Raw genomic sequence first — 50,301 nt, 5'->3', positions numbered from 1 at the left:
GTGCCGCAAACACCACCGCCTCAAACACGGCTCGGCGTGGACACCCACCGGGGCGGGCAAGGACAACCCGCCGGGGTGGATTTCACCGACGGGCCGGTACTACGCGAGCGAACACCAGGACTGGGAACCACCCCACTGGCCGGACCACATCCCGGCTGCGGACACCGGCCCCGACGAAGGCCAGCCCGCCGATCCGGGACACCATCCGGACCCGCCGCCCACCGGGCACCCCGGCCAGGATCCCGGCCCCGACGAAGGCCAGCCCGCAGAACCGCAACTGCCCCGGGACCCCTTCCCGGACTGGCACCACTTCACGGCCGGGCACCACTTCCGGGTCACCGACACGGACGACCCGGACTGGCCAGCACCGCTGGACGACTCCATCCCGGAATGCTTCCTGGTCTAAGGACGAACTCGAGTTGCTGGTCGAAGCCGGGGGCTATCAGGAATACGCCTCGAGGCTCTCGTGCCGGGCTCGACTACAGCCGCGACCTCGACGACGTCACCGTCACGCTCGCGCCCGAAATATAGGCCGTTTCGTCCGCGGCCGCCGTTGCATCCTTCGGCGGATGGACCGGCTTCGGCGGAGCAGCTACTGCGCCGGGTCGGTCACCAGGATGCGCACGGAACACAGGTCGGCGGCGGCCTTCTTCAGGACAGCGGCGCGAGGGTCGGGGACGTCGAGGAACGGCAGCCTGGCCAGGGCCGCGTAGGGCTTCAGCACGGGCTCGGCAAGCACAAGTTCGGCGAGCGTCCGGTCGCCGCCCGGTGCCACGTATTCGATCCGGTGGTCCGCGAAGATCCGTCCGGCGTGCTCCGCGACGGCCTCCACCAGGGCATCGGCCTGGTTGGCCCTGCGCCGGGCGAAGCGCTGCTGGGACCAGCCGCCCGCGGCCGTGCGCGACTGGACGTGGCGGGTGCCGGTCTTGGATGCGAGCACGGCGCCGCCGCTGATGACCGCCACGGAGTACCCGCCGCGGCGGATAAGTACCGCGCCGATGCGTCTGTGTTGTCCGGCCAAGGACGCGAGCCGGGTCACGGCGTCGGGGCCGCGCCCCGGCCTGCCATCCACCGGCCAGGGCGGCTGGAGCAGCGCGATGGCGCCGTCCGCCGCGCACAGCTGCAGTCCGCCGTCGCGTTCCTCGGTTGACAGGTGCCCGTGGCTGGCGGTGAAGCGTTCCACCCAGCCCGGCAGCCGGGCGCCGGAGACGAAGGCCACGCGGGAGGCGGCGCCGTCATTGACTGTCATGGGTGGATCCTTCGTCTGAACATTGGTTGTTGAAACTAGAAGTAGCCTATCTATGTGGATGATCTCTTTGGCCCGGGGCCCGACAGCGAAGACGGCGACGCCGGGTCCTCCGGGGCAGGCAAGGGTGCGGGCCGGGCGGCCTCGCAGCGCGGTCCGCTGGCGGTCCGGATGCGTCCGCGGACGCTGGACGAGGTCGTGGGCCAGCAGCACCTGCTGGGACCGGGATCCCCGCTGCGGCAACTGGCCGCTGGTACGGACGCAACGGGACCCGCCGGCCCGAGCTCGCTGATCCTCTGGGGGCCTCCCGGGACGGGCAAGACCACGCTGGCGCATGTCATTGCCAAGGGGACCGGCCGGAAATTCGTCGAGCTCTCAGCCATCACCGCCGGTGTCAAGGACGTGCGCCGGGTCATGGAGGAGGCCCTGACCGCCCGGGACCTGTTCAAGACCACCACCGTGCTCTTCCTCGACGAGATCCACCGCTTCAACAAAGCCCAGCAGGACGCGCTGCTGCCCGGCGTCGAGAACCGCTGGGTGGTGCTGGTGGCGGCAACCACCGAAAATCCGTCCTTTTCGGTCGTGTCCCCGCTCCTGTCCAGGTCCCTGCTGCTGACCCTTAAGCCGCTCACAGACGCGGACATCGAGGGTCTGCTCCAGCGGGCCGTCACGGACGTCCGCGGCCTCGGCGGCGAGGTGGAACTGAGCGCCGAAGCCCTGGCGCACCTCGTCCGGCTCTCCGGCGGGGACGCCCGGCGTGCCCTGACCGCCTTGGAGGCTGCTGCCGGGGTCGCGTTCGGGGATGCGGACGACGCCGACACCGACGCCACCGTGGTGGTCGAACTCAGGCACACCGAACGCGCGCTCGACGTTGCCGCAGTCCGCTACGACAGGGCCGGGGACCAGCACTATGACGTCGCCAGCGCCTTCATCAAGTCAATCCGTGGCTCGGACGTCGACGCGGCCCTGCACTATCTGGCGCGGATGCTGGAGGCAGGGGAAGATCCCAGGTTCGTGGCCCGGCGCATCGTGATCTCGGCGGCAGAAGACGTCGGCATGGCCGATCCGACGGCACTGCAGACCGCGGTGGCGGCAGCCCAGGCCGTGCAGCTGATCGGCATGCCCGAGGGGCGGATCGTGCTCGCGGAGGCGGTCGTCCACCTGGCCACGGCGCCTAAGTCCAATGCGGCCTACATGGGGATCAACCAGGCCATTGCGGATGTCCGGGCGGGGCTCGGCAACGGCGTCCCCGCCCACCTCAGGGACGCCCACTACCCCGGGTCGAAGCAGCTTGGCCACGGGCAGGGTTACAAGTACGCGCACGATGCCCCGCACGCGGTGGCCGCCCAGCAGTATCCGCCGGATGACCTGGTGGGCCGCGACTATTACCAGCCCACGGCGAACGGCGCGGAACGGGACATTGCCACCCGGCTGGAGCGGCTTCGGAAGATCATCCGCGGCAACTGACCTGCGGCCGGCCGGCCGTGGCGGGGGCGTCAAGGAATCCACCGTTGACTTCCGGTGCATGAGGTCTAACGTGGAAATACGTTCAGCACGGATCTGCTGAATGTCCGTGCGGCGCTGGGGACAGCTGCGCACAACGCCGGCAGTCATACCCTTGGTCTCCCGAACGGCGGCCGGCAACAGCTTAGTTTCCACCCAGCGGCCCCACCCAGTTCCGAGGTAGTGTCCCATGTCCGTAAATTGCGTCACAGCCATGGCAGTAAAGTCCTTCGATGTCCCCGACAGGAAGCGGTGCCCGGACAAAGCCGAATTCGACCTTGTCTCTGTGAACGACTACTCGGTTGCACGGCTGATCCTCGGTCCGGGATGGCGGTGGTCCGACTACATCAGACCCTTTGAGAAGACCGACCTCTGCCAGCACCACCACCTCGGATTCTGCATCTCCGGCGTGATGGAAGTCGCGACAGTTGACGGACTGCGCTCCACGATCCATGCCAATGACACGTACGCAATTCCGCCGGACCACGATGAATGGGTGGTGGGATCGGAACCGTTCGTCGCCGTGGAATTCCTGGGCGCGGCATCGTTCGGCCGGCGCAGCGGCCGGGGCCTGCATGCCAAGGTGTGAGTGCGATCTGAAAGCGGTGCCATCGGCAGCGTCATGGTAGGCTAATTCGTTGTCTGGCAAGGCACGGACGCACAATCCACCAAATCCCTGATTTGATGAGGGTTGCACTGTGCCCAGTAGCAAAAGGCAGCGGTTGGCCGATGCTCTCCATCGTGGAGGCCAGTAACACTGACACACCGCAGATATTGGAAGGACACAAGTGGCTAACAACACTCGTGCTCGCCGTACAGCACGCCTCTCGCGTGCACTCGGCATCGCTCTGACCCCCAAGGCCGCCAAGTACATGGAGCGCCGTCCGTACGGCCCCGGTGAGCATGGCCGTGCCCGCAAGAAGCAGGACTCCGACTACGCCGTACGTCTGCGCGAAAAGCAGCGTCTGCGCGCGCAGTACGGCATCCGCGAAGCCCAGATGACCCGCGCCTTCGAAGAAGCCCGCCGCACCAAGGGCCTGACCGGTGAGAACCTGATCGAACTGCTCGAAATGCGTCTCGACGCCCTCGTGCTCCGTGCAGGCTTCGCCCGCACCATCGCCCAGGCCCGCCAGCTGGTTGTGCACCGCCACATCCTGGTTGACGGCATCCGCGTTGACCGCCCGTCTTTCCGCGTCGGTGAGGGCCAGCTGGTCCACGTCCACAGCCGCAGCGAAATCATGCCTCCGTTCCAGGTTGCAGCAGCCGGCGCGCACCGCGACGTCCTGCCGATGGTTCCCGCTTACCTGGACGTCAAGCTTGACGCCCTCCAGGCCCGCCTCGTGCGCCGCCCGAAGCGCTCCGAGGTTCCCGTAACCTGCGAAGAGCAGCTCGTCGTGGAATTCTACGCACGCTAGATCCAAGGCAGCACCTACAAAGAAGCCCGTGGCAAGCGCCGCGGGCTTCTTTGTATGTAAGGTATTTGGGGGAGTTCCCCGGTTGCCGACAGTTTCAGTCGGAGGAACCCGTAGGATCACGACGCAACACGCAGGAATCCACTGCAGTTCAAGGAGATGAATATCTATGTCTGGTGGCGATATTGCCGGCCTGATCGCGGCCGGAGTGTTTGCACTGCTGGTCCTGTTGCTCGCCGTGCCGATCTTGAAGCTCGGGGGAGTCTTTGACGAGGTGCGGACCTCCATCCGCTCCATCAGCGACGGCGCCACTCCGCTCATGGACGAAGTCACCGCCACCGTCTCCACCACCAACGAGCAGCTGAAGAAAGTCGACGGAATCGCCTCCAACGTCTCGGACGCCTCCGCCAACATTTCGGCGCTGTCGTCGCTCGTGGCCGCCACCGTGGGTTCGCCTCTGATCAAAGTGGCTGCCTTCAGCTACGGCGTGCGCTCTGCGTTCAGCGCCCGTAAAAAGCCCGCCACCGGCCGCCGTAGCCGCTAAGCCCAGCTGGAGAAAATGACATGAACAGAATTATCTGGATGGGAATCGGCGTCGCGATCGGCGTCATCGCCTTCCGCAAGATCACCGAGGCGCAGTCAAACCTTGGCCCTGAAGGCCTTAACCGGGCTGTTGGACGGCTCGCCGACGGGCTGTACGACTTTGCCGACGCGGTCCGGGAAGGCATGGGAGAGCGGGAAACCGAGCTCCGCACGGCCCTCGGCATTGACGCGGCCGTTGACGCCCGCATTGGCAAAGGCATCGCCGGCCGGGATGCAGTCCGGCGCTAGCCGGGAGAGAATTAGTACATAGTGTGCCCGGCAGGGCGCGCCGGCACGGCCCTCATGGCCGGATCCACGCCGGAATCCAGTTTGTCCCGCGGACCGAACGCGAGGACCACACAACGCAGTGAATATTGAAGGGTAAGAAATCAGCTCATGAAGTCGCAGGAGATCACCAAGCGCTGGATCGACTTTTTTGTCAGTAAAGGGCACACCGCCGTGCCCTCCGCCTCCCTGGTCTCCAGCGACCCTTCCCTGCTGTTCACAGTGGCCGGCATGGTCCCGTTCATCCCGTACCTGACCGCGCGGGAGGAAGCACCCTTCAACCGGGCCACGAGCGTGCAGAAGTGCATCCGGACCGGTGACATCGAGGAAGTCGGAAAGACCGCACGCCACGGCACCTTCTTCCAGATGTGCGGCAACTTCTCCTTTGGCGACTACTTCAAGGAAGATGCCATCAAGTTCGCGTGGGAGCTCCTCACCACCAGCGTGGACGACGGCGGGTACGGGCTGCCGCCGGAGCGTCTCTGGGTCACCGTCTACGAAGAGGACGACGAAGCCGAGCAGCTGTGGCTGAAGAACACCGGCATGCCGGCCGAGCGGATCCAGCGGATGGGCAAGTCAGACAACTACTGGTCCACCGGCCAGCCAGGCCCAGCCGGTCCGTGCTCCGAGATCTACTACGACCGCGGCCCGTCCTACGGCGTCGAGGGTGGCCCCATCGCCGACGAAAACCGCTACGTCGAGATCTGGAACCTGGTGTTCATGCAGTACCAGATCGACAACGTCCGCTCCAAGGTGGATTTCGACATCACCGGTGAGCTGCCCAAGAAGAACATCGACACGGGCCTCGGTATGGAGCGCCTCGCGATGATCCTCCAGGACGTCGAGAACATGTACGAGACCGACCAGGTCCGTCCCGTGATCGACCGCGCCGCGGCGCTTTCCGGCCGGGAGTACACCTCCGCGGAATCCGCCGAGGACCCGCATCACACCGACGACGTCCGCATGCGCGTAGTGGCCGACCACATCCGCTCCTCCCTGATGCTGATCGCCGATGGCGTCACCCCCTCCAACGAAGGCCGCGGCTACGTGCTGCGCCGCCTCATCCGGCGTGCCGTGCGCTCCATGCGCCTGCTCGGCGTCGAGAAGGCCTGCCTGCCCGAGCTCCTCCCGGCGTCCCGGGACGCCATGAAGGGTGTCTACCCGATCGTGGAGACCGACTTCGAGCGCATCAGCCGGATCGCTTACGCCGAGGAGAAGGCCTTCCTGCGCACCATCGCCTCCGGCACGGCCCGGCTGGAGGACGCCGTCAAGGAGTCCCAGGCCGCAGGCCAGCCGCTCTCCGGCGCTGACGCTTTTGCCCTGCACGACACCTACGGCTTCCCGATCGACCTCACCCTCGAAATGGCCGAGGAGGCCGGGCTCAAGGTCGACGAGCCGGAGTTCCGCAAACTCATGCTCGAGCAGCGCCAGCGCGCCCAGGCTGACGCGAAGGGCAAGAAGGGTGCCCACGCGGACCTTAGCGCCTTCCAGGAGCTGCTCGCGGCCGGCGAGACCGTCTTCACCGGCTACACCGAGCTCAGCGGCGAATCCAGGGTACGCGGCATCCTCTCCGGCGGCCGCAAGCTCTCCCAGGCCTCCACGGGCGACGAAATCGAACTCGTCCTGGCCGAAACCCCGTTCTATGCGGAAGCCGGCGGCCAGGCTGCCGACACCGGCCTGATCACCGGCGACGGCTTCGTCGTCGAGGTCCTGGATGTCCAGCGCCCGCTCAAGGGCCTGAGCGTGCACAAGGCAATCGTCCGCGAAGGCGAAATTGGTGCGGACGCCCTCGTCCAGGCCGCCGTGGACCGCGAACGCCGCCACGCAGCCGAACAGGCCCACACCGGCACGCACATCGTGCACGCCGCCCTGCACCAGATCCTCGGCCCGGAGGCCCTGCAGCGCGGATCGTTCAACAAGGCAGGCTACCTGCGTTTCGACTTCGCCTGGGGTGAGGGCCTCAGCGCCGCGACCCGCTCCGAGATCGAGGAAGTCTCCAACATCGCCATCCGCAACAACTACCGGGTGGAGACCAAGGTCATGGGCCTCGCAGAGGCCAAGGCACTGGGCGCCATGGCGCTCTTCGGCGAGAACTACGGCAACGAGGTCCGCGTCGTGGAGATCGACGGCGCCTGGTCCCGCGAGCTCTGCGGCGGAACCCACGTCGAGAACACCGCCCGGATCGGCAGCCTGTCCCTGCTCGGCGAGCAGTCCGTCGGTTCGGGAAACCGCCGCGTGGAAGCATTCGTCGGTATGGATGCCTTCCGGCACCTCGCCGCCGAGCGTGCCCTCGTGACCGAGCTCACGGAAATGCTGAAGGTTCCCTCGGGACTCCTGACGGACCGGATCGCCACTACCCTGGCCAAGCTCAAGTCGGCGGAGAAGGAACTCGAGCGGCTGCGCAAGGAACAGCTCACGGCGGCCGCGGCGCAGATTGTCGGCACCGCGAAAGACGCTGCCGGTGTAAAGGTCATCGCGCACGACGCCGGCCAGGTCAGTGGCGCGGATGATCTCCGCGGACTGGCCCTGGACCTGCGGACCCGCCTCGGGTCCGACGCCGCCGCGGTCGCCGTCGCGGGCGTCAGCAACGACCGTCCGGTGATCCTGATCGCCACGAACGACGCTGCCCGGGCAGCCGGCGTAAAGGCGGGGGCCCTTGTGCGCCTCGCCGCCGGAATCCTCGGCGGCGGCGGCGGCGGCAAGGACGACGTCGCCCAGGGCGGCGGCACAGACGCCTCCAAGGTCGACGCCGCCCTCAGCGCCGTCGTGGATGCCATTACCCGGCGATAGCAGGAATCTACGTGACTGAAGCTGCTGTGCCCGGCGACTACCCCCAGGGCGTGAAACTCGGGGTGGACGTCGGGACGGTCCGCGTTGGCGTTGCCATCTGTGACCGCGACGGCATCCTCGCGACGCCGTTGCGCACCCTGGAGCGGAACGTGAAGAAGAACACCGACGTGCGGATCCTCGCCGGGCTGGCCGCTGAACTCAGCGCGGTGCAGATTTTCGTGGGGCTTCCGCGGACCCTCAAGGGCGAAGAGCATGCTTCGGCACGAATGGCCACCGACTATGCGAAGCTGCTGGCCAGTGCGTTGCGGGACGCCGGCTCCGAGGTTCCGGTGCGGCTCGTCGACGAGCGACTGAGCACCGTGACAGCCCACCGGAACCTGCATGAAGCTGGCATGAGCAGCAGGAATCACCGTAGAGTAGTTGATCAGGTTGCGGCGGCAGGTATTCTGCAACATGCGATTGATATGCAAAAGGCCAGGGGAACGGAGGTCGGAAGCCGCGTGTACGCGGAGTCTGCGCCGGGGCCGACCGGAGGCGGCGCACAGACCGACCCGGCAGTACAGACGCACTCTTCAGAACACGGAAGGCTACAGTGAGCCCGGTCAACAGTGATGACTCCTTCGATGACGCTTTCAGCGGTGCAGGCCGGCCGTTGACGCGCAAAGAAATCAGGGCCCGGGAGAAGTTCCTGGCGACCCAGGGCCATGACGTGATCCCGCCGCAGGCCTTCGAAACCGGCGAGCAGATCCCGACGTCGGAGCCGGCTCCGAGGACTTCCGGAGACGGCCACCCGCAGGCGCCGGAACAGGTCCTGCCGGCGGAAGCCCCGGAGCTCCCCGAGTCCGCGCCGACCGTGCACCAAGTGACGCCTGCCCCGGTACCCCGGGAGGCGGCGCCCGAGGAGCCCGTGCACGAAGACGTACGTGTGGAGCCCGAGGAGCCCATGCACGAAGGACTCCGTCCTGCGGACGAGGACGTTGTCCGCCAGGATTCCCTGCACTCTGAAACCGAACTGCACGATCCCGAACTGCACTTTTCCGAACTGCAAGATTCCGAACTGCACGATCCCGAACTGCACTTTTCCGAACTGCACGATTCCGAACTGCACGCGGCCGAACTCCACCCTGAAGATGAGGCCCACCATGTCTACGACGACGCCGATGTCCACCACCCGGACATCCACGACGGGTACGAAGACCACGCCGGAACCGGCCACGAGCTGATGGCCGGCGCAGCAACCATCCGCACATCCAAGGGACCGTCCAAGAAGGTCCGGCGCCGCCGCCGCTTCCTGGCGCTGGTACTGACTCTGACCGTCTTCGTCGTCGCGATCGTTGTCGGCGCGCAGTTCCTCAAGCCCCTCCTCGGCGCCGACACGATGGCCGACTACCCGGGTCCCGGAACCGGCGACGTGGCGATTACCGTGGCGCCGGGTGCCGGCCCCAAGTCCGTAGCCACCGACCTCCAGGACAAGAAGGTCATTGCGAACGCGGACACGTTCCTGAAGGAGTTCGCGGCCTCCGGCGGCGCCCTGAGCCCCGGTGACTTCACGATGCGCAAAGAGATGAAGAATTCCGACGCCGTCGCCATCCTGCTCAACAAGGACAAGGCCAAGGTGATGTACTTCGCCCTTAGCGCCGGCAAGCGGATCAGCGAATCACTGCAGGCGATCTCCGAAGGGACCGGCATCCCTGTATCGGATTTGAAGGCCCTTAGCGATGCGCCCGCCCAATTCGGCCTCCCGGCCAAGGCCAAGAACCTCGAGGGCTACCTCTTCCCGGGCGAGTACCGCTTCCCCCTCGGGACGTCCGCGAAGGACGTCATCCAGAAGCTCGTCGGCACCACCCTGGACGAGCTCAAGGCGCAGGGCGTCACCGATCCGGCGAAGCAGTTCGATGTCCTGACGGTGGCCAGCATCGTCCAGGCCGAGGGCGGCCAGGCCGACTACGGCGACGTGGCCGGTGCCATCTACAACCGGCTCAAGCCCAACAACACCGAGACCAACGGGCTGATCCAGTCCGATGCCACGGTCACCTACGGTCTGGGCATCAAGAGTTTCCAGGTTGACGAAGCCCAGAAGGCCGATAAGTCCAACCCGTATAACACCTACGCCAACCCTGGACTCCCGGCAGGGCCCATCGGCTCGCCCGGCAAGACGGCCATCGACGCTGCCGCCAAGCCAAAGTCCAACGATTACCTCTACTGGGTCACGATCAACCTCGACACCAAGGAGACGAAGTTCGCCAAGACCCTGGCGGAGCACAACGTCAACGTGCAAAAGTACAACGCGTGGTGCGACGCCAACCCGAACCGCTGCGTATGACCCTGCGGGCGGCGGTGCTCGGGCATCCGATCAGTCATTCGAAGTCCCCGGCACTCCACCGGGCCGCCTACGCCTACCTGGGGCTGGACGTCGACTATTCCGCCATTGACGTGACGGAGGCTGCCTTGCCGGATTTCATGATCCAGGTGCGCGCGGACGTCCGCGACCAGGACTGCTGGCGGGGCCTCTCGGTGACCATGCCGCTGAAGACGGGCATGGTCGGCCAGGTGGATGAGGTCCGCGGAACGGCCCGCACCCTGGGCGTCGTGAACACGGTTGCCTTTGAACACGACGGCGGCTCAACCCGTCTTGTCGGTTACAACACGGACGTCGCCGGCATCGTCAACGCCCTCCGCAACGCCGGTGCCGGCGCAGCACCGGCAGCAGCCATCCTCGGCGGAGGGGGCACAGCGGCTGCCGCCATCGCGGCACTGAAAGACCTGGGCGCTGCGGCCGCGGATGTGTTTGTCCGCGATGTGGGCCGCGCCGCCGAAGCTCGCGCCGCCTCCGCCGCCCTCGGACTGCCCGTGCGGGTGTTGCCCATCTCGGGCGCGGCGGGCGCGGTAGCCGGTGCCGACGTCGTCATCTCCACCCTGCCGCCCGGCGCGGCGGACCCGCTGGCCGCAGAACTGGCGCAGGAACTGGCGGGGAACTCCGCCCGGGTGACCGGCGTGCTCCTGGACGTTGCGTACGATCCCTGGCCAAGCCGAATCGCCTCGGTGTGGCAGGCGGCGGGCGGGACGGTTGTCCCGGGCCTGGAAATGCTGATCTACCAGGCGGTCGAACAAGTCCGCCACTTCAGTGGCCTCGGCGCGGCCGTCCCGGCCGAGGTCATAGATGTGATGTGTGACGCAGTGGGGGCGCCCCGGCGGGTGTTCTGAGGGCCATACATGGCAGGATGGATTTTATGTTGCGTTGGTTGACTGCCGGAGAATCCCATGGTCCGGCCCTGGTCGGAATTATCGAAGGCGTGCCCGCCGGTGTGGAACTCACCAGCGCGGAAATCGCCGATGCACTGGCGCGCCGGCGCCTCGGCTACGGCCGCGGCGCACGGATGAAGTTTGAGCAGGACGTGGTCACGATCCTCGGGGGCGTCCGCCACGGCCTGACTCAGGGGGGACCCGTCGCCATCCAGGTGGGCAACACCGAATGGCCCAAGTGGGAGCAGATCATGTCTGCTGACCCGGTGGCGCCCGAAATCCTCGCAGACCAGGCCCGGAACGCCCCGCTCACGCGGCCCCGCCCCGGCCACGCGGACTTCACCGGGATGCAGAAGTACGGCTTTGATGAGGCCCGCCCGGTCCTGGAACGCGCCAGCGCCCGTGAGACCGCCACCCGCGTGGCCCTTGGCACCGTCGCTGCCGCCTTCCTCAAACAGTTGGGCATAGAACTCGTCTCCCACACCGTGTCGATCGCCAGCGTCGCCGTCCCGGAAGGCCGGCCCCTGCCGGTTCCCGGCAATGTGCTGGCCCTCGACGCCGATCCCTTGCGCTGCTTTGACCGGGAAACCTCCGACGCCATGGTGGCCGAAGTCGACGTCGCGCATAAGGAGGGCGAAACCCTCGGCGGAGTCGTGGAAGTCCTCGCTTATGGCCTGCCGCCGGGACTGGGCAGCTACGTCCACTGGGACCGGCGACTGGACTCACGCCTCGCCGCCGCACTGATGGGCATCCAGGCGATCAAGGGCGTCGAGGTCGGCGACGGCTTCCTCACGGCCTCCCGTCGCGGCTCGGCCGCCCACGACGAGATCGTCAAGGATGCGGACGGCAGGATCATCCGCACCTCCAACCGCGCCGGCGGGATCGAAGGAGGCATGAGCATCGGCGACGTGCTGCGCGTCCGTGCCGCCATGAAACCAATCGCGACCGTTCCGCGCGCCCTCAAGACTGTCGACGTCAGCACGGGGGAGGCTGCCCGGGCCCACCACCAGCGCTCGGACGTCTGTGCCGTCCCGGCCGCCGGCGTCGTGGCCGAGGCGATGGTCGCCCTGGTCCTCGCGGAAGCTGTCACTGAAAAGTTCGGCGGAGATTCCGTGGAGGAGACCGCGCGCAACATCAAGGGTTACCTGGACAACATTCCGGCTTCCCTGGACTCGATCGGCCACTAGTGCCGAACCGGAACGACGCCGGCAGCGTAGCCGGGGCACACCAGGCCGATGTTCCTGCCCGCCCGATCGTGCTCATCGGACCGATGGCCGTGGGCAAATCCGCCGTCGGACAACAGCTCGCCCAGCACCTTGGGTCCGCCTTTGTGGACACCGACGCCGTGGTTGTCGCCAACCACGGGACCATTGCCGAGATCTTCGCCAGCCGGGGAGAGCATGCCTTCCGCGAACTCGAGGCCCGGGCCGTGGCCCAGGCCATTGAAGACGCACAGGGAAGCAGCGCCGTGATCTCCCTCGGCGGCGGCGCGGTCCTGGATTCGGGCACGCAGCAGCTCCTGCGCCGCTGCACCGTGGTCTATCTCGAATGCGACGCGGACACGGTCGCGGAACGGATCGCCCGGAGTTCGGGCCGGCCGCTCCTGGCCGGCGACGCCATGGGCCGCTGGCACGCCCTGTTCGCCACCCGGCAGCCGGTCTACGAACGGCTCGCCGACCTTGTTCTCGATGTCCGGACCGGAACCGTTCCGGAGCTGGCTCACCGGCTGGAAGATGCGCTGGGGGAGTACGCTGCAGCGAAAACCGCTACCGTGCCCACGCCAGCGGCGACGAAGGAAGTTCAATAGTGAGTACCGAATCAACTGTCATCAAAGTCACCGGGCAGACCCCCGGAGAGAATTACGACGTCGTCGTGGGCCGCGGCCTGCTGGCAGGCCTTCCCGGCCTGCTGGGCGAACGCGTCAAACGCGTCCTGGTCATCCACCCGCGGGCGCTCAGGCTCACCGGCGACACCGTCCGTGAAGAACTGTCCTCGGCAGGGTTCACCGCGCTGACCGCGGAAATCCCGGACGCCGAGGAAGGCAAGCACATCGAGGTCGCCTCCTTCTGCTGGCAGGTGCTGGGCCAGAACGACTTCACCCGGTCCGACGCCGTGGTTGCCGTCGGCGGCGGCGCCGTGACAGACCTCGCAGGTTTCGTCGCGGCGACCTGGCTGCGCGGCGTCAAGGTTGTCCACATGCCCACGAGCCTGCTTGGCATGGTGGACGCCGCCGTCGGCGGCAAGACCGGCATCAACACCGCCGAGGGCAAGAACCTCGTCGGCGCCTTCCACCCGCCGGCAGGGGTTCTCGCGGACCTGGACACCCTCGACACCCTGCCGAAAAACGAGATCATCTCCGGCATGGCCGAGGTCATCAAGTGCGGGTTCATCGCCGATCCGGCCATCCTGGACCTCATTGAAAAGGACCCCGCCGCAGTGTCCGATCCCCGGTCCGCGATCCTGCAGGAACTGATCGAACGCGCCATCAGCGTCAAGGCCAAGGTGGTCTCCGAGGACCTCAAGGAGACAGGCCAGCGCGAGATCCTCAATTACGGTCACACCCTGGGCCACGCCATTGAGCTCGCCGAGCGCTATTCCTGGCGCCACGGCGCGGCCGTGTCCGTAGGCATGATGTTCGCTGCCGAACTGGCCCGCAGCGTCGGACGCCTCAGCGACGCTGACGCCGACAGGCACCGGAACATCCTGGAAAGCCTGGGGCTGCCCATCACGTACCGGCGGGACCGCTGGCAGGCCCTGCTGGACGGCATGCGCCGGGACAAGAAGTCCCGCGGCGATCTCCTGCGGTTCGTGGTGCTCGACGGGATTGCCCGCCCCGGCATCCTCGACGTCCCCGACACGTCGCTGCTCTTCGCCGCTTACCAGGAGATCGCTTCCTGATGAACATGGTCAAGGGCGGCACGAGCGAATGGCCGGACGCCGGGTTCCCCGGGATCCGGATCAACCCGCAGACCCTCATGCCCCAGATCGTTGACGACGAAGCCCTGGCTGCGGCGCTGGCAGCCTCCACGGACCCGGCGGACCTGGTCTTCGTCCGGCTCGTCGAAGGGCACCCGGCGGAGGCTGCGGAGCTTCTCGCCGAGGCACGGTACAAGGATCCTGGCTCGATGCGGCTGCGCATCTTCGAGGCCGACGTGCTCCGGGTCTCCAACCGGTTCGACCGGTCCGTGGAGGTGTTCCGCAAACTCCTGGCGGAGACCCAGGGGCCACTGGACGAGGCCGCCATCCGCCAGCACCTGGGCCGTTCCTACTTTGCCGGCGGCAATATCGCCGCCGCGGTGGAATCCTTCGCGAAGGCCCTGGATCTGCGCGTGGCAGGCTCCGCCGACGCAGCGTTGATCTACGCCTCCGCCGTGGCACTGCAGCGCGCCCGGGAAGTGCTCGACCAGCAGTCCTGAGCCGCCGTCGGGCAGCTGTCCGGCGGAACCGGTAGAATGGATCTTGGATTTTTGATAACTACGCGCTGGCGGGCCGCTTGGCATGCCTGCCTGGCATAAGCGGCTGGCACCTAGAACCCAGCCAATAGGAAACCAGAGGATACAGTGGCAACCACTAACGACATCAAGAACGGAACGGTCCTCAAGCTTGAGGGCCAGCTTTGGAACATCATCGAGTTCCAGCACGTCAAGCCCGGCAAGGGTGGCGCGTTCGTCCGCACCAAGATGCGCAACGTGATGTCCGGCAAAGTCGTCGACAAGACCTTCAACGCCGGACTCAAGATCGAGACCGCCACGGTTGACCGCCGCGACTACCAGTACCTGTACCAGGACGGGACCGACTTCGTGTTCATGGACACGTCGGACTTCGACCAGCTGACGGTCTCTGCGGCCACCGTGGGCGACGCCACCAACTTCATGCTCGAGAACCAGATGGTCAACATCGCCATCCACGAAGGCAACCCGCTGTACATCGAGCTGCCCCCGAGCGTCGTGCTCGAGATCACCTACACGGAGCCGGGCCTGCAGGGCGACCGCTCCTCGGCCGGCACGAAGCCCGCCACCCTCGAGACCGGCTATGAGATCCAGGTGCCCCTGTTCGTTGAGAACAACACCAAGGTCAAGGTCGACACCCGCGACGGCAGCTACCTCGGCCGGGTCAACGACTAGTGAGCGCCCGCGGTAAGGCCCGGAACCGGGCCCTGGATGTTCTCTTCGAGGCGGAGCAGCGTTCCGTCTCGGCGTTCGATGTACTGAGGTCGCGTCGGGAACAGACCGACCAGATCGTCAACCCCTACACCCTCGAAATCGTCGAAGGCGTCGTGTCCCACCAGGCAGCGATCGATGAGTTCCTGGAAACGTATTCGCAGGGCTGGACCCTGGAGCGCATGCCTTCGGTGGACCGCATCATCCTGCGGATCGGCACCTGGGAGCTGCTCTACAACGACGACGTCCCCGACGGCGTCGCGGTGAGCGAAGCGGTGGCACTGGCCAAGACGCTCTCCACGGACGAGTCGCCGTCGTTCATCAACGGCCTGCTGGGCCGGCTGCAGCAGCTGAAGCCCTCGCTGCTCGCCTGATCGGCGATTCCCCCGAAAGTGCCGGTGCCCGCCTCATGGCGGGCACCGGCCCTTTTTCTGTGCTGTTTTGAGCAAAGGATTCGCGCCCGTGGCCCGGGCGGCTGTGACGCACACCGCCCCGGCAGGGGCCGGGCGGCGGCGGCCCGTGTGGTAATTTGAAAGAGCAAATAATCCTTTTTTAATTCCGTCCCGTGAGGCGGGGAAAGGGGAGACGAGCCTTGACCTCTGTGCCCTCCGCACCGGAACCCGCAACGATTGTGCTCACCCGGGTTGTCCTCAACCAGGCTGACATTGACCGCGCGCTTACTCGTATCGCCCATGAAATTCTCGAGGCCAATAAGGGCTCCCAGGACATCGTCCTGCTCGGCATCCCGCGCCGGGGCTACCCCCTCGCCGTGCGCCTCGCCGCCAAGATCGCCGCCGCGGATCCCGCCGTGGACGCCGCCGCGATTGTCGGCCAGCTTGATGTGACCATGTTCCGCGATGACCTTTCGCACCAGCCGACCCGGCCGCCGTACCCCACGGTGCTGCCGCGCACCGGGATCGACAACAAAGTCGTCGTGCTGATTGACGACGTCCTCTACTCGGGACGGACCATCCGCGCGGCCCTGGACGCCATCATCGACCTCGGCCGTCCGCGCATCGTCCGCCTCGCCGTGCTGATCGACCGCGGCCACCGGGAACTGCCCATCCGCGCCGACCACGTCGGCAAGAACCTCCCCACGTCATCGGCCGAAAAGGTCCGGGTCCGGCTCGAGGAAACCGACTCCGTCGACGGCGTGCCCGTCAACGAAGTGGTCATCGAGGCTCTCGCATGAGGCACCTGCTTTCCACCGAAGACTTGAGCCTGGCGGACGCCGTCCGCATCCTCGACACCGCCGAGGAAATGGCTGCCGTGGGGGAGCGCGAGGTCAAGAAGCTGCCCGCGCTTCGGGGGCGCACCGTGGTGAACCTGTTCTTCGAAGACTCCACCCGGACCCGCATCTCCTTCGAAGCGGCCGCCAAGCGGCTCTCCGCGGACGTCATCAACTTCGCCGCAAAAGGCTCCTCGGTCTCGAAGGGCGAATCCCTCAAGGACACCGCCCAGACCCTGGCCGCGATGGGAGCAGACGCCGTCGTCATCCGGCACTGGGCCTCCGGCGCCCCGCACCGGCTGGCAGCCACGGACTGGATCGACGCCGCCGTCATCAACGCCGGCGACGGCACCCACGAACACCCCACCCAGGCCCTCCTCGACGCCTTCACGATGCGCCGCCACTGGTCCAAACTCGCCGGCACGCCCTCCGCCGGGGCGGACCTGACGGGCATGCGGGTCGCGATCGCCGGCGATGTACTGCACTCGAGGGTGGCGCGGTCCAACGTCTGGCTCCTGCGCACCCTCGGCGCGGAAGTCACTCTCGTCGCCCCGCCCACGCTCCTTCCTATCGGCGTCGAAAAGTGGCCGTGCACGGTCAGCTATGACCTCGACGAGACCCTCGCCGCAGGCGTGGACGCCATGATGATGCTCCGCGTGCAGGGCGAACGGATGAACGCGTCCTTCTTCCCCTCCACGCGGGAATACTCGCGGCGATGGGGCTTCGACGACAACCGCCTCCGCGCGCTGGACAGCTTAGGACTTAAGGACACCATCATCATGCATCCCGGCCCGATGAACCGGGGCCTTGAAATTTCCTCAGCCGCCGCCGACTCACCCCGCTCCACCGTGCTCGCACAGGTACGCAACGGCGTGTCCGTGCGCATGGCCGCCCTTTACCTGCTGCTTTCCGGAGACAACCGCGAACCAGCCCCATCCCGGCCCGCATTTTCCACCGCCGCCCCTTCGAAGGAGAGCCACTGATGGCCGAACAGCAACGGGACGCCAACAGTGGCGCCTATCTCATCCGCGGTGCCGCAATCCTCGGCGGAGCCGCCGAGGACCTCCTGATCCGTGACGGCATCATCGCCGAACGCGGCCACGACCTCCAGCCCGACGGCGCCACGGTCATTGACGCCACCGGCCTTGTAGCCCTGCCGGGCATGGTCGACATCCACACCCACCTGCGGGAACCCGGCCGCGAAGACGCCGAAACCGTGGAGACCGGCACTCGTGCGGCCGCCCTGGGCGGTTACACGGCCGTGCACGCGATGGCGAACAGCACCCCGGTTGCGGACACCGCCGGCGTCGTGGAGCAGGTCCTCACGCTCGGCCGCACCGCCGGCTGGGTGGACGTCCGGCCCGTCGGCGCCGTCACCGTGGGCCTCGCGGGGGAGCAGTTGGCCGAACTCGGCGCCATGGCCGATTCCCGCGCCCGGGTCCGCGTCTTTTCGGACGACGGCATCTGCGTGCACGACCCCGTGTTGATGCGCCGCGCCCTCGAATACGTCAAGGCGTTCGACGGCGTCGTCGCCCAGCATGCCCAGGAGCCACGCCTCACCGCCGGCGCCCAGATGAACGAGGGGGAGGTCTCCGCCGTGCTCGGCCTCACCGGCTGGCCGGCCGTCGCCGAGGAAAGCATCATCGCCCGCGACGTACTGCTTGCCCAGCATGTCGGCTCCCGGCTCCACGTCTGCCACGTCTCCACCGCAGGATCCGTGGAGATCATCCGCTGGGCCAAGTCCCGCGGGGTAAACGTCACGGCCGAAGTCACGCCCCACCACCTTTGGCTCACGGACGAACTAGCCCGCAGCTACGACCCCGTCTACAAAGTCAACCCCCCGCTGCGCACCGACGCCGACGTCCAGGCCCTGCGCGCCGCGCTGGCCGACGGCACGATCGACGTCGTCGGCACCGACCACGCCCCGCACCCGAGTGAACACAAGGAATGCGAGTGGGCGCAGGCTGCCATGGGCATGACCGGGCTGGAAACCGCGCTCTCGGTGGTCCAGCACACCATGATCGACACCGGTCTGATGACCTGGGCTGATTTCGCCCGCGTCACCTCGAGCGCGCCGGCCGTGATCGGCCGGGTCGAAGACCAGGGCCGCCCGCTTGACGCCGGCGAACCGGCCAACGTCATACTCGTGGACCCGGCTGCGCGCTGGACGGTGGACCCTTCTAAGATGGCAACCATGGGCAGAAACTCTCCGTTCGCCGGCCGGGAACTGCCCGGCAAGGTGGTGGCCACGTTCTTCAAGGGCCATCCCACCGTCCTCGACGGCAAGCTCAACAGCCCCTACCGCTGGGCGTCCGGGACCCCCGATCCCGCAGGGGCGGGCCGGAACTGATGGACAGGCTCCTCCCCGTACTGCTCATGGTGGCCCTCGCCGCAGTGGTCGTCGTCCTGCTCGGCCTCGGCTGGCGGAGCCGGCTGCGCCGCCAGTCCGACGTCGAGGCCCTGCCGGAGGCCCCAGCGGAGCTGGCCGCCCCGCTGGCACTGGCTGACGGCCAGTACGTCACGTCCACCAGTGCCGGTGACTGGCTGGACCGGATCGCCGTCCACAACCTTGGCATCCGCACCAACGCCGAACTCAGCGTCCACCCCGAAGGGGTGCTCTTCAACCGCGCCGGCGCCGGCCCGGTCTACATCCCGGCCGCACGGCTCACCGGAGTGCGCCTGGAAAGCGGCATGGCCGGAAAATTCGTCGAAAAGGACGGGCTGCTCGTGGTCAGCTGGATGCTCGGCTCCCGCGAACTGGACACCGGGTTCCGTACCCGGCGCGCTGAGGACAAGACAACCCTCCTCAACGCCCTGCAAGAATTGATCTCCGCGGCCCCCAGGCCAATGCCGATAGTGGAAAGTAACGAAGTGAGCGAATCCCACGAAGTGAAAGACGCCGTAGTGAACACCGAAGTGACAGACAACGCACCAGCCGCCAGCCCCGCAGCCCTTGTGCTCGAGGACGGACGGATCTTCCGCGGCACCAGCTACGGCGCCACCGGAACGGCCTTGGGGGAGGCGGTCTTCGCCACCGGCATGACCGGCTACCAGGAGACCATCACCGATCCCTCCTACGCCCGCCAGCTCGTGGTCCAGACCGCGCCGCACATCGGCAATACCGGTGTGAACAAGGACGACGCCGAATCCCGGCGCATCTGGGTGGCCGGCTATATTGTCCGCGACGCCGCCCGCCGGCCCTCCAACTGGCGCTCGGAGCGATCCCTCGACGACGAGCTTGTCGCGCAGGGGATCGTCGGCATCCAAGGCGTCGACACCCGCGCCATCACGCGCCATCTGCGCGAACACAAGACCATGCGGGCCGGCATCTTCTCCGGCGAGGCCGCCCGCGCCACGGACAAGGACCTCGTCGACGCAGTGCTCGCCAGCGCGCCGATGGAGGGCTCCCGGCTGGCCGAGGAAGTCAGCGTGGACACCGCCTACACGGTGGAACCCAAGGACTTCGGCTGGGACGGCGAACCGCTGTTCAGCATCGCCGCTATCGACCTTGGCATCAAACGGATGACTCCGGTCCGTTTCGCCGAGCGCGGCGTCCGGGTGCACGTGCTTCCGGCCACGGCCACGCTGGCCGACGTCAAGGCTGTCAACCCGGACGGCTTCTTCATGTCCAACGGACCCGGAGACCCGGCCACTGCGGACAACCAGGTGGCGCTGCTGCGCTCGGTGCTCGATGAGAAGATCCCGTACTTCGGCATCTGCTTCGGCAACCAGATCCTGGGCCGCGCCCTCGGCTTCGGAACCTACAAGCTGCGCTACGGCCACCGCGGACTCAACCAGCCCGTGATGGACCGCCGCACCGGCAAAGTGGAGATCACCTCCCAGAACCACGGCTTCGCCGTCGACGCGCCGCTCAACGGTGCCACCCGGGCCCCCGAGGAACGGTACGGCCGTGTCGAGGTCAGCCACGTGAGCCTCAACGACGACGTCGTGGAAGGGCTGTCCTGCCTCGACATCCCGGCCTTCTCGGTGCAGTACCACCCCGAAGCCGCGGCCGGCCCGCACGATGCCGCGTACCTCTTTGACCGCTTCATCGAGCTGATGGCCGGCGCCGGTACGGCGGCGTCTTCCGCTGCCCCGGCGGCCGATGCCAAGACTTCCACCGATTCCAAGACTGAGGACAAGAAGTAATGCCCAAGAGAACTGACCTCAAGAGCGTCATGGTCATCGGGTCCGGCCCGATCGTGATCGGCCAGGCTGCCGAATTCGACTACTCCGGCACCCAGGCTCTGCGCGTCCTCAAGGAGGAAGGCCTGCGGGTCATCCTCGTGAACTCCAACCCGGCCACCATCATGACGGACCCCGAGTTCGCCGATGCCACCTATGTGGAGCCGATCACGCCCGAGGTGGTGGAGAAAATCATCGCCAAGGAGCGGCCCGACGCCCTCCTGCCCACCCTGGGCGGCCAGACCGCGCTCAACACCGCCATCGCGCTGGACAAGAACGGTGTGCTGGAGAAGTACAACGTCGAGCTGATCGGCGCCAACATCGCAGCGATCGAGCTTGGCGAGGACCGCGAGAAGTTCAAGGGCGTCGTGGAGCGCTGCGGCGCCGAGTCGGCCCGCAGCCACATCATCCACACCATGGCCGAAGCCCTCACCGCGGCCGAGGACCTGGGCTACCCCATGGTGGTCCGGCCCTCCTTCACGATGGGTGGCCTCGGCTCGGGCCTGGCGTACGACGAGAACGACCTCCGCCGGATCGTCGGCCAGGGCCTGCAGTACAGCCCCACGTCCGAAGTGCTGCTCGAAGAGAGCATCCTGGGCTGGAAGGAATACGAGCTTGAGATGATGCGCGACAAGAACGACAACGTCGTGGTCGTGTGCTCCATCGAGAACTTCGATCCCGTCGGCGTCCACACCGGTGACTCCATCACCGTCGCCCCGGCGCTGACCCTCACAGACCGCGAATACCAGCGGCTGCGCGATATTTCCATCGCCGTTATCCGCGAGGTCGGCGTCGACACCGGCGGCTGCAACATCCAGTTCGCCGTCGAACCGGACACCGGACGCGTCGTTGTCATCGAGATGAACCCGCGCGTGTCCCGTTCCTCCGCCCTGGCCTCCAAGGCCACCGGCTTCGCCATCGCCAAGATCGCCACCAAGCTCTCCCTCGGCTACACCCTGGATGAAATCCCGAACGACATCACCCAGAAGACCCCGGCGTCCTTCGAACCGACCCTCGACTACGTCGTCGTGAAGGTCCCGCGCTTCGCGTTCGAGAAGTTCCCGGCCGCGGACCCCACGCTGACCACCACCATGAAATCGGTGGGCGAGGCCATGGCCATGGGCCGGAACTTCACCGAGGCGCTGCAGAAGGCGCTGCGGTCCCTGGAGCAGAAGGGCTCCCAGCTGGACTTCAGCCACGTCCCGGAATGGGAAGTTCCGGAACTGATCGAAAAGTCCAAACGGCCCACCACCGAACGCCTGCACCAGGTCCAGCGCGCCCTGCTCGGCGGCGCCACCGTGGAGCAGCTCTTCGAAGCCACCAAGATCGACCCCTGGTACCTGGACCAGCTCCAGCTGCTCAACGAGATCTCCGTCGAAATCCGAAAGGCCAGCGCCCTGACCCCGGACATGCTGCAGCGCGCCAAGCGCCACGGCTTCTCCGACGAGCAGATCGGCGCCCTGACGCACAACTCCGAGGACGTCGTCCGCGGCGTCCGGCAGGCCCTCGGCATCCGTCCCGTGTACAAGACCGTGGACACCTGCGCCGCTGAATTCGCCGCGTACACGCCGTACCACTACTCCTCCTATGACGAGGAGGACGAGGTGGCGCTGCACGCCAAACCGTCCATCATCATCCTGGGCTCCGGGCCCAACCGGATCGGCCAGGGCATCGAGTTCGACTACTCCTGCGTCCACGCATCCATGGCCCTGCGCAAAGCCGGCTACGAGACCGTGATGGTCAACTGCAACCCGGAAACCGTCTCCACCGACTACGACGTCTCCACCCGCCTGTACTTCGAACCGCTGACCCTGGAGGACGTCCTTGAGGTCATCGCGGCCGAGGAGCGCACCGGCGGCGTCATGGGCGTGTTCGTCCAGCTCGGCGGCCAGACCCCGCTCAAGCTCGCCCAGCAGCTCGCCGACGCCGGTGTGCCCATCCTGGGCACCTCGCCCGAGGCGATCGACCTCGCCGAACACCGCGGGGCCTTCTCCCAGGTCCTCGACAAGGCCGGGCTCATCGCGCCCAAGAACGGCACCGCAGTGTCCTTCGAGGACGCGAAGAAGATTGCCGACGAGATCGGCTATCCCGTGTTGGTCCGCCCGTCCTATGTCTTGGGCGGCCGCGGCATGGAGATCGTCTACGACGAGCCGAACCTCTCCCGCTACATCGCCAACGCCACCGAGATCACCCCGGAGCACCCGGTCCTGATCGACCGGTTCCTCGAGGACGCCGTCGAGATCGATGTCGACGCCCTGTACGACGGCACGGACATGTACCTGGGCGGCATCATGGAGCACATCGAGGAGGCCGGCATCCACTCCGGCGACTCGGCCTGCGTCCTGCCGCCCATCACCCTGGGCAACAACGTGCTGGACCGTGTCCGGACCGCCACCCTCGCCATCGCCGAGGGCGTCGGGGTCCGCGGGCTGATCAACATCCAGTTCGCCCTCGCCTCCGACGTGCTCTATGTGCTCGAAGCCAACCCCCGGGCCTCGCGGACCGTGCCGTTCGTCTCCAAGGCCACGGGCGTCCAGATGGCGAAGGCGGCCGCCCTGATCGGCACGGGCGTCACCATCAACCAGCTCCGCACGGCCTACAAGATTCTGCCGGAAACCGGCGACGGCTCCACGCTCCCGCTCGACGCGCCGGTCTCGGTCAAGGAGGCCGTGCTGCCGTTCAGCCGCTTCCGCACCCCGGAAGGCAAGGTCGTCGACTCACTCCTCGGCCCGGAAATGCGGTCCACGGGTGAGGTCATGGGCATCGACAAGCACTTCGACACGGCCTTCGCCAAGAGCCAGGCAGCGGCCAACAACGCCCTGCCCACCGAAGGCAAGGTCTTCGTCTCGGTCGCGAACCGGGACAAGCGTTCGGTGATCATGGGCGTCAAGCGGCTGTCCGACCTCGGCTTCGAGATCGTCTCCACGGGGGGCACGGCCGACGTCCTGCGCCGCAACGGCATCCAGGCCACCCCGGTCCGGAAGGTCGCCGAAGGCTCCAGCGCTGAAGGCGAGGGAACCATCGCGGACCTGATCGTGGCGGGCGAGATCGACATGGTCTTCAACACGCCCTCCGGCGGCGAAGCCCGCAGCGACGGCTACGAGCTGCGCGCCGCCGCGACGTCGATCGGCATTCCGTGCATCACCACGGTGGCCGAATTCAACGCCGCCGTCCAGGCCATCGAGGCGCTGCGCACCTACGAATGGTCCGTTACCAGCCTGCAGGAGCACGCGGCGGCCCTCGCGGCCTCGCAGAACGCGGCCTCGCAGAAGGCTCACACGCATGCCTGAGGCTCCCACCGCTGATACCGCCGGCCGGGAGCCCTTCGGCTCCCGGCTGGGCCGGGCCATGGCGGTGCGCGGTCCGCTGTGCGTCGGCATCGATCCGCACCCGGCGCTGCTGCAGCATTGGGGCCTGGGCGACGACGTCGCCGGGCTGGAACGGTTCTCGCTGACCGTCCTGGAGGCTGTCGGCTCGCTCGCCGCGGCGGTGAAGCCGCAAGTGGCGCTTTATGAGCGGCATGGCTCTGCCGGGATTGCCGTCCTGGAGCGCACGCTGGCCGTGGCGGCGGAGATTTCCGTCCTGACCATCGCGGACGCCAAGCGCGGCGATATCGGCTCCACCATGGCCGCCTACGCCGACGCCTGGCTCCGGGACGGCTCGGCATTGGCCGCGGATTCCGTGACCCTGAGTCCGTACCTGGGCTTCGAGTCGCTGCGTCCCGGCCTGGACCTCGCGGCCCAGTCCGGGCGCGGCGTGTTCGTGCTGGCGTTGACCTCCAACCCCGAGGGTGCCTCCGTGCAGCACGTTGGCGGGGCGGACTCCGTAGCCCGTCGCATTGTGCGGGCCGCGGCTGCAGAGAACCGCCGGTACACGGGGGCGCTGGGCTCGGTCGGGCTCGTTGTCGGGGCCACGGTCGGTTCGGCCCTCACCGAACTTGATGTGGATCTGGCGGCGGTGCGCGGACCGATCCTGGCCCCCGGGCTGGGCGCCCAGGGCGCGACCGCCGCGGACCTGCGGCGCACCTTCGGATCGGCCTACCCCCAGGTCCTGGGCACCTCCAGCCGGGACATCCTCGGGGCCGGACCGGAAATCCGGGCGCTCCACGACGCGGCCCGCCGGACCCTTGACGAACTCTTGGCCGCCTAGCTGTCCTGCCCGCGCTGTGCCCGCTGCCGGCGTCCGGCGGTTGTCCATTGATTTCTGCCGCTCCGAGACGGTAGGTTCAGGACACGGCAACGGCGCGGGAGCTGTCTGACGGACCGGTGTGAACGGCCCGGCGGACTGGCCGGGCCGGACGGCCCGTCTGACCAGGCAGGGAGGACTTCAGTGAGCTTGCAACCCCTCACTCCGCAGCAGCGTGCCGACGCCTTGCGCAAGGCCGCTGCGGCCAGGGCCACCCGGGCCGCGGCCAAGGAACGGCTGAAATCCGGCCAGACGACAATCGCCCAGGTCCTCAGCTCCGGAACATCCGATGATGCCATCGCCCGGATGAGGGTCGTGGAGATGCTGGAGGCCCTGCCGGGTATCGGGCGGGTCCGTGCCGCGGCGATCATGGAACAGCTCGGCATCGCGCAGTCCCGGCGGGTACGCGGGCTGGGAATCCACCAGCGCCGGGCGCTGGTAGATTTTGTAGACGACAAACAGCCCGCTCCGCCGGGCTGATCCCCGAACACCGCCAAAGGAATATGTGAGCAAGAAACCGGGACTAACAGTCCTCGCCGGCCCGACGGCTGTTGGCAAAGGCACCGTGTCCACCTACATCCGGGACAACTATCCCGGCGTGTGGCTCTCCGTGTCTGCAACGACGCGCCCGCCGCGGCCGGGTGAGCAGGACGGGATCCACTACTTCTTCAAGTCGCCCGAGGAATTCGATTCGCTCGTCGAAGACGGCGAACTTCTCGAATGGGCGTTCGTCCACGGCCGCAACCGCTACGGCACCCTCCGCAGCACCGTGAACGAAGCGATCGCCGAGGGCCGTTCCGTGCTCCTGGAAATCGATCTGCAGGGCGCCCGGCAGGTCAAGAAGGCCGTCCCCGATGCTCAGTTCGTGTTCCTCGCGCCGCCCAGCTGGGACGAAATGGTCCGCCGGCTGGTCGGCCGCGGCACGGAAACGGCCGAAGAACAGCAGCAGAGGCTGGAAACCGCTAAACTAGAACTTGCCGCTGAACCGGAGTTTGACCACACCGTCATCAATGATGACGTTCGTCGGGCAGCGGACGAGCTTGTTTCACTCATGGGGCTGACCCCGAACCCGCGCTAGGCGACGGGACGTATCGGCCCGTTAGAATTTGGAGAATTCGTGTCCACGAACCTTGAAGGCATCATCAACCCGCCGATCGACGAGCTGCTGAAGGCTGCCGACTCGAAGTACGGCCTGGTGATTTTCGGTGCCAAGCGCGCACGCCAGATCAACGCCTACTACGCCCAGCTGCACGAGGGCCTGTTCGAGTACGTCGGCCCGCTGGTCGACACGAAGCTGAACGAGAAGTCGTTGTCGATCGCGCTGCGGGAGATCAACGAAGGCAAGCTCGTTTCCACGCCGATCGAACCTGCAGAGTAGTAACGGCAAAATACATAGACTGCCTGTTGACGGAGGTCACGTGCGCATAGTCCTCGGAGTCGGGGGAGGGATAGCCGCCTACAAGGTGGCGTCGCTCCTCCGGCTTTTTACTGAAGCCGGCCATGACGTCACGGTCATCCCCACGGAGGCGGCAACGCGTTTCGTCGGTGTCGCGACGTGGGAAGCCCTGTCCGGCCACCCCGTCAGCAGCACCGTCTTCGACGCGGTCCCCACGGTCAACCACGTCCGGCTCGGCCACGAGGCGGAGCTGATTGTCGTGGCTCCGGCCACGGCCGACCTCCTGGCCCGCGCGTCGTCCGGCCAGGCGGATGACCTCCTGACCAACACCTTGCTGATGGCTGGGGACTGCCCGGTCCTCATGGCCCCGGCCATGCACACCGAAATGTGGCAGCACCCGGCAACCCAGGCCAACGTCGAAACCCTGCGCAGCCGCGGCGTCACCGTGCTGGAGCCTGCCAGCGGCAGGCTGACCGGGGCGGACTCCGGCCCCGGCCGGCTGCCCGAGCCCCAGGCCATCTTCGAGGCTGCGCTGGCGCTGGCCGGTGCGCAGGCTGGTGCGCAGTCCGCCCGGTTGTCGGCCCCTGGGCTGCCGGGTGCGCCGGCCGTGCCGGACGCGCCCGCCGCTCCGCCGTCGGATCTGCCGTTGCCCGCGTCGGCAGAGCCGTCCGCAGCCCGCCCGTTGGCCGGGCTGACTGTGACCATCAGCGCCGGCGGCACCCGCGAACCGCTGGACCCCGTCCGCTTCCTGGGCAACCGGTCCTCCGGCAAGCAGGGCGTGGCACTTGCCATTGCCGCCCGCAACGCCGGCGCCAGGGTCCGGCTGCTGGCGGCCCATATGGAGGTTCCGGCGCCGGAGGGCGTCGAGATCGTCAAAGTCGAGACAGCCCTGGAATTGCGGAAAGCGGCGTTGCACGCTGCCGCGGATTCCGACGTCGTGATCATGGCGGCCGCCGTGGCGGACTTCCGTCCCGCCGACGTCTCCGGCACCAAGATCAAGAAGCGCGAAGACGGCGCCAATCCCGTCATTGTCCTGGTGCGCAACCCTGACATCCTGCAGGAACTCGTCGAGGTCCGCGACGCGGCTTCCCGCGACCAGCTCATCGTCGGTTTCGCCGCGGAAACGGGCGACGCCGAAGGTGATGTCCTGGAGTACGCCGAGGCCAAGCTGCGCCGCAAGGCCTGCGACCTGCTGGTCGTCAACCATGTGGGCCAGGACAAGGTCTTCGGCGAGGACACCAACGCAGTAGTCATCCTTTCCCGCTCCGGCTCCGAACCCCAGGAAGCGTCGGGTTCCAAATCCGATGTTGCGGCTGCCGTGATTGACCGGGTCAGCGCCGAGTTGAGCCGGGTTGTTCCGCCGGCTTGAGCCCGGCGTAACCAACGTCTCCTTAGCATGGGGACACACGCCGCCGGACGTCCGTTTTCCAACCAGTAAGGTAGTTGAGTGACTTTACCGCTGCACATTCCTGACTTCCACGGGTCCACGCCCGCCTCGCTCCGGCTGTTCACGTCTGAGTCGGTGACCGAAGGACACCCCGACAAGATCTGTGACCAGATCAGCGATGCGATCCTCGACGCCCTGCTGGCCAAGGACCCCGAGTCCCGGGTCGCCGTCGAGACGCTGGCCACCACGGGCCTGGTCCACGTGGCCGGTGAGGTCACCACGGACGCCTACGTCGAGATCCCCCAGATCGTCCGGGAGACCATCCTCGGCATCGGCTACGACTCCTCGGCCAACGGCTTCGACGGCGCCCGCTGCGGTGTATCCGTCTCGATCGGGCAGCAGTCCAACGACATCGCCGGCGGCGTGTTCAACTCCCTGGAAGCCCGGGAAGGACGCCAGGAAGACGACTACGACCTCCAGGGTGCCGGAGACCAGGGCCTCATGTTCGGCTACGCCAGCGACGAAACCCCCTCCTACATGCCCGTCCCGATCTGGCTCGCACACAGGCTCTCCGAGCGCCTCACCGAGGTCCGAAAGAACGGCCAGCTGCCCTACCTGCGCCCTGACGGCAAGACCCAGGTCACTGTGGGCTACGACGGCGACCGCCCGGTCTCGGTCGAGACCGTCGTCATCTCCAGCCAGCACGCCGAAGGCGCCAGCCTCGACCGGCTCCGGGCCGACCTCGCGGAGTACGTCGTTGATCCCGTCATGGCGCTTTCCAACCTGGACATCTCGCGGGCCAGGAACATCCTGAACCCGGCCGGTGCTTTTGTCATCGGCGGTCCGGTCGGCGACGCCGGCCTCACCGGCCGCAAGATCATCGTCGACACCTACGGCGGCATGGCCCGCCACGGCGGCGGTGCGTTCTCCGGCAAGGACCCGTCGAAGGTGGACCGCTCCGCTGCCTACGCGATGCGCTGGGTCGCCAAGAACGTAGTGGCCGCCGGGCTCGCAAAGCGCGCTGAAATCCAGATCGCATACGCCATCGGCCAGGCGCGCCCGGTGGGAACCTACGTGGAAACCTTCGGCACCGAGACCGTGGATCCTGCGCGGATCAGCGCCGCGATCGCCGAAATCTTTGACCTGCGCCCCCGCGCCATCATCGACGCCCTGGACCTCAAGCGCCCGATCTACGCCAAGACCGCCGCCCACGGGCACTTCGGCCGCGAAGATCCCGACTTCACGTGGGAGCGCCTGGACCGGGTCGATGACCTGAAGGCTTTCTTCAACGCCTGATTCACGAGCCTGACCCACATTGTCGGTGCGCAAAATGTCACTGGCATGTGATGTGCTGAAGCCAGGCCGCCATTCCGGCGGCCTGGCTTCCCATTTCCGGGTCGTCGCCGGTGCTGGGTTGTTGTTCGTTTCTTGTTTGCCGTTGCCCGGCTGGAGTTGAACGGAGGTAGGCGCGATGACGAAAGTCCGCGGCGGTGCGACCATGCCGGATGAACCCTTCCAGCTCTCCTTGCTCCAGGGCTTTCCGTCGGCGCCCGCATCCGCCTCCGGTCCGGCCCTCGCCGCCGATCTGCCCGTGGCAAGGGTGCTGCTCGAATCGTCCCTCCCGCATCTGGACCGGCCCTTCGACTACAGCGTTCCGGCCACCCTCGACGCGGAGGCGCAACCGGGTGTCCGGGTCAAGGTGAAGTTCAACGGCCAGGAACTGGCGGGATACGTGCTCGAGCGGAGCGGGGAATCCGACGCCGGCCACACCCTGGTGCCGCTGCACAAGGTGGTTTCGCGCGTGCCGGTGCTGACGCCCGCCGTCGCTGAACTGGCCGGCCGGGTCGCTGCGCGCTACGCGGGAACGGTCAGCGACGTCCTGCGTGTCGCCGTTCCGCCCCGGATGGCCAAACTGGAGAAAGAGTTCGCTCCCGGCGGGCGGCTGGACGCGGCCTTGTTCGCGGCCGGCGAGGAGCCAGGGGCCACGGTTCCGTCGGGGCTGCAAGCCTCCCACTGGTCCTCCTACCGCAACGGGCCGGCGTTCCTCCAGCACCTGGGCTCGGGGGAGTCACCCCGTGCCGTGCTGAACGCGCTGCAGGGCTTCGGCCCGGGCGGCTGGCCGGGACTGATCGCGGAGGCCGTGGCTGCGGTCCGCCTGTCCGGCCGGGGCGCCGTCGTCGTCGTCCCCGACTACCGGGACCTGGACCGCGTGGAGGCCGCGCTCCTGGAGTTGCTCCCGGCGGGCGACGTCGCACGGCTCACCGCCGACGACGGCCAGACCCCGCGGTACCGGAGCTTCCTGCGCATCCTCAGCGGCGCCGCCGGGGTCGCCGTGGGCACCCGGTCCGCGGCCTACGCGCCGGTCCATAACCTGGGGCTCGTGGTCTGCTGGGACGACGGCGACGACCTCCACATCGAGCAGCGTTCGCCGTACGCGCACTCCCGCGAGGTGCTGCTGCTGCGCGCAGGCCAGGAAGGGGCTGCCTGCCTGTTGGCGGCCCACTCCCGAAGTACCGAAACGGAACGGCTCGTCGAATCCGGCTGGGCATGGCCGGTGGAGGCCGAGCGCACCGTGGTGCGGCGGACGGTCCCGCGGGTGCTCAACACGGCGGACAGCTTCGAACTCGAGCATGATCCGCTCGCCCGCATCGCCCGGCTGCCCGGGGCTGCCTGGCGTGCCGCAAAGGACGGCCTGGAACGCGGACCGGTCTTGGTCCAGGTGGCCCGGGCCGGCTACGCACCGTCACTGGCGTGCGAAACGTGCCGTGAACCGGCACGCTGCGCCGCCTGCAGCGGCCCCCTGGCGATCGCCGGGGCCAGCGGAAGTTCGGCCGTGCCGCAATGCCGCTGGTGCTCGGCGCCGGCCCAGGCGTGGCGGTGCACCACCTGCAACGGCACCCGGCTCCGCCGTGGAGCCGCCGGAGCCCTCCGCACGGCCGAGGAGCTCGGCCGTGCCTTCCCCGGAAAGCCGGTCATCACCTCCTCCGGTGACCAGGTCAAAGCCACCGTTCCCGACACGAAGGCCCTCGTGGTAGCCACTGTCGGGGCCGAGCCGGTCGCCGCCGGAGGTTACGCAGCAGCCCTGCTGCTCGACGGCGATTCCCTGCTGCGGCGCGAGAACCTGCGCGCCGGGGAGGACGCCGCGCGCCGCTGGTTCAATGCGGCAGCCCTCGTGCGACCGGCGCCGGAAGGCGGACTGGTGGTCATCACCGCGGATGACGCTGCCGGGGTCGGGGCCCTGCTGCGGTGGGATCCGGCGGGCTACGCCCGGCGTGAGCTGGCGCTGCGGCAGGAACTTCACCTGCCGCCCGCCGTACGGATCGCCTCCATCACCGGCGGCCGCACCGCCGTCGGGCACTTCACCCGGGCCGTCGAAGAACGGATGGCCGCGCAGGGAACCGTGCTCAGGACCGCCGGCCCCGCGCCCCTCGTGATGGCCGGGCCGCCCTCCGGGACGACGGGTGCCGCGCCCGGCGGGGCAGCGTCCGGCGCCAGACCGGGCGCGCGGGAATCCGGTGGGGACGTCCGGACCCTGTTGTTCATCCCGTACGCCCAGGCAGCTGCCGCCACCACCGCGATGCGTGCTGTCAAGGCTGCGGCCGCCGCCAAGCGCACGGATGACCCCGTCCAGCTGCGGCTTGACGGGGTCGACGTCCTCTAAGCCCGGCGAGAGCCCCCGGGTTTCCCCACCTTTACCGGCTTCTGCCGGCGCATGCCTGCCTTGAATGCCGGCGCGTCCCGGCCTCGCGGTCGCAATGGTGGGGAAATTCCGCGCGGTGGCCTGAACGCGGTGGCCAGGGCGCGGTGGCTAGAGTGCGGTGACGCCGGCGCCGGGCTCTAGCGCTTGTTCCGGCTCCGGAGCGCGACGGCTTCCCCGGCGAGTTCCACGAGCCTGCGCGCGGATTCGTCCCAGCTGAAATCCGCGGCGCGTTCCACGGATCGTCGGGAGCGGGCCTTCCACAGCTCAGGATCCTCCAGCTGCCGCACGGCCGCAGCGAATCCGGCCGGCGAGTCCGCATGCACATAGCTGACGGCGTTCTTGCCCACCTCCCGGAAAATGGGGATGTCGCTGGCGATCACCGGGGTGCCGTGGGACATGGCCTCCACGAGGGGCAGTCCGTAGCCTTCGGCCCGGGAGAGGCTGATCAGGGCCGTGGTGCGTGCCAGCATGGCCTCGTATTCGGCGTCGGTCACGCCGTTGTGGAACACGATATTCGCGCCCGCCGGAGCCAGGGCCTCGAGCTCAGCGCGGCGCTGCGGGGTGATGCGGCTCAGCAGATGCAGGGTCATGTCCGGCAACTCCGCCATGCCCCGGATCATGGTCTCCACGTTCTTGTACGGCATGAAGGACCCCATGTAGAGCAACGTCTTGTCCGCTCCGGCACCGGGGTCCCGGGGCGTGTGGCCGTGCTGCGGGGCGTTGCCCACGATCCTGACGGGACGCCTCGTGAGCCGGTACTTGGCGATCAGGGCCGCGGTGGTGGAGCTGATGGTCGCGACGACGTCGGCCCGGTTCAGCAGGAGCCGCTGGGGCCAGAAGGCCTTGTGGTAGAGGCGCCAGAGGACACGGACCGGGGCCGGCAGGAATCCGGGAGGGGCCGGGTGCTCGTAGTAAATGAGGTCATGCAGGGTCAGTACCAGGGCGTACTTCCGGCCCCAGCTGCCCATGGTCTGCATGGGGCACACCACGACGTCGGCGCCGAGCCTGTTGACCTTGGCGGCCACGAGAAGCTCGGACGGGGACAGCGGGCTGTTGATCAGGGTGTACGGCACATCAGGCAGGAGGGCCAGCTGCCGCGGGTCGCTGATCAGCATCGAGACGTCTGCAATCTTGGCCGTGGCCGCGATGAGGCTGGAACCATACCGGCTGATGCCGTCGTGGTGGTCCAGCCGGGTGAAGCGGGCATCGATAAGAATTTTCACGCGGCGTGGTCCTTCAGGAAGCGTCGGATGAAGCGGGCGGCGGGCTCCGGGGTCTCGTAGTGGATCAGGTGTCCGACGCCGGGGATGACGTGCAGGGTCCCGTCCGGCAGGAGGGCCAGGAGTTTATGCTGGTCCGGCAGGGTGGCGATCTCGTCCTTTTCGCCCGCGATCAGGAGCACTGGGAGCGTAAGCCCGGCTGCCACCTCGGATACGTTGCTGCCAACAGAGGCCTTGAACGCCTCCAGCAGGCTTTCCCGGTCCGCGAAGGCGGAGAAGTAGGAGCTGTGCTGGGCATGGACGAAGCGGCGGAGTTCCTTGTCCCGGGTCTTGGCCATGGCTTCGCTCATGACCCGCACTATCAGCTGGCTGCGCAGCAGGGCCTGACCTACGCTCCGGGGCAGATGCGCGGCGGCCTCGTAGTACAGCACAGCGAGCCGGGTCATCAGTCCCTTGGGTCCTTCCAGGGCGGGGGAGGCGATGGGGTTGATCAGGATGAGCCCGGCGACCGCGCCGGGGTGGGCCGCGACGAAATGGCTTGCCACGATCGAGCCGAAGGAATGGCCCAGCAGGACCGTGTCCGGTCCGAGGCCCAGCGCGGCCATGAAGTCGGTGACAAAGCGGACGTAGCCTGCCACGCTGTGTTCGGCAGCCGTGAAGGCGGCGGAACTGCCAAACCCGGGCAGGTCCGGCATGATGAGGCGCATCTCGGGCAGCTGGTCGGCCACCCGGAGGAGGCCGTGGTGGTCCCCGCGGAAGCCGTGCACGACCAGGACGGTCCGGGTTTCCGGGGTCACGCGGACGGGCTCGTAGTTCCAGTAGGCAACGCGGACGCCGTCCAGGTCCACCTCGGCGGCCCGGGTGCGGGCCTCGAGGTCATCGCTGAACAGGGGCGTGGGGGAGGACTCGGTGTGCACTTGTTCCATTCGGTCGAAGCCTAGTTGACGTTGTCGGGGTGGGAGCCGGTGCGGAAACCGCGCTCGAGGGCAGCGATTTCGGTCATGTCCAGGACGGACAGTTCAAATCCGAACACATCGTGGTTCTCGCGGATCCGACCCGAAGAGCTGGCCTTCGGAATCGCGATGTTGCCTAGCTGCAGGTGCCACCGGAGGATGATTTGCGCCGGCGTCCGGTCGTGCTCGGCCGCAAGGGCCAGGATCACTGGATCCTTCAGGACCTGGCCGCGGCCAAGAGGACTCCACGCCTCAGTGCGGATGCCAAGTTCTTCATGCTTGAGTCGCAGTTCGGCCTGCTGGAGCCAGGGGTGGAGCTCGACCTGGTTGACGGCCGGAACCACTTCGGCCGTTTGCAGCAGCCGGTCCAGGTGGTGCGGCTGGAAGTTGGAGACGCCGATGGCCCGGACTTTCCCCTCGCGGTACAGCGTTTGGAGGGCCCGGTAGCTCTCGGTGAACAGGCCGCGCTTCGCGCAAGGCCAGTGGATCAGGTAAAGGTCGATGTACTCCATGCCAAGGTTGGAAATGGAGGTATCGAAGGCGCGCATCGTGGCGTCGTAGCCTTGGTCGTCATTCCAGACCTTGGTGGTGACGAACAGATCCTGGCGGGACACGTATGGGGCGGACTCTCCGCGTTCCCCGCCTGTGCCGTGGAATCCGGACAAAGCGCCGATGCCTTTGCCCACGGCCGTCTCATTGCCGTACATGGCCGCCGTGTCGAAGTGCCGGTAGCCGGCTTCGACCGCCATGGTCACGAGGTCCGCCGCGTCAGCCGGGGGCACCTTGTAGAGCCCGAACCCCAACCGGTCGATCATCACGCCGTTGTTCAGGGTCAGCCGGGGGGAGAGTCTCATAGCAATGACTTTACCCACTGGCAGACCTGGGGCGCGGACCGGAGCCGGGGCGCGGACCGCAGCTGCGGCCGCGCTCCGGGTCGCCGCTCCGGCGGGGCGGCTCAGGCCAGGCCGTCAAACCTCACCAGCCGGCGGGCGCTGGCCTCGTCAAGGATCAGGTCGGTGGCCAGGCCCGCCGCCAGCGCACCGCGCAGGCCGTTGATCTTGGAGGCGCCGGAGACCACACAGATCCGCCGCCGGACCTGGCGGAGCTGGGCGAGGTCCGGCCCCGTCGAGCGCTCGTTAAGCGTGATGCCGTCCGAGGAGCCGTCCGCCCGGAAGAAAACAGTGGCGACGTCTCCCACGACGTCGGACGTGGCCAGGATGTTCAGGTCGTCTTCGTCGAGGTAGCCGCCGGCGTAAACGTGGCTGGGGTAATCGGCGTCGACCGATCCCACCCCGAAGATCGCGATGCTCATGCGGGCCTGCAGTTCCAGGATGCGCTGAACACTGCGCTCATTCCACATGGCCTTCTTGGTTGCGGCATGGTCGAAGAACGCCGGTACGGGGAACTGCTCAACCCGGGCGCCGTAGGCGCTGCCGAACCGCCGCATGATGTCCGAGGCGTAGGTGATGCCGGTGGTCTGCATATTGCCGGCGCCGTTGAGCTGGACGATCACGCTGTCGTGGGTGATCTTCCGGGTCAGGTGCCGGCTGACGGCGCTCAGGGTGGAGCCCCACGCCACGCCGATGATGGCGTTGGAATCCACCAGCGGCCCGATCGTCCGGGCCGCCTGCATTGCCACCCGGTCCAGTGTTTCCGCCTCGTTGAGCGTGTCCACGACGGGAACCACGTGCACGTCCACCCGGTACTCGGCCCGGATCATGCTTTCGAGTTCGGGGCCCGTGTCCAGCGGACTGCGGATCTGGATCTGCACCAGACCCGATTCGCGTGCCGAGGACAGCAGCCGCGAAACGGTGGACCGGGACGTCCGGAGTTCCCGGGCGATCGCGTCCATGGTCAGGTCCTGCAGGTAATAAAGCTGGGCCGCCCTGAGGGCGTCGGAGTGCCGAGAAGTCGTCATCCCAATTCCGTTCTGCACGTTTGTGCATAGTGCTTGACTCCATTTTCCATTATTCCAAACAATAGAGTTGAACGGCGCCGCGCCCCAGGGCGCGGCGCGCAGAACCAGACCCAAAGGAGCAGTTTTGGGACAGAAGGATTCATCTCCCACGCCGGGACCCGCGAGCAACCGGGCATCGGTGCAGAGGCTGCAGGAGCGGCGGCATGCACAGGTGCTGATCATCGGCGGCGGCATCAACGGCGTGGGTACTTTCCGGGACCTGGCGCTGCAGGGCGTGGACGTAGCGCTCGTGGAGCGCGGCGACTTCTGCCAGGGCGCCAGCGGCGCCTCCTCGCACATGATCCACGGCGGCATCCGGTACCTGGAAAACGGTGAGTTTCGCCTCGTCCGGGAGTCCGTCGTCGAGCGCAACCGGCTCCTGCGCATTGCTCCGCACTACGTGAAGCCCCTTCAGACCACCATTCCGATCTTCAGCACCTTCTCCGGTGTCCTTGCCGCTCCGCTGCGCTTCCTGACCCACAAACAGCAGGGCAAGCCCAAGGAGCGCGGGGCCTTCCTGATCAAACTGGGCCTGAGCATGTACGATTTCTTCTCCCGCGACGGCGGCACCGTGCCGCGCCACCAGTTCCGCGGCCGCAAGCGCGCACTGGCCGAGCTGCCCCGGCTGCACCCGGGCATCAAGTACGCCGCCACCTACTTCGATGCCTCGGTGCACAACCCGGAGCGGCTGACCCTGGATGTCCTGCAGGACGGCGAAAAGGCCGGCGGACTGCAAGCACGGGCCAGCAACTACCTTTCGCTCGTCTCCCTGAACGGCGAAGGAGGCGGCGCGGGCGCTGGCAGCACCGTCACGCTCCGTGATGGGCTCTCCGGCGAGGTTTTCGATTTCACGGCCGACATCATCGTGAACACAACCGGCGCCTGGGTGGACCTGACCAACGAGGCGATGGGCGCGGCGTCGTCCTTCATGGGCGGGACCAAGGGCTCGCACATCGTGCTGGACCACCCGGAGCTCCTCGAGGCCTGCAACGGCCGCGAAATCTTCTTCGAGCACACGGATGGCCGGATCGTACTGATCTATCCAATGGGTGACCGGGTCCTCGTCGGCACCACCGACGTCGACGCCGACATGGCAGAGGACGCTGTCTGCACCGAAGCGGAAATCGACTACTTTTTCGACCTGATCGGCCACGTGTTCCCGGATGTGGCCGTGGACCGCGGGCAGATCGTCTACACCTTCGCCGGCGTCCGCCCGCTGCCCAGGCATGACGCGACCCAGCCCGGGTTCGTCAGCCGCGATTACCGGATCGAGCGGCGCGCAGCCGAAACAGGCCAGACCGGCGCCGCCGTGCTCAGCCTCGTGGGCGGTAAATGGACCACATTCCGGGCCCTCGCCGAGCACCTGAGCAACGACGTCCTCGCCGAACTCGGCATGAAACGTAAGGTCTCGACGGCGAAGCTCCCGATCGGCGGCGGCGCGGGGTTCCCGGACAGCGAGGACGGAGTCCAGCGGTGGATCAAGGCGCACATGTCGGCGGGCCGTGACGCCGCCCGTGTCAGCGGGCTGCTGACCCGGTACGGGACCCGCGCCGAGGAAGTCATCGGCTTCCTGGAGGGTGCCCCGGACCGGCTCCTGCATTCCACCCGCGAACTCAGCACCCGCGAACTGGAGTTCATGGCCCGGAACGAGCAGATCGGGCACCTGGTTGACGTATTGATACGGCGCACATCCCTGGCCTTCCGGGGACTTGTGACCGGCGAACTGTTGAATGAGGTTGCCGACATCCTGTCCGGTCCCTTGGGCTGGGATGCCGCCAGACGGGCCTCAGAAATCGCCCACGCCCAGGAGGTGCTCCAGCGGTTCCACGGCGTCCGGGTCCACAGCCTGGTCGCCTGACACGACTTGCGTGCCCGGGCAGGGACACCCGGGTGCAAGCACTGCGCGGTCCGCCCTGGCGGCCGGCGCAGTGGCTGGCCGGCGGCGCCGACATGCTGCCGGCCCAACGGCCTTTCAAACTCGCGAAGGGCCGACAACAGAAAATAGAGGAGTCAATGATGTCTCTTGGAATTGTTTTCCTGTCCGAAGTATTCGGAACCGGGATGCTGACCCTGTTGGGCTGTGGCGTAGTGGCAAACGTTGCACTCAAGGGCACGAAGGGCAACAACGGCGGGTTCCTGATGGTCACGTGGGGATGGGGTATCGCCGTTTTCTCGGGTGTCTATGTGGCCTCCAGGTCCGGCTCGCATCTGAACCCGGCCGTCACTCTCGGCTTTTTGCTCAACGGCAAGGCGGAGTACGCTCCCGGGGTCAAGGTCGACTTCGGCTCGACACTGACCTACTTCGGCGGGGAACTGCTCGGCGCCTTCCTTGGCGCCGTCGTCATGTGGCTGGCCCACAAGCAGCACTTTGACGCCGAACCCCTGCCCGCCAGCAAACTGGCCGTCTTCTCCACCGGTCCGGCCATCCGGTCCAACGTCTGGAACCTGATCACCGAGATCATCGGCACCTTCGTGCTCGTCTTCGTCATCCTGACGTTCGGCGGGACACCTTCCGGACTGGGCCCGCTGGCGGTGGCCCTGCTGGTTGTCGGCATCGGTGTTTCACTCGGCGGACCCACAGGGTACGCCATCAACCCTGCCCGTGACCTCGGCCCCCGCATCGCCCACGCCCTGCTGCCCATCAAGGGCAAGGGTTCGTCCGACTGGAGCTACTCGTGGATCCCGGTCGTGGGCCCGCTCATCGGGGGCGGCCTCGCCGGCGTCGTCGCCGCGATCGTGCCCATCATCATGACCGCCGCAAAGTAGTTACCACCCCAGCTTCACGCAATCCAACCACCAGACCATACAGACAAGGACGTCAACATGAACCAGTACGTAATCGCAATCGACCAGGGCACCACGAGCACCCGCGCCATTGTTTTCGACCACAGCGGCAACATCGTCTCCTCCGGCCAGATGGAGCACGAGCAGATCTTTCCGCAGGCCGGATGGGTGGAGCACAATCCCGCCGAAATCTGGAACAACACCCGTGAGGTCATCGCCTCCGCCCTCTCGAAGGCGAACCTGACCCGCCACGACATCGCCGCCGTCGGCATCACCAACCAGCGCGAAACCGCCGTCGTCTGGGACAAGACCACCGGAGAGCCTGTCTACAACGCCATTGTCTGGCAGGACACCCGCACCCAGCCGATCGTGGACGAGCTGGCCAAGGACGGGGGACCCGAGCGCTTCAAGCAGAAGGTCGGGCTGCCGCTGGCAACCTACTTTTCCGGCACGAAGATCAAATGGATCCTGGACAATGTCGACGGGGCACGCGCCAAGGCCGAGGCAGGGGACCTGGTCTTCGGCAACACCGACTGCTGGGTGCTCTGGAACCTGACCGGCGGCACCGACGGCGGCGTGCACGTCACGGACGTGACCAACGCCTCGCGGACCATGTTCATGGACCTCGACACACTGTCCTGGGACCAGGAAATCCTGGCCGCCTTCGGGGTTCCGGCCTCCATGATGCCTGCCATCAAGTCCTCCTCCGAGGTCTACGGCACGGTGCACACCTCCCAGCTGCTCCGCGAGGTTCCCGTCGCCGGCATCCTGGGCGACCAGCAGGCGGCGACCTTCGGCCAGGCCGCGTTCGACGCCGGGGAAGCCAAGAACACCTACGGCACGGGCTGCTTCCTCATCTTCAACACCGGCGAGGAGATTGTGCACTCCAAGAACGGGCTGCTGACCACGGTGGGCTACAAGCTCGGCGACGCGGCACCGCATTACGCGCTGGAAGGCTCGATCGCCGTCACCGGGTCGCTCGTGCAGTGGCTGCGCGACAACCTGGGGATGATCAGCAGCGCCCCGGAAGTGGAGACCCTTGCCGCCGCGGTCGAGGACAACGGCGGCGTCTACATTGTTCCGGCGTTCTCCGGCCTGTTCGCCCCGTACTGGCGCTCCGACGCCCGCGGTGCGATCGTGGGCCTGACCCGCTTCGTGAACAGGAACCACATCGCCCGCGCGGCGCTGGAAGCCACCGCCTTCCAGACCCGCGAGGTGCTCGACGCCGTCAACGCCGACTCCGGTGTGCCGCTCACGGAGCTGAAGGTCGACGGCGGCATGGTGGCCAACGACGCCCTCATGCAGTTCCAGGCCGACATCCTCGGCGTTCCGGTTATCCGGCCCAAGGTTGTCGAGACCACCGCGCTGGGCGCTGCCTACGCGGCCGGCCTCGCCGTCGGCTTCTGGAAGGACCTGGGCGAGTGCTCGGCCAACTGGTCCGAGGACAAGCGCTGGGAACCGAAGATGGAACCGGCCGAGCGGGACCGCCAGATGCGGCTTTGGAAGAAGGCCGTGACGAAGTCCATGGACTGGGTCGACGAGGACGTGAAGTAGGTCCCAGCCTCTGTCGAGGGAGGCCGCACCCGCCCCGCCCGTCCCCGGCTGCCCCCTGACACTCGCAAGCTCGTGTCGGGGCCCTCGCAGCCGGGGGCCCATCGCGGTGCCCACCGCACCCTGGCGGGGTGCGGCCTCCCTCTCCATTGCGTCCATACTTCAGCCGCTCGAGGCGACTTACGTTTAGCCGGTGGTGCGGGTGCGCTAGAGTATTCGTATGCGTGCGATCCTTCTGCTTAGCTAGCCGCCCGGTAGCCCGATATACACGGAATACCGAGCGGCAGCCCCTCCATGTCGAGGGGCTTTTGTGTGTCCGGGGCTTTCCCGGGCCGGAGGCAGGGGATCAAAGGGTCGGGGCGGAACAGACGCCCGGACAGAACAGAAGAGGCCAGCAGTGAGCGTTCAGCCGGAGACAGAGACCGGAACAGCAGCAGCAGCCGCGACGGAGGCCCCCGAAGAGGGTGCCTACAGCTTTGCGGCGATGGAAGCCAAATGGCCGCAGGTCTGGGAAGACCTGAAGGTCTTTACCCCGGTCGACGACGGTTCGAAGGAACGCCGCTACGTGCTGGACATGTTCCCGTATCCGTCCGGTGACCTCCACATGGGCCACGCCGAAGCGTTCGCCATGGGCGACGTCGTCGCGCGCTACCTGCGCCAGCAGGGGTACGACGTGCTGCATCCGATCGGCTGGGACTCCTTCGGCCTGCCGGCCGAGAACGCCGCCATCAAACGCAACGCCCACCCCAGCGAGTGGACGTATGCCAACATCGAGACCCAGGCTGCGTCGTTCAAGCGCTACGCGATCTCCGCCGACTGGTCCCGCCGCATCCAAACCTCCGACCCGGAGTACTACCGCTGGACCCAGTGGCTGTTCACCCGGTTCTACGAACGCGGCCTGGCGTACCGCAAGAATTCGCCCGTCAACTGGTGCCCCAAGGACCAGACCGTGCTTGCCAACGAGCAGGTCGTCAACGGCGCATGCGAGCGGTGCGGCACCCCGGTCACCAAGAAGTCCCTGAACCAGTGGTACTTCAAGATCACCGAGTATGCCGACCGGCTGCTCGATGACATGGACGAGCTGCGCGGCCACTGGCCGGAGCGCGTCCTGGCGATGCAGAAGAACTGGATCGGGCGTTCCGAAGGTGCCCATGTCAACTTCGTGGTCGAGGCCGACGCCGGCAAACCGGCCAAGGACGTCACCGTGTTCACGACCCGGCCCGATACGCTCTACGGCGCCACGTTCTTCGTCGTCGCGGCCGATGCCCCGCTGGCGGTCGAGCTGGTCACTGACGAGCATGCTGAGGCCCTCGACGCCTACCGCGAGAAGGTCAAGGCCCTGTCTGAGATCGAACGCCAGTCCACCGAACGCGAAAAGACGGGCGTCTTCACCGGCCGTTACGCCATTAATCCGCTGAACGGCGAGAAGCTGCCCGTCTGGGCCGCGGACTACGTCCTCGCCGACTACGGCACCGGCGCTATCATGGCCGTCCCGGCCCACGACCAGCGCGACCTCGACTTCGCCCGCGCGTTCGACCTGCCGGTCCGGGCCGTGCTGGACACGGGCGCGGAAGATCCCGCGGTCACCGGCACGGCGACCACCGGGGAAGGCACCCTGATCAACTCCGGCGCGCTGGATGGCCTGCCCAAGGCAGAAGCGATCCCGGCCGCGATCGGGATCCTGCGGGAGCAGGGCACGGGGGAGAAGTTCGTGAACTTCCGCCTGCGCGACTGGCTGCTGAGCCGCCAGCGCTTCTGGGGAACCCCTATCCCGATCATCCACTGCCCCGACTGCGGCGAGGTACCCGTTCCGGACGACCAGCTGCCCGTGCGCTTGCCGGACAACCTGCGCGGCGAAGACCTGTCCCCCAAGGGCACCTCGCCGCTGGCCGCCGCCGAGGCGTGGGTCAACGTCGAATGCCCCAGCTGCCACGGCCCGGCCAAGCGCGACACGGACACCATGGACACGTTCGTTGACTCGTCCTGGTACTTCCTGCGCTTCGTTTCCCCGCAGTACACCTCGGGACCCTTCGACCCGGCCAAGATCAACGACTGGATGCCGGTGGGCCAGTACGTGGGCGGTGTGGAGCACGCAATCCTGCACCTGCTCTACGCGCGGTTCTTCACGAAGGTCATCCACGACCTCGGCATGATCGACGCCGACGAGCCTTTCAGCGCCCTGCTCAACCAGGGCCAGGTCCTCAACGGGGGCAAGGCCATGAGCAAGTCCCTGGGCAACGGCGTGGATCTCAGCGAGCAACTGGACACGTTCGGCGTCGACGCCGTGCGGCTCACCATGATTTTCGCTTCCCCGCCGGAGGACGACGTCGACTGGGCCGACGTTTCGCCGTCGGGTTCGGCGAAGTTCCTGGCCCGTGCCTGGCGGCTGGGCCAGGACGTCGCAAGCGAGCCCGGCGTCGACTTCACCACCGGTGACCGTGCCCTGCGCACGGTCACCCACCGCACGATCGCCGACGCCGCGGCGCTGCTGGACCACAACAAATTCAACGTGGTCGTCGCCAAGCTGATGGAACTGGTCAACGCGACCCGCAAAACCATTGACGCAGCCACCGGCGCCGGCGGGGCAGACCCGGCCGTCCGCGAAGCCGTGGAGGCTGTCGCGGTCATCCTGAGCCTCTTCGCGCCGTACACGGCCGAGGACCTCTGGAACGTGCTGGGGCATCCCGCTTCCGTGGCCAATGCGGGCTGGCCCACGCACGACGAATCCCTGCTCGTGCAAGACACGGTCACAGCCGTCGTCCAGGTCCAGGGCAAGGTCCGGGACCGCCTGGAGGTTTCGCCGGACATCTCCGAGGACGAACTGCGCGAGCTGGCGCTGTCTTCCGAAAACGTCCAGCGTGCCATGGACGGCCGTGGCATCCGGACCGTGATCGTCCGGGCGCCTAAACTGGTCAACATCGTCCCGGCATAGCCCCGGCCCGGCCGCCGGCGCACCCTCACCGGCGGCCGGGCACAGCATCAGTCCACGGCAGTAATCCCCGACAGTAGTCCGGCAGCAATGCCCGTCAGCCAGTCCAGGCAGCAGGAGGTGGCACGTGCCCGACCGCGAACAGCCGGGCTGGCCGTGGCTGCGGGAGCGCCTTCTCCGGCTGCGGCACGCGACCCGGCCGGGATCCGTCGCCGATGTCGTTCCGGTCCCCGCGGTGCGGACCGCCGTCGTGACGGACTCCGCCGCAGCGCTGCCGGCCGACTGGGTGCGGGCCTTCAGCGCCGACGGCCGGCTCACCGTGGTCCCCATGCCGGTCATGGTGGGATCCGAGATCTACGGCGAAGGCGAGGACGATATCGCCGAGACGATCGCCGTTGCCCTCGCCAGCGGCACCCCCGTCAAGACCTCGCGTCCCTCGCCGGGACAGTTCGAACAGGCCTACCTGGCCGCCCAGCAGCGAGGTTTCGAGTCGATCGTCTCCGTCCATATCTCCGGGGAGCTTTCCGGCACCGCAGACTCTGCGCGCCTTGCCGCCGCCCGCGTCGGCATCCCGGTGGATGTCCTTGACTCACGGACGGTGGGGATGGCCCAGGGCATGGGCGTTCAAAGCGCTGTGGTCGCCGCCGCGGACGGCCGGGGCGCTGCAGAGGTCAAGGCCTTCGCGGAGGAACGGCTGGCCCGCACGAAAGTGTATTTCTACGTCCCGAGCCTGGATCAGCTGCGCCGGGGCGGACGGATCGGGGCGGCAGCCTCGCTGTGGGGCACGATGTTCGCCATCAAACCCATCCTTGCAGTCGACGACGGCAAGATTGTTCCGCTGGAAAAGGTCCGGTCCGCGGTGCGGGCGATTGCCCGGCTGGAGGAAATCGTCGCCGCGGACGCCTCCGGCCGCCCTGCTGGTGAAGCCCGGCTTGCAGTCCACCACTTCGGCAACGAGTCGGAGGCTGAACAGCTCGCCGCACGCCTTGCCGTGCTGGTGCCCGAGTGTCCGCCGGCGCAGATCAGCGCCCTGCCGGCCGTGCTTGCTGCCCATGCCGGGCTCGGTGTGCTGGCGGTGATCGTGGGGGAGAGCAGCACTCCGCCTAACGGCGGTGTACTGGCACCCGGGCGGCGGTCCGGGGTTGCCGACGCCGCACCGCCAGGCGGTACGGCGCAGGAGTAGCCTGAGGCTGCATCCGGTGGTGTCAGCGAGGCCCCGGGAACTGCCGGCACCGGCCCGCGAACTGCCGGCGCTGGCCCGGGAACTGCCGGCGCTGGCCCGGGCGATGACGAGGTCGCGGCCACGCGGGAAGGCTGGCTTTTACGGGGACCGCGGTAGTAAGGTCTCCCCACCGACCAAGGAGTCCCCATGGCTATGCAAGTGCACCACGTCGCCCAGCTCGACAGGGATGTCGCGGAAGAGGTCACCAAATGGCTGAAGTACCTCAAAGGCCAGGTGACCAGTGTCCAGTTCCTGACGACCACCGTGCCGGACCCCAAAGCACCCGACAAGTGGCGGGTGCAGTACGAGGCCTACATCACGTACCAGCAGTAGGGGCTACGGGCTAGGGGTACAGCGTGTACGTGGGCTGCCAGCCCGAACCGTAAACCCAGGCCGTAGTCGTCGCCTGTTGGCTGCTCCCCGCTTCGAACCACCACAGCACCTTGACGTTGCAGTGGAAGACGACCGTTACGTTGGCCAGCGCCCCTTCCTCGGGAACGGAACCAATCGATGTGGCGGCGGTCTGGGTGTTCCAGATGAAGTTCTGATCGGCTGTCATTCCCGCATTGCCGTTGACGTAGACGTGCGAAATTCCATAGACGCCGTAATCAGGACAGTAGGCCCCAGCCACCGAAAAGCCAACGGTTTGGATTGAGGCTGCCTGCGCCGGCGGAGCCAGCAGGGTTGCACCCAGGACTGCAAACAATGCGGCCGGAAGAGTCGCCTTATTCATGGCACACCAGCTCTCGACGCCTGGCGGGACTGCCAGACGAATAGTGTTGCCCCCAGCCGGCAAGGTCATTCTTCGAATTACGATGCCGACGCTACCACCGGGCTGCGGTGCAAGAAAGCGTAGGGACTACGTATGGCTTCGCGCTGACTACTTGTTTCCACATAGGACGAATCCGGGGTGTACGCGTGCCCGGGCCCTTCCTAGAGTGGGTCCTATGTCACGCCGGACGCCGGGAGCCGAATCCGCCACGGGCCTCAGGGCCGGACGGGACCGTTGGTCGGCCACCTTGGGAGGTGCACGGGACGCGCAGGGCGCCGGCGGCCAGGATGCCGGTGCGCGGGACGCGCAGGACGCCGGCGGCCAGGATGCCGGTGCGCGGGATGCCGGCGGGCAGGCAGGCCGCCCGGGAGGGCTCCTGGAGTTGCCTGCGGCTCCCGGGCCTCATGATTTGCCACGTAGTGCCCGGCTGAGAAGCCGGACCGGGTTCAGGGCGTCGGTCCTGCTCGGCGTCCTGGCGGTCCTGCTGGGCGGCTGGTTCTGGTGGCACACCGCCACAAGCAGCCCTGAGGTCCTGCCGCTCAGCGAGACCTCCCCGGCGGCTACTGGCCGGGCAGGTGCGGCCGACCCGGCCGTCACGGGAGCCACGGCCACGGGCAGGGACCAGTCTCCGGCGGACAGTTCCACGACGGTGCCGGGCAGGATCATCGTCCACGTTGCTGGCGCAGTTGCCAACCCTGGAGTGATCGAGCTGCCGGCGGGAAGCCGCCTGCATGAAGCCATCGCAGCGGCAGGCGGCAGCACCGATGCAGCGGATCCGCAGAAACTCAACCTGGCTTCTGTGCTGGAGGACGGCCAGAAGATTGTTGTGCCGACCCGCGGGGAGCCGGATCCGGCGGAGCCCGTCTCCGGTGCGACAGCCGGGTCTGCCGGACCCGGCGGCAGCCCGGGCACCCAGGGCACCCAGGGCGGAAAGATCAACCTGAACTCCGCCAGCGTCGAGGAACTCGGGACCCTCCCTCGCGTCGGTCCGGTGCTTGCCCAGCGGATCGTGGACTGGCGTAAGCAGCACGGCCGGTTCAAAACTGTGCAAGAACTCGATGCCGTCGACGGCGTCGGTCCGAAAATGCTCGAAGCCCTGCTGCCCCTCGTGAGCGTGTGAGATGCCTGCGTCCGACCGGCCTGCAGCACACCGGCCTGGAGCGCACCGGCCCGCAGCACACCAGCTTGGAACACAGAAGGAGGGAGCGGCAAGCCAACGGCCGGTCATGTTGCCGCCCGAGCTGAAACAGCGCAGCCGTTGGCACCGGTACGTGGACTCCGCAGTTGGTGTTCCGCGGTCCGGGGACCCCGCGAGCTCGGCGCCTGGCTGGCGCGCAGCCGGTACGGGGGAGGTGCCGACCGGGGCGCGGCCCCTCCGGGGGAAGACGCCCGGGGCGCGGCACTTCCCCGGGGAGACGCCGCCGGGTGGGCGGCGGGAGGCCGTCAGCTGGTTCAGGAACAACGTCCGGGCCCGGCTGTTGGGGGACCGTGCTGGCCCGCCCCGTGTGGAACCATGGCCGCGCAGAACGGACCTGCGTCTTGTTCCTCCGGCCATGCTTGTTTGGGCTGTTGCCGCGGCCGGTAGCTGGCTCGGACCGGTCGAGCTGGCAGCCGTATGTACATCGCTGATCACCGCTGCGGGTGTTGGCTTGTTCGCCGTCGTCCGGCGAAAGACCCCGCGCCACCATAACCCCGCCCCACCAGCCCCGCGGAGTTTCCTGTCCACGCTGGCCGTCGCGATGCTCCTGTCCGCCGCAACGGGTGCCCACGCGGCCGTCGCGGCCTCCCAGCGACACGATGGTCCCATCGCCGAGGCCGCTGCTGCCCACGCGGCTGTCGTCGTTGAAGTGGAGATCGCGGGGGCCCCGGCGCGGCTCAGGATTCCCGGCGCCTCGGGGCTGGCGGACCGCTTCGCAATTCCCACGACGCTTCGCGTGATGTACGCGGATGGGCTCCGGGTCGCTGCCGACGCCAAGCTGCTGGTCGTGGGCGGCCCAGAGTGGGAGAGCGCCGTCCCGGGCGAGCGCGTCCGGTCAACCGGGAAGCTCGGGCCGTCCGGTCCCGGCCAGGACGAGGCAGGGATTCTGTCTGCCTCGTCGGTCCCAGTCCTGCTCCGGGCCCCGGATGCCTGGCAGCAAGGTCCCGCGCGGCTGCGCAGGAACTTCACCGCAGCCTCCGAAAAACTCGGCGGAGACGCCCAGGGCCTCCTCCCCGGGATGGTGACGGGAAACACCAGCGTGCTGGACCCGCAGCTGGACGCCGCGATGAAGACAGTCGGGATGACGCACCTGACGGCGGTCAGCGGGGCAAATTGCAGCCTGGTCCTCGGAACTTTGCTGCTGATCGCCCGGACTTTGCGGCTTCCGCGGCCGGCAGCCGCAGTCCTGTGCGCCACGGGGCTCGGGCTGTTCGTCCTGATGGTCGGTCCGGACCCCAGCGTGTTAAGGGCTGCCCTCATGGGGGCCATCGGCCTTGCCTCGGTGGCCTTCGGCCGTGCCGGCCGCGGCCTCAGCTTCCTCTGCGTTGCCGTGATCGTCCTGCTGTTGGCCGACCCGGTGCTGGGTACGAGCTTCGGATTCCTCCTGTCCGTGCTCGCCACCCTGGGCATTGTGGTCACGGGACGGCGCCTCATCGACTGGTGTCCACCGGTAGTGCCGCGCTGGGCGGCTGCGGGACTGGCCGTTCCCCTGTCCGCGCAGATCTTCTGCGGTCCGGTGATCGTGCTGTTGCAGCCCCAGTTTGCCGCTTACGCCCTGCCTGCCAATGTGGCCGCGGCAGCACTGGTCGTCCCCGTCACGCTGCTCGGGACCGCCGCCGTGCCGCTTGTGTCCTTGGTTCCGGCGGCCGCCGACCCCCTGATCGCACTCGCAGGGCTCTTCGCCTCAGCGGTGGCAGGGATAGCACGCTTCTTCGCGTCCCTCCCCGGAGCGGCCCTGCCTTGGCCGGAAGGCGCCTTTGGCTTGTCCACCATGGCGCTGTTCTCCGCCGTCGCACTGGGGGCGACCTGGCTGGTCCTGCACCCCGCCGCGGGCGTGCGGCTCGCCCTCTCGGCACACTCCTGGACGGTCGCCCTCCTCGACCGGAAGCCCTCGCTGGCAGCCGTGCACGCCGTAGGGCGGTCCGGCCGCCGTGGCTTGGTGGACCGGTCTGGGCGTGGCAGGCTTAGAGTCTGCAAACCAACGTCCCGGAGGAATCACGAGTGGCTGCTGCCCAGACCCAACGCCCCAGGATTTCGGCGTCGAAAACCGCCACCTGGCGTGATGTGACACCGGCCGCGGTGGTCCTGGTGGGCGGGCCGGAAGACTACCTGGGCAGCCGTGCCATGGACCGCATCCGTTCGCAGGTCCGTGCGGCCGCGCCCGACGTCGAAGTCACCAGGCTCAACGCCGGAAGCTATGCGGCGGGCTCGCTGGCCATGAACGTCAGCCCGTCCCTCTTCGGCGAGCAGAAGCTCATCGAGGTCGAAGGGGTGGAGGCGATGAACGACGCCTTCCTCGCCGACGCCCTGAAGTATGTGGCGCAACCCGAGCCTGACGCCGTCCTGGTCCTGCGCCACGGCGGGGGAGTCCGCGGCAAGAAACTGCTGGACGCCATCAAGGCCGGCGGCTGGCCGGTGGTCGACTGCCAGCCCCTCAAAAAAGACGCGGACAAAATCGCGTTCGTGACCACCGAGTTCAAGGCAGCATCCCGCCGGATCGAGCCTGATGCCGTACACGCCCTCGTCAACGCCGTCGGCGCCCACCTGGCCGAGCTCGCGGCTGCCTGCAGCCAGCTGATCGCCGACGCCACCACCGCTGTTGATGCCGCCATGGTGGACAGGTACTACGGCGGCAGGGTGGAAGCCACGGCCTTCAAAGTCGCTGACGCCGCAATGGCCGGCAACGCACCGCTGGCACTCTCCACGCTCCGTCACGCCCTTGCCACGGGTGCGGACCCGGTTCCGATCGTGGCGGCCCTGGCATCGAAGCTGCGGTCACTGGCCAAGGTCGCGGGCGCGCATGGGTCTTCTTCGCAGATTGCGAAGCAGTTGGGCATGCAGCCCTGGCTTGTGGAGCAGGCGCAGCGCGAAGTCCGGCGCTGGACCCCCGAGGGGCTCGTCCGCTCCATCCAGGTCACCGCCGAGGCTGATGCGCAGGTCAAGGGTCTCTCCAGGGATCCCGTCTACGCAGTGGAACACGCCGTAACCGTGATTGCGGGTTCGGTACGTCGTTCCTGACATCCGCGTCGTTGCCCGGATTCCGGGCCTAATAGCTTAAAGAGATGTGGCCGGCACCCAGGGGTGCCGGCCACAATCATCAGTTCAGTTGAACTGGAAACCTTACAGCGCGTTGACCTTCTTGGAGATGGCCGACTTGCGGTTTGCGGCGTTGTTCTTGTGGAGAACGCCCTTGCTGACAGCCTTGTCCAGCTTGCGGCTGGCAGAAAGCAGTGCAGTAGCAGCAGCATCCTTGTCGGTGGACTCAACGGCGGTGTTGACGGCGCGGATGGCCGTCTTCAGCTCGGACTTGACTGCGTTGTTGCGCAGGCGGGCCTTCTCGTTGGTGAGGATGCGCTTCTTCTGGGACTTGATATTAGCCACGTGTGAACTCTCTTTTTCAATGCGGAAAATGGTCTAGAGGGCTTTCAGATTGGCCATTGACTGAGCGGCGTGGGGATACCTATGGCGACCAACCATATGTGGCCGTCGACCTGCACGGACACACAGCTGTAAATCATAGCAGAAACCCCGTTGCCCTGACGATCGCGGCGTCCCGCCCGGCGGCGGTCCATCAGGCCACGCCCGGACTCCAGTCCCGGATCCGCGCCGGACGCCCCGCCGGGCTCGCGGGCCAGGACCGGCATGGCCCGCGGGTCAGGACCAGCCGTGCCGCGCCCGGAGTGCGGAGGCGATGGGGGCGAAGCGGCCGGCATCGAGGACGGCCCCTTCGCGCCGGATGTCCTTCGGGTTGATCCGCAGGACACGGTCGAGCTTCGCTTCGCTGGGGCGCCGCTCGCGGTCCCAGGGTCCCGTTCCGATGTCCACGTACTCGTCCGCGCGGCGGGAATCGCCGTCGTGGTCCTTGCTGGTCAACATGAGGCCCAGCAGGTACCGGCCGCTGGTTCCGACCAGCAGCACCGGCCGGTCCTTGCCCTGGGAATGGTCCTCTTCATAGGGAACCCAGGTCCAGATCACCTCGCCCGGTTCGGGGAGCCCGTTCGGAGACGGCGAATAGCGGACGGCCGCCGTTCCCTGGAAGTCGCCGGGGTACTTTGCGGTTAGTCCGGTGCTCGGGGTGCCGCCGGAGCCGCGGGCAGCGCCGGTCCGGGCTCCGGGCCTCGCAGGCCGTTGCCCGGGACGGGTCTTTCCGTCCGGCTTCCCTTGGGTAGGCGGCGCGGAGCTGCCGAGCCTATCCAGGAGGCGCAGCGCGCCACGGACAGCATTGCCGATCGAGCGGAGATTCAGAGCCATGGGGAAACCCTACCGGCACTACCGGCCTCCAACCTTTCGCGCCGCCACGGCAAATCCAGCCGCGGTGCCGGCAGCCAGGGGCGATGGGGCGATCGGGAAATGCACTTCCGGGGGCCCGGACGTGGGAGACTAGGAGTTCAGATATGCGGCATGTTGCAGGCC

The 50,301-nt window shown here is 67.5% G+C and carries 44 protein-coding genes and 2 pseudogenes; 38 read left to right on the top strand and 8 right to left on the bottom strand.

Features of this window, described 5'->3' with window-relative positions:
• Positions 1-406 (top strand): annotated as a pseudogene (locus AC1DCZ_RS13580) (hypothetical protein); the annotation flags it as partial.
• A 186-nt stretch (positions 407-592) separates the two neighbouring features.
• Here the strand turns inward: AC1DCZ_RS13580 and AC1DCZ_RS13575 are convergent.
• Positions 593-1,249 (bottom strand): acVLRF1 family peptidyl-tRNA hydrolase, encoded by a 657-nt coding sequence (locus AC1DCZ_RS13575; RefSeq protein ID WP_476975046.1) that lies wholly within the window; start codon positions 1,247-1,249, stop codon positions 593-595.
• A gap of 54 nt (positions 1,250-1,303) precedes the next feature.
• On the opposite strand from AC1DCZ_RS13575, the gene AC1DCZ_RS13570 reads away from it, so the two are divergent.
• The 28 genes and pseudogenes from AC1DCZ_RS13570 to AC1DCZ_RS13435 all read left to right on the top strand — a co-directional run bounded on the left by AC1DCZ_RS13570 (position 1,304) and on the right by AC1DCZ_RS13435 (position 31,263).
• Positions 1,304-2,713, top strand: a complete 1,410-nt coding sequence (locus AC1DCZ_RS13570) for a replication-associated recombination protein A (protein ID WP_476975045.1) — start codon at positions 1,304-1,306, stop codon at positions 2,711-2,713.
• 250 nt (positions 2,714-2,963) lie between these two features.
• Positions 2,964-3,338, top strand: coding sequence for a cupin domain-containing protein (locus AC1DCZ_RS13565; protein ID WP_476975044.1), 375 nt, complete (start codon positions 2,964-2,966; stop codon positions 3,336-3,338).
• A 199-nt stretch (positions 3,339-3,537) separates the two neighbouring features.
• Positions 3,538-4,164: a 30S ribosomal protein S4 gene (gene rpsD / locus AC1DCZ_RS13560; protein WP_476895613.1), complete on the top strand. Its 627-nt coding sequence runs from the start codon at positions 3,538-3,540 to the stop codon at positions 4,162-4,164.
• Positions 4,165-4,330: 166 nt separating this feature from the next.
• Positions 4,331-4,705: a DUF948 domain-containing protein gene (locus AC1DCZ_RS13555; protein WP_476895620.1), complete on the top strand. Its 375-nt coding sequence runs from the start codon at positions 4,331-4,333 to the stop codon at positions 4,703-4,705.
• Between the two features lie 20 nt (positions 4,706-4,725).
• Positions 4,726-4,992 carry a DUF6167 family protein gene (locus AC1DCZ_RS13550; RefSeq protein WP_476895612.1) on the top strand — a complete coding sequence of 89 codons (267 nt, stop codon included), beginning with the start codon at positions 4,726-4,728 and terminating at the stop codon, positions 4,990-4,992.
• Positions 4,993-5,139: 147 nt separating this feature from the next.
• A complete protein-coding gene (gene alaS, locus AC1DCZ_RS13545; protein ID WP_476975043.1) occupies positions 5,140-7,818 on the top strand; it encodes an alanine--tRNA ligase in 2,679 nt (892 codons plus the stop codon).
• Positions 7,819-7,829: 11 nt separating this feature from the next.
• Positions 7,830-8,414: a Holliday junction resolvase RuvX gene (gene ruvX / locus AC1DCZ_RS13540; protein WP_476975042.1), complete on the top strand. Its 585-nt coding sequence runs from the start codon at positions 7,830-7,832 to the stop codon at positions 8,412-8,414.
• Positions 8,411-10,141, top strand: a complete 1,731-nt coding sequence (mltG, locus tag AC1DCZ_RS13535; RefSeq protein WP_476975041.1) for an endolytic transglycosylase MltG — start codon at positions 8,411-8,413, stop codon at positions 10,139-10,141. The genes ruvX and mltG overlap by 4 nt, the downstream gene beginning before the upstream one ends.
• Positions 10,138-11,022 (top strand): shikimate dehydrogenase, encoded by an 885-nt coding sequence (locus AC1DCZ_RS13530; RefSeq protein ID WP_476975051.1) that lies wholly within the window; start codon positions 10,138-10,140, stop codon positions 11,020-11,022. Before mltG ends, AC1DCZ_RS13530 begins: the two co-directional genes overlap by 4 nt.
• Positions 11,023-11,048: 26 nt before the next feature.
• Positions 11,049-12,248 (top strand): chorismate synthase, encoded by a 1,200-nt coding sequence (gene aroC / locus AC1DCZ_RS13525; protein ID WP_476975040.1) that lies wholly within the window; start codon positions 11,049-11,051, stop codon positions 12,246-12,248.
• Complete coding sequence (locus tag AC1DCZ_RS13520) at positions 12,248-12,868, top strand: shikimate kinase (protein ID WP_476975039.1); 621 nt, start codon at positions 12,248-12,250, stop codon at positions 12,866-12,868. Before aroC ends, AC1DCZ_RS13520 begins: the two co-directional genes overlap by 1 nt.
• Positions 12,868-13,959, top strand: a complete 1,092-nt coding sequence (gene aroB, locus AC1DCZ_RS13515; protein ID WP_476975038.1) for a 3-dehydroquinate synthase — start codon at positions 12,868-12,870, stop codon at positions 13,957-13,959. Before AC1DCZ_RS13520 ends, aroB begins: the two co-directional genes overlap by 1 nt.
• Positions 13,959-14,477, top strand: a complete 519-nt coding sequence (locus tag AC1DCZ_RS13510) for a tetratricopeptide repeat protein (RefSeq protein WP_476975037.1) — start codon at positions 13,959-13,961, stop codon at positions 14,475-14,477. The genes aroB and AC1DCZ_RS13510 overlap by 1 nt, the downstream gene beginning before the upstream one ends.
• Before the next feature lie 144 nt (positions 14,478-14,621).
• Entirely contained in the window at positions 14,622-15,185 is a 564-nt protein-coding gene (gene efp / locus AC1DCZ_RS13505; RefSeq protein WP_090581102.1) for an elongation factor P, read from the top strand.
• Entirely contained in the window at positions 15,185-15,595 is a 411-nt protein-coding gene (gene nusB / locus AC1DCZ_RS13500; protein WP_476895604.1) for a transcription antitermination factor NusB, read from the top strand. Before efp ends, nusB begins: the two co-directional genes overlap by 1 nt.
• A gap of 218 nt (positions 15,596-15,813) precedes the next feature.
• Positions 15,814-16,413, top strand: a complete 600-nt coding sequence (gene pyrR / locus AC1DCZ_RS13495) for a bifunctional pyr operon transcriptional regulator/uracil phosphoribosyltransferase PyrR (RefSeq protein ID WP_476975036.1) — start codon at positions 15,814-15,816, stop codon at positions 16,411-16,413.
• Complete coding sequence (locus tag AC1DCZ_RS13490) at positions 16,410-17,432, top strand: aspartate carbamoyltransferase catalytic subunit (protein WP_476975035.1); 1,023 nt, start codon at positions 16,410-16,412, stop codon at positions 17,430-17,432. The genes pyrR and AC1DCZ_RS13490 overlap by 4 nt, the downstream gene beginning before the upstream one ends.
• A complete protein-coding gene (locus AC1DCZ_RS13485; RefSeq protein WP_476975034.1) occupies positions 17,432-18,799 on the top strand; it encodes a dihydroorotase in 1,368 nt (455 codons plus the stop codon). The genes AC1DCZ_RS13490 and AC1DCZ_RS13485 overlap by 1 nt, the downstream gene beginning before the upstream one ends.
• A pseudogene (locus AC1DCZ_RS13480) lies at positions 18,799-19,254 on the top strand (PH-like domain-containing protein); the annotation flags it as partial. The gene AC1DCZ_RS13485 and the pseudogene AC1DCZ_RS13480, both read left to right, overlap by 1 nt.
• A 42-nt stretch (positions 19,255-19,296) precedes the next feature.
• A complete protein-coding gene (gene carA / locus AC1DCZ_RS13475; protein ID WP_476975050.1) occupies positions 19,297-20,598 on the top strand; it encodes a glutamine-hydrolyzing carbamoyl-phosphate synthase small subunit in 1,302 nt (433 codons plus the stop codon).
• A complete protein-coding gene (gene carB / locus AC1DCZ_RS13470) occupies positions 20,598-23,924 on the top strand; it encodes a carbamoyl-phosphate synthase large subunit (RefSeq protein ID WP_476975033.1) in 3,327 nt (1,108 codons plus the stop codon). Before carA ends, carB begins: the two co-directional genes overlap by 1 nt.
• Positions 23,917-24,783 (top strand): orotidine-5'-phosphate decarboxylase, encoded by an 867-nt coding sequence (pyrF, locus tag AC1DCZ_RS13465; protein WP_476975032.1) that lies wholly within the window; start codon positions 23,917-23,919, stop codon positions 24,781-24,783. Before carB ends, pyrF begins: the two co-directional genes overlap by 8 nt.
• Positions 24,784-24,963: 180 nt before the next feature.
• The gene (gene mihF, locus AC1DCZ_RS13460; protein ID WP_476975031.1) at positions 24,964-25,299 is read left to right on the top strand and encodes an integration host factor, actinobacterial type; all 336 of its coding nucleotides are present in this window, start codon (positions 24,964-24,966) and stop codon (positions 25,297-25,299) included.
• A 25-nt stretch (positions 25,300-25,324) separates the two neighbouring features.
• Positions 25,325-25,897: a guanylate kinase gene (gene gmk / locus AC1DCZ_RS13455; protein ID WP_476975030.1), complete on the top strand. Its 573-nt coding sequence runs from the start codon at positions 25,325-25,327 to the stop codon at positions 25,895-25,897.
• A gap of 39 nt (positions 25,898-25,936) precedes the next feature.
• Positions 25,937-26,197 (top strand): DNA-directed RNA polymerase subunit omega, encoded by a 261-nt coding sequence (gene rpoZ, locus AC1DCZ_RS13450; protein ID WP_011692102.1) that lies wholly within the window; start codon positions 25,937-25,939, stop codon positions 26,195-26,197.
• 40 nt (positions 26,198-26,237) lie between these two features.
• Positions 26,238-27,584, top strand: coding sequence for a bifunctional phosphopantothenoylcysteine decarboxylase/phosphopantothenate synthase (locus AC1DCZ_RS13445; protein ID WP_476975029.1), 1,347 nt, complete (start codon positions 26,238-26,240; stop codon positions 27,582-27,584).
• A gap of 78 nt (positions 27,585-27,662) precedes the next feature.
• Positions 27,663-28,898, top strand: coding sequence for a methionine adenosyltransferase (gene metK / locus AC1DCZ_RS13440; RefSeq protein ID WP_476975028.1), 1,236 nt, complete (start codon positions 27,663-27,665; stop codon positions 28,896-28,898).
• Positions 28,899-29,073: 175 nt separating this feature from the next.
• Positions 29,074-31,263 carry a primosomal protein N' gene (locus tag AC1DCZ_RS13435; protein WP_476975027.1) on the top strand — a complete coding sequence of 730 codons (2,190 nt, stop codon included), beginning with the start codon at positions 29,074-29,076 and terminating at the stop codon, positions 31,261-31,263.
• Between the two features lie 176 nt (positions 31,264-31,439).
• On the opposite strand, the gene AC1DCZ_RS13430 is transcribed toward AC1DCZ_RS13435, so the two are convergent.
• The 4 genes from AC1DCZ_RS13430 to AC1DCZ_RS13415 all read right to left on the bottom strand — a co-directional run bounded on the left by AC1DCZ_RS13430 (position 31,440) and on the right by AC1DCZ_RS13415 (position 35,393).
• Positions 31,440-32,525, bottom strand: coding sequence for a glycosyltransferase family 4 protein (locus AC1DCZ_RS13430; protein WP_476975026.1), 1,086 nt, complete (start codon positions 32,523-32,525; stop codon positions 31,440-31,442).
• Positions 32,522-33,448 (bottom strand): alpha/beta fold hydrolase, encoded by a 927-nt coding sequence (locus AC1DCZ_RS13425; protein WP_476975025.1) that lies wholly within the window; start codon positions 33,446-33,448, stop codon positions 32,522-32,524. Before AC1DCZ_RS13425 ends, AC1DCZ_RS13430 begins: the two co-directional genes overlap by 4 nt.
• An 11-nt stretch (positions 33,449-33,459) precedes the next feature.
• A complete protein-coding gene (locus AC1DCZ_RS13420) occupies positions 33,460-34,329 on the bottom strand; it encodes an aldo/keto reductase (protein ID WP_476975024.1) in 870 nt (289 codons plus the stop codon).
• Between the two features lie 101 nt (positions 34,330-34,430).
• A complete protein-coding gene (locus AC1DCZ_RS13415) occupies positions 34,431-35,393 on the bottom strand; it encodes a sugar-binding transcriptional regulator (protein ID WP_476975023.1) in 963 nt (320 codons plus the stop codon).
• A gap of 124 nt (positions 35,394-35,517) precedes the next feature.
• On the opposite strand from AC1DCZ_RS13415, the gene AC1DCZ_RS13410 reads away from it, so the two are divergent.
• The 6 genes from AC1DCZ_RS13410 (at position 35,518) to AC1DCZ_RS13385 (ending at position 44,251) form a co-directional block, all read left to right on the top strand.
• Entirely contained in the window at positions 35,518-37,290 is a 1,773-nt protein-coding gene (locus AC1DCZ_RS13410; RefSeq protein WP_476975022.1) for a glycerol-3-phosphate dehydrogenase/oxidase, read from the top strand.
• Positions 37,291-37,448: 158 nt separating this feature from the next.
• A complete protein-coding gene (locus AC1DCZ_RS13405; protein WP_476895618.1) occupies positions 37,449-38,198 on the top strand; it encodes an MIP/aquaporin family protein in 750 nt (249 codons plus the stop codon).
• Positions 38,199-38,255: 57 nt separating this feature from the next.
• Complete coding sequence (gene glpK / locus AC1DCZ_RS13400) at positions 38,256-39,770, top strand: glycerol kinase GlpK (protein WP_476975021.1); 1,515 nt, start codon at positions 38,256-38,258, stop codon at positions 39,768-39,770.
• A gap of 394 nt (positions 39,771-40,164) precedes the next feature.
• On the top strand, positions 40,165-42,699 hold the full coding sequence (leuS, locus tag AC1DCZ_RS13395) for a leucine--tRNA ligase (RefSeq protein WP_476975020.1): 2,535 nt from the start codon (positions 40,165-40,167) through the stop codon (positions 42,697-42,699).
• Between the two features lie 124 nt (positions 42,700-42,823).
• Positions 42,824-43,879 carry a DegV family protein gene (locus AC1DCZ_RS13390; RefSeq protein WP_476975019.1) on the top strand — a complete coding sequence of 352 codons (1,056 nt, stop codon included), beginning with the start codon at positions 42,824-42,826 and terminating at the stop codon, positions 43,877-43,879.
• Between the two features lie 186 nt (positions 43,880-44,065).
• On the top strand, positions 44,066-44,251 hold the full coding sequence (locus tag AC1DCZ_RS13385; RefSeq protein ID WP_476975018.1) for a hypothetical protein: 186 nt from the start codon (positions 44,066-44,068) through the stop codon (positions 44,249-44,251).
• Between the two features lie 10 nt (positions 44,252-44,261).
• Here AC1DCZ_RS13385 and AC1DCZ_RS13380 read toward each other — a convergent pair whose 3' ends face one another.
• Entirely contained in the window at positions 44,262-44,651 is a 390-nt protein-coding gene (locus AC1DCZ_RS13380) for a hypothetical protein (protein WP_476895582.1), read from the bottom strand.
• 214 nt (positions 44,652-44,865) lie between these two features.
• On the opposite strand from AC1DCZ_RS13380, the gene AC1DCZ_RS13375 reads away from it, so the two are divergent.
• The 3 genes from AC1DCZ_RS13375 (at position 44,866) to holA (ending at position 48,906) form a co-directional block, all read left to right on the top strand.
• The gene (locus AC1DCZ_RS13375; RefSeq protein ID WP_476975017.1) at positions 44,866-45,810 is read left to right on the top strand and encodes a helix-hairpin-helix domain-containing protein; all 945 of its coding nucleotides are present in this window, start codon (positions 44,866-44,868) and stop codon (positions 45,808-45,810) included.
• Positions 45,811-46,243: 433 nt separating this feature from the next.
• Positions 46,244-47,956 carry a ComEC/Rec2 family competence protein gene (locus AC1DCZ_RS13370; RefSeq protein WP_476975016.1) on the top strand — a complete coding sequence of 571 codons (1,713 nt, stop codon included), beginning with the start codon at positions 46,244-46,246 and terminating at the stop codon, positions 47,954-47,956.
• Positions 47,890-48,906 (top strand): DNA polymerase III subunit delta, encoded by a 1,017-nt coding sequence (gene holA / locus AC1DCZ_RS13365; protein WP_476975015.1) that lies wholly within the window; start codon positions 47,890-47,892, stop codon positions 48,904-48,906. The genes AC1DCZ_RS13370 and holA overlap by 67 nt, the downstream gene beginning before the upstream one ends.
• Positions 48,907-49,008: 102 nt before the next feature.
• On the opposite strand, the gene rpsT is transcribed toward holA, so the two are convergent.
• The gene (gene rpsT / locus AC1DCZ_RS13360) at positions 49,009-49,269 is read right to left on the bottom strand and encodes a 30S ribosomal protein S20 (protein ID WP_226775157.1); all 261 of its coding nucleotides are present in this window, start codon (positions 49,267-49,269) and stop codon (positions 49,009-49,011) included.
• A gap of 273 nt (positions 49,270-49,542) precedes the next feature.
• Positions 49,543-50,139, bottom strand: a complete 597-nt coding sequence (locus AC1DCZ_RS13355; RefSeq protein WP_476975014.1) for a type II toxin-antitoxin system PemK/MazF family toxin — start codon at positions 50,137-50,139, stop codon at positions 49,543-49,545.
• Between the last annotated feature and the right edge of the window lie 162 nt (positions 50,140-50,301).

The sequence above is a fragment of the Arthrobacter sp. 10N418 genome (assembly GCF_056394725.1).
The sequence above is the reverse complement of the archived record's forward strand: the minus strand, read 5'-3'. Positions and strand labels throughout refer to the sequence as shown.

What these genes read in the sequence shown, in the direction of transcription:
- AC1DCZ_RS13575 (WP_476975046.1), bottom strand. Translation starts at nt 1,249, where the DNA reads ATGACAGTCAATGACGGCGCCGCCTCCCGCGTGGCCTTCGTCTCCGGC.
- AC1DCZ_RS13565 (WP_476975044.1), top strand. Translation starts at nt 2,964, where the DNA reads ATGGCAGTAAAGTCCTTCGATGTCCCCGACAGGAAGCGGTGCCCGGAC.
- AC1DCZ_RS13555 (WP_476895620.1), top strand. Translation starts at nt 4,331, where the DNA reads ATGTCTGGTGGCGATATTGCCGGCCTGATCGCGGCCGGAGTGTTTGCA.
- AC1DCZ_RS13550 (WP_476895612.1), top strand. Translation starts at nt 4,726, where the DNA reads ATGAACAGAATTATCTGGATGGGAATCGGCGTCGCGATCGGCGTCATC.
- alaS (WP_476975043.1), top strand. Translation starts at nt 5,140, where the DNA reads ATGAAGTCGCAGGAGATCACCAAGCGCTGGATCGACTTTTTTGTCAGT.
- AC1DCZ_RS13530 (WP_476975051.1), top strand. Translation starts at nt 10,138, where the DNA reads ATGACCCTGCGGGCGGCGGTGCTCGGGCATCCGATCAGTCATTCGAAG.
- aroC (WP_476975040.1), top strand. Translation starts at nt 11,049, where the DNA reads ATGTTGCGTTGGTTGACTGCCGGAGAATCCCATGGTCCGGCCCTGGTC.
- AC1DCZ_RS13510 (WP_476975037.1), top strand. Translation starts at nt 13,959, where the DNA reads ATGAACATGGTCAAGGGCGGCACGAGCGAATGGCCGGACGCCGGGTTC.
- AC1DCZ_RS13490 (WP_476975035.1), top strand. Translation starts at nt 16,410, where the DNA reads ATGAGGCACCTGCTTTCCACCGAAGACTTGAGCCTGGCGGACGCCGTC.
- AC1DCZ_RS13485 (WP_476975034.1), top strand. Translation starts at nt 17,432, where the DNA reads ATGGCCGAACAGCAACGGGACGCCAACAGTGGCGCCTATCTCATCCGC.
- carA (WP_476975050.1), top strand. Translation starts at nt 19,297, where the DNA reads ATGCCGATAGTGGAAAGTAACGAAGTGAGCGAATCCCACGAAGTGAAA.
- carB (WP_476975033.1), top strand. Translation starts at nt 20,598, where the DNA reads ATGCCCAAGAGAACTGACCTCAAGAGCGTCATGGTCATCGGGTCCGGC.
- pyrF (WP_476975032.1), top strand. Translation starts at nt 23,917, where the DNA reads ATGCCTGAGGCTCCCACCGCTGATACCGCCGGCCGGGAGCCCTTCGGC.
- AC1DCZ_RS13435 (WP_476975027.1), top strand. Translation starts at nt 29,074, where the DNA reads ATGACGAAAGTCCGCGGCGGTGCGACCATGCCGGATGAACCCTTCCAG.
- AC1DCZ_RS13425 (WP_476975025.1), bottom strand. Translation starts at nt 33,448, where the DNA reads ATGGAACAAGTGCACACCGAGTCCTCCCCCACGCCCCTGTTCAGCGAT.
- AC1DCZ_RS13420 (WP_476975024.1), bottom strand. Translation starts at nt 34,329, where the DNA reads ATGAGACTCTCCCCCCGGCTGACCCTGAACAACGGCGTGATGATCGAC.
- AC1DCZ_RS13415 (WP_476975023.1), bottom strand. Translation starts at nt 35,393, where the DNA reads ATGACGACTTCTCGGCACTCCGACGCCCTCAGGGCGGCCCAGCTTTAT.
- AC1DCZ_RS13405 (WP_476895618.1), top strand. Translation starts at nt 37,449, where the DNA reads ATGTCTCTTGGAATTGTTTTCCTGTCCGAAGTATTCGGAACCGGGATG.
- glpK (WP_476975021.1), top strand. Translation starts at nt 38,256, where the DNA reads ATGAACCAGTACGTAATCGCAATCGACCAGGGCACCACGAGCACCCGC.
- AC1DCZ_RS13385 (WP_476975018.1), top strand. Translation starts at nt 44,066, where the DNA reads ATGGCTATGCAAGTGCACCACGTCGCCCAGCTCGACAGGGATGTCGCG.
- AC1DCZ_RS13380 (WP_476895582.1), bottom strand. Translation starts at nt 44,651, where the DNA reads ATGAATAAGGCGACTCTTCCGGCCGCATTGTTTGCAGTCCTGGGTGCA.
- AC1DCZ_RS13375 (WP_476975017.1), top strand. Translation starts at nt 44,866, where the DNA reads ATGTCACGCCGGACGCCGGGAGCCGAATCCGCCACGGGCCTCAGGGCC.
- AC1DCZ_RS13370 (WP_476975016.1), top strand. Translation starts at nt 46,244, where the DNA reads ATGCTTGTTTGGGCTGTTGCCGCGGCCGGTAGCTGGCTCGGACCGGTC.
- AC1DCZ_RS13355 (WP_476975014.1), bottom strand. Translation starts at nt 50,139, where the DNA reads ATGGCTCTGAATCTCCGCTCGATCGGCAATGCTGTCCGTGGCGCGCTG.